We start from the raw sequence: 57,671 nt of genomic DNA on the forward strand, positions 1-57,671 counted from the left end.
AGCTTAAAATAATTAGAAAAAAGGCGGATAATCTATTGACTATTAAAATAGACGGATGTATAATTATCACCAACAAATACAGAACAGTGTTGAATGGAAGTAGTAATGTTAGGGATTTCATGACAGAGACCTGCTATAGGCTGAGAGGCAGGATGGAATCCCGGCGTGAAGTCATCCAGGAGCTGCTGCCCGAACGCAGATTTGCCAGTAGACGCAGCCGGCAGGCAACCGTTATCCGGCCAGGCATTGGAAGGGGAACTCCGGAGATGCTGGAAAAGTGGTCGTTATGACAATAAGAGTGGTACCGCAGAGTGAAGGCTTTGTCTCTTTTTAGAGGCAAAGTCTTTTTTTTGCTCCATCAAAACCGTTTGCGTATTTGTATCTTATTTAGTGTAATGTGAAAGGATGTGCCTTACTATGATGGATTTCATCGGAAAGTTAAGCGGTTTTGTTGGAAAGAATTTGACCTATATCGTCCTCGTCGTCGTTGTGGCAGCTTACTTTATGCCCGGTGCCTTTTTATGGGCCGTGCCGCATACGGTCCTCCTCTTGGGGGTCATCATGTTCGGCATGGGCATGACCCTTCATGCCAGCGACTTTAAATTGATCCTCCAGCGGCCGAAGGAAGTTCTCGTCGGTTGTACCGCTCATTATACGATCATGCCCCTCTTGGCGTATGGCCTGGTCCTGGCCTTTGAAATGCCGCCTGAAATCGCCGTCGGCATGATTCTCCTCGGGTCTTGTCCGAGTGGTACGGCGTCGAACGTCATGGGGTTCTTAGCGAAAGCTGACGTTCCCTTGTCCGTTTCCATTACGACCTGCTCGACCTTGTTGGCGCCGATCATGATGCCTTTTATCGTTTGGGGTCTTGCTGGTCAGTGGGTTGAAGTCTCCTTTGCCGCCATGGCCATGACGGTTATGAAAGTTATCTTAGTTCCCCTGGTTTTAGGTCTTTTGGCTCATCGTCTCATGGGGGAAAAGCATATCGCTTCTTTATCGAAGGTATTGGTCCTTGTTTCAGCCTTTGGCGTTTTGGTCATCGTCGGCGGCGTCATCGCTATCAATGGTGCTAAGATTTTAGATATGGGCATCTTCATCATCCTCATGGTTCTCCTCCATAACCTCGGCGGTTTCCTCTTAGGTTATGTCGTTACGGGTAAATTGGGACTCGGGAAAAAGCAGCAGCATTCCGTTACTTTGGAAGTCGGAATGCAAAACGATGCCCTGGCCATTTCCTTAGTATCGGTATTCTTTGCCCCGGCTGTCGCCATTCCGGCTGCTGTCGGAGCCGCCATCCATCAAGTAACGGGATCTATCTTGGCGGGAATCTTTGCCCGTCATATGGAAGCTCGGGAACAGAAACAACGTGAGGCCATCAAGGCGCAGGCCGTCATGGATGCCGTACCGGGAAATCATTAGTTACAAGGAGGCTGTCGTATTTTTGCGATGGTCTCTTTTTCTTGGTTAAAGGCGGGTATCTTTTTGGCATGAAAAAATCACCACTCCGATGATAAGGAGTGGTGATTGAAATGAATCGAGTACGATGGAACCGATTTCAAATGGCTTGGGGGAAGGCGTTGGTCAGGATGGTTGCCCCGCCTTCCGTCGTCTTGGTCTGTAGGCCCGGAATGGTATTTCCCGTCGTTTCGAGGTCCGTCGGAATGCGTTTATACGGGAGCTTTCGTAAGATCCGGGTCATGGCCGGATAGAGGACGTCGTCGGGATTGTTTAGAATCGACGTCGATTCGATGTCGTAGCCGCTGTCGGAATAGCTGCTCATGCGGTCGGTGCGCTTGTCGTAGGCATAGACTGTCAGACGGTAGCGGTATTCGGTATACGTTTCGCCGCCGTCGCGGAAGCGATAGCTTCCCATGAACTGACGCCAGTACCAGGTCTGTACGACCGGGACCAGGACGACATCGGCGTTATACTGACTGGAAATTGCCCGCAGATTTTCTTCAGTTACGTCCGAAGGAGACAGGATGGCTGACGATTCGATGCGGTCCCAATAGGGGATGCGGAAAGGCTGTATCAAGGCCCGTTTCATATATCGGGCTGCGTAATTGTCCTGCGTCGTATCGGCGATGACGACGGTACGCATATTGTCGAAGCGAACGTTGTCGGCATTGACGACCGTAAGGGTCAGCAGGAAGAACAGGAGAAGGAGAAATATTTTTTTCATGAAGGCACCTCCCGTCAGATTAGAAATTGCCGTTATCGTTTAAGAGGGGACGCGTATCGTCGGCTTGTGGAATATATTGTTCCAAGGCGGCCAACATCTTGTCTTTGTCCATGGGCAGGGTGCCGCCGACGGGGAAGAGGTTCGATACGTGATTGCTGCGGAAGATACAGGGATTGGTCATTTCCGTATGGCGCAGGATCATGTCCAATTCTTTGAGGAATCCCCGGGCCGTAAGGGGCGTGAATTTACCGCTGACGACATCGTCGTAGAGGGGGACTTCATGGGGAATGATGAGGGACAAGGCGCTGAGCATGGTCGGGTTGATGGCCGAGACGACTTTGGCCGTATGGAGGGCATGCTCTTTTGTCCGTTCCTGACCGCCGAGGCCGAGGAGAATCATCGTCGACAGCTTCATGCCGGCGGCTAAGGCTTTTTTGCCGGCTTCGATGGTAAGGTCTGCCGTCGTTCCCTTGTCGACATAGGTCAGGACGTCGTCGTCACCGCTTTCGATACCCATGTATACGATGGCAAGGCCCGCTTCGCGGAGGCGCTTCAATTCTTCCGGCGTCTTGCGGATTAAATCGGCCGGCGTCGCATAGGCGCCGATACGGGTGAGCTTGGGGAACTTTTCGTAGCATTTTTTCATGATGGCGACTAAGGTATCTGTGGGCAGTACCAAGGCATCGCCGTCAGCCAGGAAGATGCGCCGAATAAAAGGCAGGGCTTCAGCACCGCGTTCGATGATCCCTTCGATTTCTTCGAGGGGACGGATGCGGAATTTCGAGGCTTTATACATATTGCAGAAACGACAGGTATTATGGGAACAGCCGATGGTTACGCGCAGGATAAAGCTGCGGGCTTCACTGGGCGGACGAAAAACGAGGCCGCCGGCGTCGTCAATGATCATATAAATCACACCTTTCAAAAGAAAGCAGATAGATTATCAATACATGGTCTATTATACACGAAAAATACGTATTACGAAATAGACTCAGCCGGCGTTTTTTTCTGCAGGATGATGATGAATACCGTTGCGATGATGCAGGCGTAGCCGACGAGTTCGACGGGATGGAAGGTCGTTCCCAGGACGAGGGCTGAGGTCACCGAAGCGATGACCGGTTCCAAGGTTCCTATTAAGGTAGCCTTCATGGGGCCGATTTCACTGATGCCGGTGACAAAGGCCGTAAAGGAAATGGCCGTCCCGACGATGACAATGAAGGCTACGGCAAACCAGCCCATAGCGTCGAGGGCCGGCCAGTGGGTCCAAACCTGTGTCGACAGGCCTAAGACGATACTGCCGGTAATCATGCCCAGGCCGTTGGTGATGAGGGCACCCCAGTGGGCGGCCAGGCCTTGAGATAAAACGGGATAGGCGACACCGGCGACGGCGCCCATGAGGCCCCAGGTCAGGCCAAGGGGCGAGAGGACCATCGTCGACGGGTTGCCCTGGGTTGCTGATAAGTAGACGCCGCCAAAGGCCAGGAAGACCGAGATGATTTCTCTCGTCGTCGGCCGCTTATGGAAGCGAACGGCTAAGTAGAAGGACATAAAGACGACGCAGAGGGTCTGCAGGACCGTCGCCGTGCCGGCGTTGGAATTTTTTATGGCTGATAAATAGGAAAATTGGCTTAGGGTGAGACCGAAAATCGCAAAAATGACCAAATGCCGCAGACTGATCGGGTCATGCAGCATCTGTCGAATTAAATGGCTTTTTTTCGGTATGACCATGAACGTTAGGAGAAGGCCGGCCAGAGCCATGCGAATCGATGCTACCCATGAGGGTTCTACGGGATAATTGGAGAGCAAAAACTGACTGGCGACGCCGTTAACGCCCCACGTCACTGCTCCGATGACACAAGCTATGATACCATGCTGCGTTTTGGTCATGCTAAGACCTCCTTTGCCGTGTATATTATCCTTTAAGTATACACGAGAGCTAATAGCGGGGCAAGGGGAGTCCGATTCCCGCAAGGGAGGTGCATATGGGCATAGAAAAAAGAGCTGCTGAGGCAGCTCTTTTTTCTTATTTCTTGCCATTTTTCCCATGTTTCTTTTCAAAGGCAATCATATGGGCTTCTTCGTCGGAATGGCCGTCGGCCTTGGCCTTTTCGATGAGGGAAACCATTTCTTCATAGGCTTCGGGAATGACTTTGGTCAAGTGATTTACCGTGTCGTCCCAATTTTCCAGGAGAATATGGCCTAAGTTGCTGTCCGTGTAGCGGACGTGTTTTTCAAGCATCATCTTGACGGCTTCTTTTTCGGATTCATCGGCCAGTGGTTCCAGTTTTACTAAGTCGGTGTTGCACTTTTGCGGGTCTAAGTCGTAGATATAGGCGATGCCGCCGGACATGCCGGCTGCAAAGTTGTGTCCCGTCTGACCGAGGATGAGGACCCGGCCTCCGGTCATATATTCACAGCCGTGGTTGCCGACGCCTTCGACGACGGCGTCGATGCCGCTGTTGCGGACGCAGAACCGTTCGCCGGCCGTGCCGTTGATGTAGGCTTCACCAGCGGTCGCTCCATAAAAGGCGACGTTGCCGATGATGATGTTGTCTTCTGCCGGGAATACCGATTCCCGCGGCGGCGATACGATGATTTTCCCGCCGGAGAGTCCCTTACCCAGGTAGTCGTTGGCATCGCCTTCGAGGGTCAGGGTCAAGCCGTGGGGAATGAAGGCGCCGAAGCTCTGGCCGGCAGAGCCGACGAAGGACAAGGCAATCGTATCTTCTGGAAGGCCTTTTTCGCCGTAGGCTTTGGTGATTTCACTGCCGAGGATGGTCCCCGTGACGCGGTCCGTATTCTTGATGCGCAGGCGGGCCCGGATATGCTTCTGCTGTTCCAGGGCCGGTCGGCACATGCGGACCAGTTTGGACATATCGAGGGTCGTGTTGATTTTGTGATCCTGAGGCGTCATGAAGTGGTGGCCGACAGAAACATCCGTATACGGCCGGTACAGGAGGTTCTTTAAATTGACGGTCCGGGCCTTCCAGTGGCTTATATGATCCCGCTGTTTTAAGCAGTCGTAGCGGCCAATCATTTCTTCGACGGTGTGGAAGCCTAGGCGGGCCATGATTTCCCGGAGGTCTTCGGCGACGAAATGCATGAAGTTGATGATGTATTCCGGTTTGCCCTTAAAGCGTTTGCGCAGTTTTTCGTCTTGTGTGCAGACGCCGTACGGGCAGGTGTTGAGGTGGCAGACGCGAAGCATGTGGCAGCCGATGGCAAGTAAAGGAGCCGTGCCGAAGCCGAAGCGTTCGGCGCCGAATAAGGCGGCAATGGCGACGTCGCGGCCGGTGAGGAGCTTTCCGTCTACTTCTAAGGTGACACGATCTCGCAGACTGTTGAGGAGGAGGGTCTGCTGGACTTCGGCCAAACCGATTTCCCAGGGCAGGCCGGCATGGCGCAGGCTCGTCCGCGGTGAGGCTCCGGTACCGCCATCATAGCCGCTGACGACGATGGAATCGGCCTTGGCCTTGACGACGCCGGCAGAAATGGTGCCGATGCCGGCGCCGGACGTCAGTTTTACGCCGATGGACGCATGGCGATTGGCATTCTTCAAATCGAAGATGAGTTCGGCCAAGTCTTCAATGGAGTAGATGTCGTGATGAGGCGGTGGTGAAATGAGGGCGACGCCCGTCGTGGCGTGACGAGTTTTGGCGATGTCCGGGTAGACTTTATTTCCCGGCAGATGGCCGCCTTCCCCCGGTTTTGCCCCTTGGGAGCATTTGATCTGGAGCTCGTCGGCATGGATGAGGTAGTCGCTGGTGACGCCGAATCGGGCCGAAGCGACCTGCTTGATGCCGTCATTCTTTTCGGTATGGAAGCGGGCGGCATCTTCGCCGCCTTCGCCGGTATTGCTCATGCTGCCGAGGCGGTTCATAGCCGTGGCGATGCATTCGTGGGCTTCTTTGCTGAGGGCGCCGTAACTCATGGCGCCGGTGCGGAAGCGCTTGACGATGGAATCGGCCGATTCGACTTCTTCGATAGGGATGCTGCAGCCGGCAGGATATTCAAATTCGAGGAGATCGCGCAGGCGGAAAATCGTCTCTCTGTTGACATGAGCGGCGTACTTTTTATACGTGGCATAGTCATTGGTCTGGACGGCTTTCTGCAAAAGCTGTACCGTTTCCGGGTCGATGATATGGGGCTGGCCGCCTTTGTGGTATTGGTAGAAATCACCGCGGTCTAAGGCATCCCCCGAGTGGTAGGCTTCTTTATGGCGCAAGGCGTTTTCGGCTGCGATTTCGGAAATTCCCAGGCCTTCGATGGGCGACGGGGTGTTGCAGAAATACTTGTCGATGAGGTCGCGGCTGATGCCGACGGCTTCAAAAATCTGGGCGCCGTGATAGCTGTGGATGGTTGAAATCCCCATCTTAGACATGACGGCTAAGATGCCTTTTACAGAGGCGTCGATATAGTTTTGCCGAGCTTGTTCATAATCGAGGCGGGGCAGCTTTTTGCCGGCAATCAGTTCTTTAATCGATTCTAAGGCGATGTAAGGATTGATGGCCGTAATGCCATAGCCGATGAGGGTGCAGAAGTGATGGACTTCCCGCGGTTCTCCCGATTCCAGGACGAGTCCGACGTCGGAACGGACGGCTTTGTCGATGAGGTAGTGGTGCAAAGCTGCCGACGCCAAGAGGGCCGGAATGGCGGCCATGCGGGAGTTGATGCCTCGGTCCGATAGGACCAGAATATTGGCCCCGTTTTTGATGGCCTTCAAGGCGTCGATACATAGCGATTCGATGGCTGTTTCCATGCCTTCAGCCCCATTGTTTACGGGATAGAGCATGGATAAGGTGGCTGTGTGGAGCTTGGGCGTCATGAGCGACTTGATGACGGCCAGCTGTTCATTGGTCAGAATGGGCGTCTTTAAGTACAACGCTGCCGTCGAGGCTTCATTGGGCTCCATGATATTGGCTACGTTGCCGACCATGATCGATGACGACATGACCGTCTTTTCGCGGACGCCGTCGATGGCCGGATTGGTGACTTGGGCGAAATTTTCTTTAAAATAGTCATATAAGAGTTGGGGCCTGTCGTTCAGGACGGCCAGGGGAACGTCGACACCCATGGAGTCGATGGCATGGTGTCCGTCGCGGGCCATGGGCAGGATGACCTTGTCCATGTCTTCTTGAGTATAGCCGAATACTTTTTCCTGTTCCTTTAAATCGTAAGGGATGATGGCTTCACTGTGAGGAAGCGATTGTGTATCCATGAGGTCGTCGAGGTCGGTGATATGTTCTTTGTACCAGTCGGCGTAAGGATGTTCGGATGCGATTTCGTGCTTTATTTCATCGTCGCCGATGATGCGTTGTTTTTTCGTATCGACGAGGAGCATCTTACCCGGTTCGAGGCGCCCTTTATAAAGGATGTCTTCCGGTGGGACCGTGACGACGCCGACTTCAGAACTGACGATAACCCGATCATCGCGGGTGACATAGTAGCGCCCCGGCCGCAGGCCGTTTCGGTCGAGCATGCCGCCGATGACCGTGCCGTCGCAGAAGCCGATGGCTGCCGGTCCGTCCCAGGGTTCGAGCATGAAGTTGTGGTAGCGGTAGAAGTCGCGTTTTTCGGGGCTCATCAAGGGATCCCGTTCCCACGGTTCCGGAATCATCATCATCATGGCGTGGGGCAGGGAATGGCCGGTCATGTAGAGGTATTCCAGGCAGTTATCGAACATGGAAGAATCGCTGCCCGTGTCATCGACGACGGGAAATACCTTTTCCAAATCCGGGAAGAAGGCCGACTTCGATTTACCTTCGCGGGCATTGAGCCAGTTGATGTTTCCCTGAATCGTGTTGATTTCTCCGTTGTGGACGATATAGCGGTTCGGATGAGCTCTGGCCCAGCTGGGGAAGGTATTGGTGCTGAAGCGCGAGTGGATGAGGGCCATGGATGTGATGAAGTCCAGGTCCGACAAATCGAGGAAGAAGTGGCGCAGCTGCACCGATGTCAGCATGCCTTTATAGACGATGGTCTTCGACGACAGGCTGGCGATATAGAAATCCGTTCCCTGTTCCTGACTTTTGGGAACGATGGCTTTTTCGGCTAATTTTCGGATGACGTATAGTTTCCGTTCGAAGTCCATCTGGGTCTTCATGGCCGGGTCTTTGCGAATAAAGACTTGCAGAAAATGGGGACACGTTTTTTTGGCGATATTGCCGATCAGGCTTTCGTCGACAGGGACGTCGCGCCAACCGAGGATAGAAAGGCCTTCGGCACGGACGATGTCTTCAAAGGCATCCATTTGTTCCTTACGAAATGTTTTATAACGATGTGCAAAAATCATGCCGACGCCATAGTCGCCCTCGTCGGGCAACGAAAAGCCGAGGACGTCACATTCGCGGCAGAAGAATTGGTGCGGTATCTGAACTAAGATACCGGCGCCGTCACCGCTGTTGGCATCGGCCCCTTCGGCGCCGCGATGGCGGAGATTTTCTAAAATCGTAAGAGCGTCGTCAATGATGCTGTATGATTTTATCCCTTTTATATTGGCAACGATGCCGATGCCGCAGGCATCGTGTTCGTATGACGGATCATACAGGCCTTGCGGCTCTGGCAGATCACGCATTTTCTTATTCATAGCCAAGTCCCCCTTTGCGTATATAAAAACGAGCCGTCACTGTATGAGAGAGGGCTCGTGGATACTGTGGTGCACTTATGATTATAGACGATTTATAGGGGCGATGCAATGACTTTTTTGAATGTATGAACAAAAATACCGATAATTTTAATGTAAAAATCGAATTAAATATTATTTTAAAAAGAATTATCGGGAAAAACGTGAAAACTGTTGTCTGAATAATGAGGCTCCGCCATTAGCTGGGTGACGCATCGTTTCGGCTGTAATGCCGGCGCCTTCTAAGGTCTCGGCCGATTTTCGTCCAATGGCGGCGACGCGGATGTCGGGCCGGCAGAGGTTGAGCAAGGCTTTGGCATAAGAAAGACCGGCCGCCAGTTCGGCATCGCTCGGTGTGCGGTTGGAGAAGGGCGACTTTTTATGAGGATGGAAGGGGAAGATGTTCCACAGCAGCACATCCTGGGGATCAATCCCGTTGTCGACGATGGCGCCCCAAACATAGGTGTCGGTCGGCTCGTTCATGCCCTTTTCCTGCTGAGGTCGACTGGTCATGAAAGTGCAGTCCGGACGGCTCGTGCGCTCGCCGCGACGGCCGAGGATTAAGGCTGAGGATATCTGTTTATGCTCATCGAGGAGCATCCGTTCACAGGTGATGGGGATTCCCGTAAAGCGGCAGCCCTGGTAACCGGCAGCTTCGGCAATGAGCAAAATGCGGGCGCGGTTCAGGCGGGGTTCCAAGTAATCCTGAAGCTGACGGCAGCGGATATCCGGCGCTTCCGGACCGATGTCGCACTGTTCGTCGTAGTCTGACCAGGGGTTGAAGACGTCCGGTTCATGGTAAGCGCAAAGTGACTGGATAAGATTTTTCATGATACTCCTTTTTGGCTATGGTGCCGGCGTAAAGATATAGTACGAGCCGACTTGGCCCGTTTCATGAGTCAAGGGGAAGAAGTCCGATGCCAGATAATCTCGGTAGCGGCTCTTGGGAACGATGATGGTCAGGGCCTGATGGGTTTTCAGGCGGTTGATGACCGAAGCTTCTTCTTCTGTCGGGTAGAGATGCTTTTTAGACCAGACTTCATCGCGCTTAAGACGGGCATTTTCATCGTATGATGCCGGCGCTGTCCAGATAGCTGTTTTCCCTGTGTAATAAGGATAAGAGGTCCGGTATTCTTCAAAGAAGTAGGCCTGCCCCGAGATGTTTGCCGTAATCAAGTTTTTCGCTGAACGGTACTGATAAAAGGGGGTCAAAACCTGGAAGGTTACCATAAGGTAGGTGACGGCTGTCAGCGCCGTGATGAAAATCGGCAGGGCGATGTAAGCCTTCTGCCACCAGGCGATGAGAATCAGGACGGCCATGACGGCGATGAAGACGGTCAGTATCGTGAGGCTGTCGACGGGGAAAGGAGCTTTATCGGTAAAGAAGGTCAAGGAGGCAAACAGCAGACCGAAAAGCAGAGTCGGAATGATGACCGTGAGCCACAGACGATGACTGTCTCTTTCGTGGAAAGAATCGATGGCCCAAGCCCCGAGATAGAGTAAAGGCCAATTGGCGATATAGGCATAGGTCGGGTATTTCGTGGCCGCGAGGCTGTAGCATAAAATCGTTCCGACAGCCCAAAGGGCCATGAAAACGTAGGTATCGTCATGACGGCGGCGCTTCCATAGGCCGTACAGGCAGGGGCCGGTCCAGGGCAGGAGACTGACCGGGACGAGAACCAGATAATAGTACCAGACGTCGTATTCCGGATGTTCCGATACGGTGGCCCGTGTGACGTTGTTAAAGCCCAAGAAACCGTCGATGAAATCCTTTCCGTGTATACTGTACATCGAACCGTACCAGCTCAGACAGAGCAGTAGGAAGAGGATGATGCCGACCGGTGGGAAGAGACGCTTGGCGTAGGCTGCCTTTTGCTGAACAAGAGCAAAAATCAGGAGAAATAAACCGGGCAGGACGAGACCGACAGGACCCTTGGTGAGAACCGCGCCGGCAGCCATGACGTAGGCGGCGATCACGTAGTTCTTTTTGGCTTCTGTCAGGCCGATATACGCAAAAAATAAGGTGGCTCCGCTAAAGAAATAGAGCGGCTGATCGGTGATGACGGATCGGCTGATGAGCCAAAATATCAGGGACGTCGCCGTCATGGCTGAAAAGAGAAGGGCCGTTGCCGTCCGCCCGGTTTGCCGCAGGGCGAACCAGGCGCCCAGTGTGCAGGACATGGCCCCGAACAGGACGGCCGGCAGGCGGGACGCAAAGTCAGTGGCTCCGAAGATGCTGTAGGACAGGCTCAGGAGCCAGTAGAGAAAAATAGGCTTGTCGTACCAATAGGTGCCGTAAATCTGCGGCGAAATCCAGTTGCCGCTGCGGACCATCTCGAGGGCTGTCAGGGCGTAATTGGATTCGACCGGGTCGGTGACGGCCAGTGTCGATATCCCGGCAGCCAGAAACAGAAAGGTTGCTGCAAAGACGAGCGTGAGCAGGGATGACTGTTTCATGAGTACCTCCTAAGGATGATTGATGAGGATGACTTGTGACGGCGTTTCTCCGGCAATGCCGAAGTGGTCGATCAACGGTTTTGAGCGGGCCAGCTTATGGAAGGTCGCTTTAGTCATGATGAGGAAAATCTTATCGTTCTGCGTAAGCAGGGATTCCAGTTCCGGATTTTTTACAGGGTCCCATTCTTCCCCGTACATCCCGCTGTAGTATGTAATGCCCGGGCGGAGAAATTTTTCAACGTATAATTGGGAGTGGCCGTCGTAGACGTCAGGCAGGATTTGGGCTGTATCATAAGACGTGACATAGCTTTTGAGTTGGGGGATTACGTGTCCGAAAATGCCCCAGGAGAAGCAGATCATGGTGACTGTGGCGACAATAAAGGATGCTCGAAAGCGTCGGTGCCATAAAAAGTACGTCGGCAGAAAGAGGGCGGCGGCAAGGCCAATCGATACCCAGACGATGGCCGGGCGGAAGAATTCAGCGCCGGGGCTTAAGGGAAGAGCGTTGCAGGCGAGCAGCAAGAGGCCCAGGACATAGGAGGCGGCCAGAAGGGCACGGGGAAAGGTGCGTTCAATATAAGACCGATACCAATACCAGCCGATGAGATACGCCGTCGGCGGAAACATGGGAGCGATATAGGTGACGAGCTGAGTCTTTGAAAAGGAGAAAAAGAGGAAGATGAACCCGGCCCATACGAAACAGAATTGGAGCGCGTCGCGAAAGGGGTCCCTCTTTTTAAACAGCCGCCGAAGGGCCGGGACGAGATAGACCGTCCAAGGCATCATAGCGGCCAATAAGACCGGAATAAAGAAAACCAGGCTGTTCTGACCGGGGTGTTCCGGGGCGGCAAAGCGGGTGAGGTTGTGATAGCCGATGAAGGTGTCTAAGAAGACTTCACCGTGAACCTTGTACATGAGGACGTACCAAGGCAGGCCGACGGCAAAGGCTAAGAGAATGCCCTGGGGAATCTTCATTTCTTTGAGCAGCGTCCATTGCCGGGTCCAGGCGATATAAATCAGCATGATGAGGGCCGGAAAGGCGTATCCTACCGGGCCCTTGACCAACAGCGACAGGCCGCAGAAGAGATAAGCTGTATAATACTTTTTCCGGTAAAAGGACATCATGGCGACGGTCAAGGTCAGGATCAGGGTCATGTCGGTGACGGCAGCCTTGCCGATATACATGAAACCGAAGCTTGTTACCAGGAGCAGTGCCGATAAGGCGGCAATGGGCTTATTGAAAATGTCGCGACCGGCAGCATAGACGTAGATCGTCGTTGCCATGGCGGCCAGGGCGCTGGGCAGACGGGAGGCGAAGTCCGTAGCTCCGAATAGGCTGTATGAAATCATTTCCAGCCAGTAAAAGAAAGGCGGCTTATCATACCAATAATTGCCGAATATGCGGGGCGAGAGCCAGTCTCCGGCAGCCAGCATTTCTCTGGCCGTTTCCCCATATACGGGTTCATCCGGATCCATGAGAGGTACCGCACCTAAAAATGGCAGCAAAATGATTGCTGCCACCAAGGCGACGATAAGGCCGTAGCGATTGTCATATAGCCATTGTTTCATGCGGCATTTCTCCGGCGGCGCTTATGCCAGAAATAGACGACCGCTGCGATGACGCAGACGACGGCGATGACGATGAGGAAGATGTGGTTGTACTGGATGAGATCGCGCCAATGACTGCCGAGGAGCGAGCCGGCCCATACGAGGAGCAGCGTCCAGGGGATGGTGCCGATGATGGTGAAAATCGTGAATTTCCAGAAGGGATAACGAGCGATACCGGCCGGGAACGAGATAAAGGTCCGGACGCCGGGCAGGCAGCGGCAAATGAGGACGGCAGCACCGCCGTACTTATTGAACATGTTTTCTGCCATTTGGAATTTGTGCTCGTTAAAGAAGATGTACTTGCCGTATTTTAAGAGCAGGGGACGGCCGCCGTACGAGCCGAGCCAGTAGCTTAAGACAGAGCCGACGAGGCCGGCCAGACAGGCGACGATGAAGGTCGTCCAAAAAGAAAATATTTGCTGAGAAATGAGAAACCCGGCGAAACCCAGTACGACTTCACTGGGGATGGGGATGTTGGCATTTTCTAAGACCATAGCGACGAAAAGGGCGATATAGCCATACGATTCCATGAGTTGTAATAGCGTATCCAATGAGGCACTCTCCTTAGGGTGACTAAAAAAATAAACTTTACGATATATAATAGCATAGATGGTCTGTGCGGGCTAGTAATTATGCGAATTAACCCTTGCTTTTAAAGCATGATAGGTGGAGCAGTGCGTATCGGCAAAGGAGATAACTGTAAACGACCAGGATGAGGACGGTCAATAAGGTTTTCAACCACGAGGCAGCCGCCAGGGGATGGAGAAACCAGGCTGTATGAAGGATAATCGGTTCGCTGATGAAGAACAAGCCGTATCCCAGTCGATGAAGGGTATGCGACCACGGGCGATGGCCGTTGAAATACCGATGAAAGAAGGCTGTCAGTCCCAAAATGGCTGTCATGGGAAGGGCGGCGGACAAGAAGGCTGTCATCCAGGGATTTGCCGGGAGCGTACCGTTCAGCATCAGACTATTGCCAATCAGGATGACGATAAAGGCGATGAATATTCCCAGTGAAGGCTGGTAGCCATTGGCTGTAAACCAGCGGCTGCGAAAGGCCTGAAGTCCCATGATAAAGGAAAATGTAGACAGAATCAGCCAGTCGGGCCGGATGACAGCGATGAAGGGAATGATCAGCGACTGCGGCAGGAAGAGTCGACAGCCGTATAAGGCCGCTGCTAATAAGAGAAAAAACAACGTCAGAAAAGGAATGGAAGGAGGCGCGAGCTTTCGCTGCTGCAGGAAACTGTGAGCGCCCCGTTTTACCAGGCTCAATAAGGCAAATAACAACAGCAGCCAGGCCAAGGCCCAAGAGACGATAGGGAGGGTGCCGGTCACTATTTTTTCTTCAATACCAAAGAGAACCAGTACGATGAGGGGCAGGCCCAAGCGGTGCCATCGATCTTTGAGAAAGAATGTAATCGTACGTATCCGAAGTTTTGAGGCTCCGAAATAGGCACTGATAAAAAAGATGACGGCAATGGCAATGGTCGTACTTCCTTCATAAAAGACGGTTCCCAATGGCAGCAATAGGGCAGCCAGGGTCAATATAATCGATAAGCTGCGCAGGTTATCGAAATAAATGAGTCGATTCATAGTTCAGACCTTCTTTCTTCTCGGCAGTAAAAACGAAGCGCTTGTTTCAAACTGCTTCTATATACTATAGTGATATTATAACGTTTTCTTAACGGATGTAAAAAATATTCTGAAAATAACTTTCTTTTCGGATTTGGAATAGGCCTGACGAAGGAACCTAGATATGATACACTGTTGGAAGAAGCCTGTGCTGACGCTCGGTGACTTCTTTACTGTCATCCGTATCCGATCAGGGTGACTTTGCCCTGATTCCGGAGCGAGTCACATCCTTTTGGTTTGATGCCATCGGCGTAAGGCCTCATTCTATGATGAATGAAGGGCAGGATGACAATATTTATGTTTCTATGGACTCATCATACCATAGTTATGAGGTATTGACAGATAAAAATAATGTTTTGAAAGAAGTGAAGTACTTATGATTTCTACAGAAGACAGCATTATCCGCTTGGTAATCTCCCTTATCCTGGGGGCCATCATCGGTTATGAACGGCAGTCCCAAAGTAAGTCGGCCGGGCTTCGAACCCATACGCTGGTGTGCGTCGGTTCTTGTCTGTGTATGATTATTTCAATCAATGTCGCCATGGAGTATTTTTTTGAGTTCGGTTACCGCAATGCCGATCCCGGGCGTATTGCCGCCCAGGTCGTATCGGGTGTCGGCTTTATCGGTGCCGGGACGATTTTAGCGAATCAGAAAGAACGCAGTGTCCGCGGGCTTACAACGGCAGCCGGCATTTGGGCCGTATCGGCTATCGGCCTTGTCGTCGGTGCCGGATATCTGGTGGTAGCGATTGTGGCGACGGCGCTTATCTTTTTGGTCCTGACCGTCTTCGTCCGCTTAGATGCCCGACTGGAAGGGCAGTTCCGGAAAAAATACATCATGCATGTCGTCATGAAAAACAATATCGGCCAAGCCCGGAGACTGTCCCATTTTGTCAGCGACCATCAGCTCCATATTAAAAAGTTCCACAATTACAGTGACGATGAGGCTCCCCTTTCGGAAATAGAGTTGGAATTGACGGCCCTGTCCCATGTGGATGCGCCGGAAATCATCAGTGAGCTCTTGGCGGTGAAGGGAATCAAGGAAGCCGATTTTTATGCCGATGACGGTCAGAAAAAAGCCCTTGTCGGTCCTTAGAGATACTGTATACAATATACTTCATGTGTATACAGTATTTTGCGCCCTTTTCTATATAAAAATAGCCCTTCCGGTGCTATAATGCAGAGCGTTGGAACCTTTAGATGTGCTAAAGGGGTAATGGATAGAGAGAGGGGTTTTTACTATGACGATTATGGCAGCAGCAAGTAGAGAAGGAAAGGTTTTGCGCGACGTCGTATTTTCCGCCAGTGCCGCCGCCCGGGAAGCGGCCGCTCGGTATGGGGCAGAGCGCGTCGTGAATGCAGCTATCGGCTGTTATGCCGGTGATGATGAGAAACTGGCCTGTCTGCCCGTCGTAGAAGAAATCTACCGCGCCTTGCCAATGCGCGATTTTATCACCTATGCGCCGCCTTTGGGCTTAGAGTCTTATCGTCAAGGGGCCATTGACGAAGCCTTTGAAGACTGCCGTCCGCAAGGGTATGCCGATGCCGTGGCAACGGCCGGCGGTACCGGAGCGATTCACATTGCTATCGCCAACTATTCTGAAGTGGGTGACGTCGTCCTTACGACGAACTGGCGCTGGAATATTTATGATGCCTTGTGCCAGGAAATCGGCCGTCGGCTCCGGCCTTTTTCCATGATTGATTCAGAAGGGCATTTTAATATTTCTGCTTTTTCAGAAGCTGTATCACAGGCCTTTGAACAACAAGACTCGCTGCTGATCATTCTCAACACGCCGGCTAATAACCCGACGGGCTTTGCCTTATCCGACGAAGAATGGAATCAGGTTCTCGACGTCTGTCGCTTCCATGAAAAGAGCGGAAAACGGCTGAGTCTGCTCGTTGATATCGCCTACATTGCCTATGCCGGTGAAAAGAATAAAGTTCGCTCCTTTATGCAGCAGTTCTCGAACCTCCCGGCCCATATTTTTTCGATGTTTGCTTTCAGCATGTCGAAAGGCTATACGCTGTACGGTCAGCGGGCCGGAGCCCTTATCGGCGTGTCGTCCAGCAAGGCTGTTATCGATGAATTTGCCGACCTCGGAAAGTATTCAGCCAGGACAGCCTGGTCCAATGTCAACCGGGCGGCCATGACACTGCTGACGGAAATACGAGGCGATCAATCACTGAAAGCCCGCCTCGATGCCGAACGCCTGGCTTTTGCCGATAAGCTTCACCGCCGCGGAGCCATCTTCGTTGAGGAAGCCCGACGCTGCGGTCTGCAGCACGTTCCCTATCAAGGCGGCTTCTTCATTTCCGTTCCGACGGATCAATCGACTGCCCTTTGTCAGGCCCTTCAAGAGAATCTTATCTTTGCTGTTCCTTTAGCCGAAGGCGTGCGCCTGGGCATTTGTTCCATTGCCGAAAGCAAGATGAAGGGATTGGCAGGGAGAATCAAGAAGGCTGTCGATGGGCTTGAGGGAATGAATAACCTCTCCATGGCCGGTAAATAATTTTTTACAATAAAAGACAAAAGGATGACCAAAATTTTTGTGTTGGTCATCCTTTTTATTTGCAAAATTCTCTCAGAACCTGTATAATGTAAGTATAAATTTATAATTATATACTATTTATATGAAGTTGTAAAGATTGTGAGTAGAACGGGTAATGGACGGGGTCCTCTCTACAGAGGGCAGCGTTATTGGCACGGCATATGGAACATCGGAGCAACTTTTTTTATTCCATATGGAGCAAAGTTCAAGCATAGGCAGAGGCCCTTGAGCTGCGTGTGACTTTATAAATTGAGAAAGGTGGGACAACTGCTGCTGCCTCTGCAGACATAGATCGGAAGACCGCGTCCGTGTAAGGATTGGCAAGTCTTTTCACTTCGGGGGAAACAACGGCATATGGAGGATACATCTGCCTTCGTTGCGAACATCTTGTTATAGGACAAAAGCTCTCCTGTATTCTGTGTTTTTAGCAGCAGTGAGCTGCATGAATGGATTGAATCGATTTATGGGTTGTATGTTGGGCGGTGCTGTCGGTGATGCCTTGGGCTTTGTCATTGGCAAAGACGATTTAAAGACGATTCATAAGAAGTACGGACCTTATGGGCTGCGCACCGTTTTAAAGTCGGCTAAGAACGGCAATAAGAGTATCATTTCCGACGATACACAGTTGTCCTTATTTACGGCAGACGGGATGCTGTGGGCCGACCACGACGGACTGGAACCGACGGAAGGTTTGTACCGCTCTTATATGCGCTGGTACTATACGCAGACGGAGCGCATCATCCGCCCGGAACAGGAAAAATGGATGAATCGCCAGTCCCATGAAGTCGCACTGGAATACGACATGATGGGGGAACAGGCTTTATTTGCCCGCCGCTCTCCCGGGAAAACTTGTTTGACGGCCTTGGCGTCAGGGAAAAAATTGTCCCGTGATGAAACCATCAATCACAGCAGCGGCAACAGTACGGTCATGCGGGCAGCTCCTATCGGGCTCTTTTATGAAGGCGATCCGGAGAAGGCCTTTTTTGTCGGCTCTCAGGCTGCCAGTCTGACACACGGCAATCCCAAAGCATTTCTGTCGACGGCAACGATAAGCGCCATCATCGCTTCTTTGGCAGTGGGCAAGGATATTAGTACGACTCTCGGCGGGGCCCTCCATATTCTGCAGCGTGAGCCGGAGGGGACGCGTCTTTTGAAATTGCTCCTGCGATCTATTGATGAAGCGGTTACCGACCGTAACCCCGTCCGGTCTATGAAGAAAATAGGTCTCGGGAAAAAAGCCGATGAGGCTTTAGCTTTGTCCATTTACTGCGTACTCAAGACGGGAACCTTGAAAGAAGCGGTCCTCATGGCCTGCAACCAGGACGGCGACAGCGATACCTGCGGGGCTATCTGCGGGAACATTATGGGGACCATCTTTGGCGATAAGGCTATCCCCAAGAGCTGGAGCTGCAATTTGGAATGCGATGTCTTGATTCGGAGATTGTCGCAGTGCCTTTATGAACACAATCGGCTGCAGCAAGTTGCAAGTGAAGCTGTCAGCCACTGATATTTCTTCTGAAGGCTTTTTTTCTTGACATTATGTGTGCATCCCATATAATGAGATTATTATTCTTGGCGTCGTGATGATGCCGGATCGGGGGAGCGCTTATGATTGAATCCATTGACCGGGCCTTGGCCGTTTTACAGCTCTTTTTAAAGGAAGAGCGGCCCCTCAGTGTAACGCGTATCAGCAAAGTCATGGAACTCCATAAAAGTACGGTAAGCCGTACGCTGGAGACGCTGGAACACCGCGGATTTATTCAAAAGGATGAAGAAACGGGCAAGTACTGGCTTGGACTGCAGGCGTACGCCTTGGGAATGTTGTTTCGCGAAAAGGATAAATTTCATAAAGTGGCCTATCCGTATGCCAAGGCCTTGTCCCTGCAATGCAATGAAGGCGTTCATATCACGACCTTTGCCCATAATGGCGCCTCCTATCCGCAGCACATCATCTTGGAAAAGATTAAGTCTCCCAGGACCATCGATACGGCACCGCCTATCGGCGCCGTCCGCCCGGCCTACTGCTCGGCATCGGGCAAGTGTTTGCTGGCCTTTTCAGAGGACTACCGAAAGGCTTATACGGGCTGTACCTTGAAAAAATTTACAGAATATACCGTTACTGACTGGAAAGAACTCTTGCCGGCATTGGACGAAATCCGCAATCGCGGCTATGCCATCGAACGGGAGGAAGTCGAGCTCGGCATGGCCTGTGTGGCGGCACCCATCTTTCGCAGCGGTCGCATCATCGCGGCCATCAGTGTTTCCGGACCGGCCGAACGAGTGGCAGATGCGAATCGGGAGACCACGATTCAGGCTGTGGTCAAGACGGCCGGTGATATCAGCCAGGCCTTGGACTGAGGACGGAGTCGTTTCTCTTGCGCAAATGTAAAATGTTCTTCGATGTGAATTGTTTGGTATAAAAATCATGCGAAACGGGAATATACTACATGCATTTGCAGAAATAGACTTTTATGGTACAATAGGCATGGATACTACATTCGGGTCACAAGATTGTCTGTTGTGAAATGAAAAAATCTTTCCTTTTCAATTGCAGCAGTGTGGGAACAGCTTGGGATCTTATCCATGATTCGAGGCGAAAAAGAATGCAAACTACAATCAGTATGGCTGCAACGACAGTGCCACGTGTGGCCTACCCATATAAAACGCGCAATGGGGGCGCTACTGTTACCATTTTTGTGCCTTACAATTGCCATAATCATTGTCCTTTTTGTATCAATAAGGCTGAATATGAAGACATGACCGGCTTTTCGGAAGAAGCCATCTGCCGGAGTATTCGCTTGATGGACAGCATTACGCCTTCTTGTGATTTTGTTTTTACAGGAGGAGAACCTTTTGCTGATATGGAATCACTGCAGCGCATGCTGGACTGCATTCCCGTGACACATAAGGTATATATCAACACCACCCTTCCGGTTTTTGAAACACAGACGGAAGACGATATCGTCGCTTTTACTCAGCGGAATCGTCATAAAATTACGTGCATCAACGTTTCTCGTCATATGCAGCATTATGTAGAAGAATCGAATGATCAGCTTCTGACGCGATTGGCCGTTCCTTTCCGCATTAACTGCGTCCTGTATAAGAAGTACCCCGTCGATCAGATAAAACCGTATTTGGAACGGTTTATTAAACTCGAAGGCGCGTCGATTCAGTTCCGTTTTGACTATACGGAAACGACGCCGGAAAACTTGTACGAAGAAGAAAATGATCAGATCCTTCACGACTTAAAAAATATCGCCGAGTATACCGGCCTGGACGGCTGCCGTATGCGCTGCGGTTTTCATTTCGATTATCAAGGGATGGAATTGACCTACCACAAGACCCTGCCATACAGCACGGTCATTGAACGGGATGAAAAAGACGGAAAGAATTACGATATCCTCTATGACATCCTGATCAAGCAGAATGGTGCCATTCATTCTGACTGGGATGGGACGCCCCTTGATCTTGAAGCTTACCGTAAAGTCGTCTTTGAACCGTATGATCTCCGCTGGATTCAACCGTCGCGGACGGGGATTGGCAAACATCTGCCTTTCTTGAAGACCGCTTGCGCTGTTTTTCATTAATTGAATATTTTTGTATGACCGATAAGGGATTGCTGAGCGGCAGCAGTCCCTTTTTTTGGCTCTTTGTCAAATGGTGGGGTGGCCAACTAAATCATCCACCGCGAATGGACGTGAGTGAGTTTTTCTTGCTCTCGTCCATTTTTTTGTTAGGGATAAGAGGACGTTCACAGCAAAATCTTTTTTATTAGATGAATGAACAATCTGACAATGGCATATGATAAAAAATGCAAGTGAGTAGGTTGAGGTTGGAAAATTGGGATAGAAAAATTTTAATACCGTGTTATGACCATAAAACGGTAGTGTTTAAGGCCCTTGTTTCAGATGTGGGGAGTGAATTGCTAAATCAAGGAAAACTTTCTGGAAATTATGATTTGCTATATGGGGCCATATTCGTCCTTTTGATAAGGGACGAATGAAAAACATAGCGGCCTTATCTGACGCTTCATCTCTAATTGAATTGACTTAGCGAAAGGGACTTTACGGACAGGGACAGATGTCGGAGACCATATTAATGACTAAAATGAAAGAAATTGATGCTATCTTGATTATGTTTTATAATATCCTATTCTTTTATTAGAAATAGTATTTGACAAAATAACATAGTTGCCTTATACTTTAACCATGAATTAAACTTGCATGCAAGAAGAATGCAAATAGGATTCAAGACAAGGAGGCAATATGGAAATTTTAAAAGGAGCGGAAGTTCTTCTTACGACGTGTTCGAATTGTGGTAAGGACGAAAAGATCGCTATCGTTACTGATCCTACGAGCTATGAAGCGGCAAAAGCTTTGTATGATGCTGCAAAGGATTTCAAGAACAAATCATTATTACTGATGGACGAAAGAAATATGCATGGGCAAGAACCGACGGATCTCATTGCGGCAGCCATGCTTGAAGCCGATGTAATCTTTGGTGCTACTAAGTTCTCTCTTTTCCATTCAAATGCAAGACGAAAAGCAGTAGAAGCCGGAGCCAGATTTGTAAATATGGCAGACTATGATGTTGATATGCTTAAATCTGGCGGACTGTTTGCTGATTTTGAAAAAATCGGCGAAACTTGCACAAAGATTGCTGAAGTTTTAGAAGGTAAGAAAACTTGTACGGTTACTAGCAAGAATGGGACAAACTTTACTTGTTCTATCGCTGACAGAGCACCTAATCCGCAGTACGGCAGGAGCTTAAAGAAGAATTCTTCATCATCTCCTCCGGATATCGAATGTGCAACTTGTGCCGTAGAAAATACCGGCAACGGAATTATCGTAGTTGATGGCAGTATTCCCCATCCCTTACTTGGCGTAATCAAAGAACCGATTACACTTACTGTTGAAAACAGTCTTGTTACAAAAGTTGAGGGCGGAAAAGAAGCAGAAATCCTTAAGAAAATTTGGGAAGAAGCTAACGACCCGAATGTATACAATATTGGAGAAATCGGCATCGGTTTAAATGATGAATGTGCTTTGATCGGCAAGATGCTTGAAGATGAAGGTTGCTATGGGACCTTGCATTTTGGAGCCGGCGACAATATTGGTTTTGGTGGAAAAGTTAAAAGTAAATATCATCTGGATCTCATCATCAAAAATCCGAATATGAGCGTTGATGGAGTGAAGATTCTGGTAGATGGCAACGTTGTTTTATAAAAGAAAGGAAGAATTATCATGAACGAATACCCGAATGGCTTAGCATTTTCTGATGAAATGATTAAGGAAGTTAAAGATAAATTTTATTACGTTGATGAAGATCCCATCTTTGGGAAACGACTTTTCTTTGATAATGCAGGTGGCGCTTTTAGACTAAAAGCAGCCGTTGAAATTCAAGGAAAACTGGAAGCATTCCCGGACTGCCCGGAACGAACCCACAATATGAGCTTGAAACTCCAAGAACATATGGCAAACGGACAACGGGATATCCGAATTGTCTTCAACACACAGGAAGGATCTCTTCTTACGGGTCTTACTGCCTCGCAGGTTATGTTTAATATCGTTGGAACCATCGCAGAATCTATTGAAGGCGATAATATCGTAACGAGTGTCCTGGAACATCCGTCAGCTTTTGATGCGGCTGCATACTTTGCAGATAAGACGGGAAGAGAATTAAGAGTTGCTCAAAGTAACCAAGAAACAGGCAAGGTTGATCCCAAAGAAGTCGCCAAATTGATCGATAAAAATACGGTCCTCTTGAGCATCATGCATGCCTCAAACTTAACGGGTGCAATTTTTGATATCGAAGAAATTGTTAAAGAAGCCCGCAAGATTAAACCGGATTTATATATTGTTGTAGACGCCGTTCAACATGCTCCTCATGGTCGAATCGATATCGATCGGTTAAAAATCGATGGCTTAAACATCGGACCGTATAAATTCTTCGGCTGCAGAGGATCGGGCATCGGCTGGGTATCTGACCGAGTTTCTCATTTGAGACATATTAAATTGATTCATAAAGATGAAAAAGTATGGGCACTGGGAACTCCGACTCCGGCGCAGTTTGCATCCATGACTGCAATCGTTGATTATGTTGCTTGGATTGGGTCGAAATTCACAGATCAGACAGATCGAAAGGCCTTGTTTGAAGAAGGGATTAAACGGATTAAACTTCAAGAACGAGCACTGCTCTATAGACTTCTGGAAGGTACGGACAAAATCAAAGGCCTTAGACACCAAGATAATGTGATTGTATTTATTGATAATAAAGATTTGACTTCCAGAGATTTGATTGTCGGTGTTGGCTTTAAGAATTTACCCTGTGCTGATGCTGCCAAAGAACTGGAAAAAAGAGGCGTTATTGTAGCTCCGCGGTTAGAAACGAGTGAGTATGCGAAACGTATGCTCGAATCCTTCTCTATCAAAGATGGTGTCCTTCGAGTATCGCCGCTGCACTGCAATTCTTTGGAAGACATTGATAAATTCCTTGAAATCGCTCAGGAAGTTGCCAAGCTGTAAGTGAAATTGAGAGGCTCATATGGGAAAAAATAAAGAATCTTCTATGATCAAAAAAATGAGCATCGCGCTAATATCTGCTTTTATAGTAGGTATTGGCGTAATGCTCCTAAAGGTCCATTTGAACAACACTGGAAATGCTGCCATTTGGGACATCATCGATGCAATCTTTTTCGTCGATATAAGGGAGCCTGGTGCCAGCGGGCTTGGGATATTGTTTTTAGTCGGCCAAGTTTTTCTTAAGGGCTTGCAGCTGTCCATTATTCCACTGGTATTTACCTCTCTGGCCTTGGCCATGAGCAGTATCACGGACTTAAAGAAACTGGGAAGAATTGCTTTTAAAACAGTATTCACCTTTATGGGGTTATATGTCTGTGCCGCTGTCATTGCCGGCAGCGTAGGTATGTTTGCCGTACAGACTGGAATTTTCCAATTCGGAGCAGGTTTAACTGCAGGAAGTGCTTCAGATGTGCAGTTGGTAGAAACTGCGAATCCCTTGGCTACCATTTTAGCGTTTGTACCGGAAAATGCAGTTTTTGCATTCAGCAGTAACCAGTCCATCTTTGCAGTGGTATTCATCGCTGTAGTCATTGGTGTATCTATCGGATTTTTGGGATCCAAAGTTGCAACTTTAAAAAAATTAATTGAAGATTTAAATGAAATCGTTGCAATTTGTCTGGATGTTTTGATGAATAAGATGGCACCCTATGCAATCTTTGCTTTGATTGTTCGGGCCTTTGCTCTCTATGGTTTTGATCAAATCAGACCGGTCCTGACTTACATATCCGTAACGATCGTGACCTTGATTTTCTTCTTGCTTGTTGCATATCCGGTCATCATTGCTGCAGTTACAAAACTCAATCCAAAGAAGTTCATGAAAGAACTGATCCAACCGGTTTTGATTGCCTTTTCAGCGGCTGCTAGTGCACCAGCCCTTCCCTTGAATATAAAAATCAACCAGGAAAAGTTTGGTGTCAGCGGTGAAATTGCAAACTTTGTTCTTCCTCTCGGAATGACAATCAACATGAATGGCACAAGCATTATGCATATTATCGGAACGATATTTATTGCTACCGTGTCGGGCTACCATGTAACTTTGGGACAAGTAGCACTCATGGGGCTCCTATCCATGCTGGCCGCTGCCGGAACACCTTCAATACCCGCAGCAGGAACGGTATTACTGTTTACCGTTGTAAATGGGTTAGGTTTTACCAATGATACGGCCTTGTTAACCTATTCACTGATATTGGCCATCAATAAACCGGTAGAAATGGTTTTGACACCGCTCAATATCGTCGGCGATGCAGCTACATCGGTCATGGTTGCAAAATCAGAGGGAGAATTAGATACGCAAATCTATAAGAGTGCATAGGAGGATATCATGAAAAATTTTAAATTTGCAGATAGGATGAATAACATTGGAACAGAAAAAGCCTTTGAAGTTTTGGCTAAGTGTAGAAAATTAGAGGCCAAGGGCGCCGACATTATTCACCTTCAAATTGGCGAGCCCGATTTTGCCACTCCGCAAAACATCGTAGAAGCCGGCAGACAAGCTCTGAAAGATGGCTACACGCATTACACGCCTAATGCCGGGATGATGGATGTCAGAGAAGCCATTGCAGAATATGCTAAAAAAACTAAAAATATCGACACCAATGCGGAGGAAGTCATTATCGTTCCCGGCGGGAAACCCATCATGTTTTATACCTTTATGGCGCTGGTCAATCCGGGCGATGAAGTCATTTATCCCAATCCGGGTTATCCTATCTATGAATCCTTAATCCGTTTTACCGGAGCCAAGGCGGTTCCCATGCCATTGGTTGAAAAAAATGATTTTAGGGTTGATATTGAAGATTTAAAAAGTAAAATCAATGATAAGACAAAATTAATTGTTCTGAACTCGCCGGCCAACCCTACGGGCGGAGTCCTGACTGAAGAAGATATGAAGAATATTGCCGACTTAGTTCGAGGCAAAGATATCTATATCTTATCTGATGAAATTTATGAAAGAATTAGTTATGGTGTGAAACCGACCTCTATCGCAAGTATTGAAGGAATGAAAGATCAAACTATCATCCTGGACGGTTTTTCAAAAACCTATGCCATGACAGGTTGGCGGGCCGGATATGGTATCATGCATCCCTTGATTGGCGAAAAAGTTGAAAAATTAGTTGCCAACGTAACCTCGAACACGGCTGCATTCACGCAAAGAGCATTGAAAGAAGCCCTGGAAGGACCTCAAGACGATGTCGATAAGATGGTCGCTGAATTTAAGAGAAGAAGAGACCTGATCGTTGCCGGGCTGAATTCCATTGATGGAATCAGTTGCAAAACGCCGCAAGGTGCCTTCTATGTATTCCCCAATATTACTAAACTCAACATGAGTTCAGAAGAAGTGGCAGACTACTTGCTGGAAGAAGCCAATGTTGCCGTACTGGACGGCAAATCCTTTGGTGAATACGGTGAAGGTCATTTAAGACTCTCCTATGCAACATCGACAGAAAATATTGAAAAAGCCATTGAAAGAATTAGAAAAGCGGTAGCCAAATTATAGAAAAATATTAGCCAGCTATAGTCCTCCTTAGGGTTTTAACGGATGTCCGTCAAGCAGCAGCTCGAAAAAGTACAATTTAGATCTTGTTTAGGGATTCGTAAAGGCTCTGCTGCGGTGACTGGGTCTAATGTTAGAGGGGCATTGAGATAAATTGCCCCTCTAAAATGTTAGATTTAGGAATCAACTTTTGCGAATGATTCAACGATTCTATTAAAGTCTTGTATAGCTTTATTATTAAAGCAGCTGTCTTTTTCACCGTATTTCATTGTTTTGAACAGAAAATAGGTTGATTTTAGAAAATAGTTTCTGATTATGATATTGATAATAAATTTGTTATAATATTAAGTGACAACTTGTCTATGATGTTAGTACTAACTTATTTAGGAGTATGCTTTGAAAAAAGAAAGAGAAACTCTCACCGAGAAAGCTTATCGGATCATAAAAAATGACATTTTATATGGTAAATTTAAACAGAACGAGGTAATCAGCATCAATGCCTTGAGTGATGAACTTGGTATAAGTCGGACTCCCATTACCAATGCCTTTCAAAAATTGGAATTAGAGGATTTTGTAACCGTACTTCCGAAACAGGGGGTTTTTGTAAAACCGATTACAATAACGGAAACCCGAGAAATCTATGAATTGAGGGCTGCCATAGAAACCTTTTCTGCTAAAAGAGCTTTCGACATGATTAATGAGGAAAACATTGAATGGCTAAAAGAAAGTGTAAAGAAGCAAAAGAAATTTCTAGACGATGAAAATTATCAATCCTTTATGGTAGAGGATGTGGATTTTCATAAGTATATCTTAGACATTTACAAAAATAGCAAATTTAAAAATATCATTGACAATTTATATAATAAGGCCTTGATGCTTGGAATCATCGGAAGTGAAATGGAAGGTCGAGCCATTGCAGCTATCCATGAGCATGAGCAAATCATTGAGTCACTAGAGAAAAAGGATAAGGAATCTTTTGTGACGGCTATTGAGGATAATGTCATAAATGGTTATGTCAATTTGACAGGGAATTATAAAAAATAGTAAGAGGTTGATTGTATAATGAATTCGGCTATATGAGCCGATTAAGTCCTTTCCATTAGATGAAACGTGAATTTGATTGACCTGAGGAATCCCTTTCAGAACTTACGATAGGCGCATATCCGTGTTCGTTCTTTGAATGAGGTATGAATGAAAACTAGAACGACCTTCTCCGATAATTCATTGTTTAAACGGAGCTGACGCAGTGATAATAACGTTCGTCTAGCTGACTCGAATGCTGGACTAACGAATTACATCCCCATATATTGGCTTACAACGATATTGCATTGAAGCTTCAGACCGAAGTGTCTCGGGTGTCCTCATGGTATTGCGGTCTACCTGTCTATTTCTTTCACCGATGCCTAGTCCCAGTGGAAAGACTTTCGATAAAAAAGTAAGAGACATATCTATACGCCTTCGGTTCTTGGTGGTAGTTGAGAGAACGGATAGGAGTAGATATGTCTTATTTTATATGAAATAGAGGCACTTATGAATCGAATGTGTCTATAAGGCGCCAACATTCAATAGGACCTATTTTTTTATTTGTTTGTCTGAGGATACGATAATTTATCAGTCCGTTTCCAGTGGAAATCGGGTATAATAGGGGTAGATCAGATTGGCGTAAGGAGGCACTTTTATGGCAGTTACCATTTTAATGGGCAAGGCCGGAAGCGGCAAATCGTCCCAATGTTTTAAAGAGCTGCAGGACTGGGAAGCAGGGGGCGGAAAGGCGATGCTCCTAGTCCCGGACCAGGCGACATACGGCGCTGAACGGCGGTTGGCTGAACACGCTAAAGGGCGGGGCTTTGTGGGAACACAGGTCGTCGGCTTCTCCCGATTAGCCTACAATGTGTTTCAAGAGCAAGGCCTTTCCCATGCATCGCTGTCAGAGTTGGCTCGGAAGATTATTTTACAGCGCTTGCTTCACAAGGGCGAAAAAGATTTTTCCCTCTTGCAGACAGCTGCCAGACAGCCTAATTTTGCCGATACGGCCGGTCGATTTTTAGGGGAATGCCGTTCTTTCTGTGTATCCCCGGATGACCTGCGTAAAGCGGCTGAATCTGTTTCCAGTACGACCTTATCCCATAAGCTCCAGGATATGGCCTTATTATACGAGATGTATCAGGCCTTTTTAAGCGACCATTTTGGATCAGCTGATGATACCATGACGCTATTGGCGAAGACCGTCGATAAGGATTCGTTTTTGCAGGGCGCCCGCGTTTGGGTCGATGGGTTCCAATGGTTTACGCCGCAGCAGATGAATATTTTACAACAAATCGAAGCGGTGACCGACCGATTGACCATTACCTTGACCATCGATGCCGACCACCTTTTGCAGCAGCGGCGGGAAACAGCCCTCTTTCATCGGGCCTATGAGGTATACCGCGATTTACAGCGCCTCTTTCCGCATCTGGAAACGGCCGTCGTCCCGGAACAGCCACCGAAAACCTTGACGGCCTTTCAGGAGGACTTCTTCCAAGTTGTTCCGGCGGTACAGTCCCATCCGGTATCGGCCCTATCCATCTGGGAATGTCAGGATAAAGACGGTGAAATAGAAAATATTGCTCGGGAAATCCTCTGCCAGTGCCGCAAGGGACGGCGGTTCCGCGATTTTCTTATCCTGGCTCGGTCGAGCGACATGTACCACCATCGGATGGAACGCATCTTTCGCCGTTACGGGATTCCCTGTTTCAGCGATTATCGGCGTCCCATGACCAGCCATCCGGCCGCCGAGGCCATTTCGGCACTGCTCAGTGTTTTTCGCAGCCGCTGGTCTCATGAGGCCTTGTTCCGCCTGCTTAAAAGCGACCTCTTTCCCATCAGCCGCCGAGATGTCGATGACTTGGAGAACTATTGTCTGGCCTACGGCATACAAGGCTATCATTGGCTGAGTGGAAAGGCGTGGAACTATGGCCGTCGTCATGAAGGGCAAGCCATTATTGAGGAACGCGAAGAAGTTCAGCTCCAGCGGATTCAAGCCATCTGTCAAACCGTGCGGGATATCTTGATGCCGGCTTGGGAGGCATCTCAGGAGGTACACCGCCTCCGCGATTGGTGTACCTTACTGTATCAATGGCTGCGGACTCTCGGCGTCCCGGCTGCCCTTTCTCGCTGGCAGGAAGACAATGAAGCGGCGGGGCAGACCGAAGCCGGAAAAGAGCACGAACAGGTTTGGAAAAGAATAATGGATTTTCTTACGGAAATCGTCGACTTCTGTGGTGACGATGTAACCGATATCGATGAATTTTCTCAGATTATCGAGGGCGGCTTGGCAACGCTTAAATTCAGCCTCATTCCGCCGACTTTGGATCATGTAACCCTTACCTCAGTCGAACGAGGATATACGATGCAGGCACCGGTCGTCTTTTTATGCGGCGTCAACGACGGTATTTTTCCGCAGCACAGTAGTGAAGAAGGGCTGTTCAGTGATAAGGAACGGCGCAGTCTGGCTGATCTCGGCATCGTTCTCGGGCCGGGAAGCCGGTTTCGTTCCTTCCAGGAACGGTTCCTGTTCTATTTGGCAGCGACCCGGGCCCGTGAACGCTTTGTCCTTTCCTATATGGTAGCCGACGATGACGGCAGTGCTGTGGAAAAGTCGTCGTGGATTCATCAACTCTGTGATAAGGGATATGTAGAAGATATCATTCGCCGGGATGATTCGATGGATTTTTCTCAGGATGAAAAGCCGGTTTTGGCCCTGCCGGCGGGACTTCATTACTTGCCCGGTCAGCTGCGGCCGGCCTTAGCGGGGCAGGCCGTGGACGATACGTGGTGGGCCCTCTATGACTGGGCCTTTAAGCATGGCTGGCACCATCAGGCCGTACGGGCTGTCCAGGGACTCTTCCATAGGAACTTACCGGTAACACTGCCGGCTAACCTCGTACGCCGCTTATTTGCACCGGATGGTGTTTTGCGCGGGTCGGTTACGAAATTTGAACAGTATCGGAACTGCCCTTTTGCGTACTTTTCCCGCTATGGACTTAATCTTGAAGAACGGCGGCGCTATCAGTTTGCCGCCCCGGACCTGGGGATGCTCGTCCATGGGGCGCTGCGCATTATCGGTGAAAAATTGCTTCGAGAAAAGAAGCAGTGGCAGGATATTCCCGACGACGAGGTGCCGGCGATTTGCCGTCAGGCGACGGATGAGTTGGCACCGCAGGTCCAGCACGACATCCTTATGTCGAATGCTTACTTTTCACAGATCAAAGAGCGACTCATCCAAACGCTGACTCGCACGGTCCGCCGTCTCTGTGCTTTCAGTGCCGCCTCGGGATTCCGGATGACGGGTCTGGAAAAATCCTTCGGCCGCCCCGGAAGTCCTTGGGAAGCCCTTCATTTTACCTTGGAAAATGGCCTCGACGTCGTCGTTACCGGTCAAATCGACCGCATCGATATGCTGCGCCAGGACAATCGTACGTATGTCGTCGTCATAGACTATAAATCGGGGCGGAAACAGCTTGATATCAGTCAAATTTTTATGGGACTGGAGCTGCAGCTCTTGACCTATATGTTTGTCGCCCTGCTCAATATTGGCGATGATGCCGTTCCGGCAGCCGTGCTCTACTGCTACGTCCGTAATGACAAAGTGTCGTTGTCGTATCGTATCGATGAGGCCGATAAAAAGAAGGAGTACGATGCTAAGGGCAAATTGACCGGATTTTACCTGAATGACGGCGACGTCATGAAACAATTGGATCGGTCCATGGAAGGCTTTTCGGACTTTTTGAACTTACGATTGAAGAAGGACGGCACCTTAAGTGACTCATCGAAGACAATCTACGACGAGGCCGGTTGGAGTCACCTCCTGGCTTGGGCTTCACAGAAACTTCAGGATTTGGCCGGCGGCATCGGTGATGGCGATATTTCCATTCATCCGGTCATGCTGAAGCAGCAGACACCGTGTCAGTACTGTCCGTATCGGGCCGTTTGCCGCTTCGACCTTTCGATGGTCGGTAATACTTACGATGCAGCCGGCAAGGAAGATACGGATGACATGATACGGACTATTTTTGACAGAGGAGATGACGACCATGGCGTGGACTAATGAACAGCAGGCGGCTATTGACAGCCGAAAACAAACCTTGCTCCTGTCGGCTGCGGCCGGTTCGGGGAAGACGGCCGTCCTGGTCGAGCGTATGATTCGCCGCCTGTTGGATAAGACCTATCCCATTGACATTACGGAACTGTTGGTCGTTACCTTTACCAACGCCGCTGCGGCTGAAATGAGGGACCGTGTCGGACAAGCGCTGATGAAAGCTTTGTCAGAGACGAAGGATCCGCGAATCGAACGGCAGCTGGCCTTATTGCCGTCGGCTCATATTTCGACACTTCATTCATTCTGTCAGTACGTCATTCGCAAGTATTTCTATACTATCGACTTGGACCCGACCTTTTCCATTGCCGGTCAGGAAGAATTGAATCTCCTGCGCCGCCAAGTACTATCGGACGTCTTTTTGTCTTACTACGAAGACGAGGACCGGGCGGCCATTCTCTATCCCTTGGCAGATATGTTCGGTAGTGACCGCGGCGATGACGTCCTGATGGATACGGTAAGCCGCATGTATACCTATGCCCGCAGTTTGGCTTGGCCGGAACACTGGCTGAAAGCGTCGGCACTGGCTTATGAAACTGGCCCTGATACGATCCTCGATGACCTTCCCTGGGTACAGCCGGTAAAAGATTTTGTGCAGCGAGTTCTAAAAAAGGATATTTCCCTTTATGAACGCGCCTTGTATCATCTGAGACAGCGAGATGCTTTTTCGGCGGCTTGCGATCAGTTTTCATCGGAGCAGGAGTCGCTAAAAGCGGCTGCCGGTGAAAGTCGTTGGGACGATTTAAGATGCCGCATCAATGCCGTTGAATTTTCTCGCTTAAAGACGCTGCGCGGCTTATCGGATGACGACAAGGCCGTTTGGGAGCAGTGTAAGGCCTTGCGGGACAGTGTCAAGAAAGACGTTACGAAAACACTGCAGCCCGTCTATTTTTCGGCATCATCGGAAGACTGGCTGGACGGAATCCGTGCCATGAAGCCGATCATGGACGGTTTGGTCACGCTGACCTTGGATTTTTCCAAAGCCTTTTCGGCGGCGAAACGGGAGAAGGGATGGCTCGATTTCAGTGATCTTGAACATCTGTGCTTAAAAATCCTTCTCAGTCCCGAAGCTACGCCGGACAATCCGATACGCTCGGCGGCAGCCGAAGAATTGCGCAGTCAGTATGAAGAAGTCCTCATCGACGAGTATCAGGATACGAATGGCGTACAGGAATTGATTGCTCGCCTCGTTTCGTCTGATGACAATCGTTTTATGGTAGGTGATATCAAGCAGAGCATCTATCGCTTCCGCTTGGCCGATCCGACGCTGTTCATGGATAAATACCGCACGTTCAGCCGCGATGCCGAGGCCCGTCAGCGATGCATCGACTTGGGGCGGAACTTTCGCAGTGTACCCCTTGTTCTCGATGCGGTAAACGATGTCTTTTCCAGAGTCATGACGATGGATGCAGCCGGCATGGATTATGGTGAAAGAGAGAAGCTCTACGCCGGTCGGACGGCGCCGGAAGATTCATCTTGGCTGGGCGGCCCGCCGGAAGTCGATTTAGTCGACACGTCCGGTGACAATGAAGGACTGACGGCCTTTGAACAGGAAGCGCGTTTTGTGGCTTCCCGTATCCGTGAACTCTTGGAAAGCGGCAAGATGGCGGCCCGAAAAGACGGGACCTTAGAGCCCTTATCGTATCGCCATATCGTCATCCTCGTCCGGTCGATGAAAAATAAAGCCGATAAATTGATTGAGGCCCTTCAGGAACGGGGCATCCCGTCATATGCCGAGCAGCGAGGCGGCTATTTCGCCGCTGTTGAAGTCCAGGTCATGCTGGCTCTTTTACGCTGTATCGATAATCCGGAGCAGGACCTTCCCATGGCCGCCGTTTTGCGTTCACCCTTGGTCGGACTCGATGAGACGGCCTTAGCCGAATTGCGCCTTATGGGCGACGAGACGTTGTGGCAGAATTTGCCGGCCTTTTCCGACTCCCTTGACGAGGCGGATCCGTTGAAAGAAGATATCGATGATTTTATCAGTCATTTTGAAGAATGGCGCACCTACAGTCGTCGCCAAGGCGTTGCTGAACTTATTCAGCGGCTTTATGCCGATACGGCCTACGTCGACTTCGTCGGCGCCATGCCTGGCGGTGACCTTCGTCAGGCCAACCTGAAGGCCCTCTATGACCGGGCACAGCAATACGAAGATGCCGGATTCCGCGGCCTTTTCCGCTATTTGCAGCTCATCGATAAGATGATGGAAGACGGACTCGATCTGGCGCCGGCTAAGGTCGTCAGTGAAAAAGAAGACGTCGTCCGTATCATGAGCATTCATCAGAGCAAGGGTCTCGAATTCCCCGTCGTCATCGTCGCCGACATGGGAAAAGAATTCAATCGCAAGGATCTGCAGGAACCGATTCTCTTCCACAATGAGCTGGGAATCGGCCTTAAGCAGTATGATTCGACGTGGCGAATGTTTTATCCGACCCTCATCTGGAGCGGCATTGAAGCGAAACTTCGCTGGGAAGGGACGGCCGAAGAAGAAAGGGTACTCTATGTAGCCATGACCCGGGCCCGGGATCAGCTGATCCTCATTGGGCATGATTCTAAAGCAGCCGATCATTGGGCGCGCTGGGCTGACGGACTCGATCCGGCTCAGGGCAATTCGTACTTTGATTGGGTCATGCCTACGGTGGCGGCCTATTTTGGAAACCAGGTCAATGCTGAAACTATCCGAGCCGGGGCGTTCTGGCAAGGGGACCGTTGGCAGCTTCACATCGTCTCTTCGGAAGCGGCTCCCGGTCTGACGGAAGAAGTCCTGGCCGGTGAGCCCCGGTTAGAGGCCCTGCGCCGCGGGGATATGACCGATACGCCTATTCCCGATTGGCTCGATCGGCAGTTGTCCTGGCAGTACGCCTTCCCTAAGGCCGTTACGACAGCTGCCAAGTTTTCTGTATCTGAAGTCAAGCGAAGGTATCATGAGCTGCAGAGTGAAGAACTGGCTGAAGAGAATGGGTTGGCCCTTTCTCCGGTCACGATTCTTCCACCGGAGCATGAAGCTCAGAACCCCTTCGACGATCTGCCGCCCTGGCTGGCAGATGAAGGGGACGGTGTCAGCGGAGCTCAGCGCGGTACAGCACTTCACAAGGCTATGCAGTATATTACGCCGGCTGCCGATCATACAGAAGGGTCGCTTCGCCGGGAATTGGCGACCTTCGTTCGACGAGGCATCTTCAGTCCGGAAGAATCTTCACTGATATATGTTCCGGTCTTAGCTTCTTTTTGGCGGTCCTCTCTGGGACGACGGATGGCGGCCTCGCCAGAGCTGCACCGTGAATATCCCTTTACGGTTCTGTTGGCCGGAGGACCCTTGACGGAGATCGAAGGGGGAGAACGCTTTTTGATTCAAGGCATCATCGACTGTTTATTCCGCGAAGACGACGGCTGGGTTCTCGTCGACTATAAGTCGGACCGGTTGGAACAAGATGATGATTTTAAGGAGCGGTATGCCGTCCAACTGGCTTTGTACAAACAGGCTGTTGAGCAGATTACAGGGATTCCCGTCCGGGAAACCTATATTTATAGTTTTCATTTACAGCGTGAAATTATGATGTAAAAGGAGGTTTTCTCATGGGTGTTTTTGATGTTGTCGGGCCGGTTATGATCGGGCCATCCAGTTCCCACACGGCAGGGGCTGCCCGCATCGGGCTCATGGCCCGAGAGATTTTGAAAGACGAGCCGAAAAAAGCCGTCATCACCGTCTACGGTTCATTTGCTAAAACGTATAAGGGCCATGGTACCGACCGGGCGCTGGTCGCCGGCCTGCTCGGCTTTTCGGCGGATGATGTCCGCCTGAGAACGTCCTTCAGCCTGGCGGAAGAGGCGGGGCTCGAAATCGATTTTCAGCGTTCTGATGCCGAAGTCCACCATCCCAATACGGTGCGCATTGCCATGACCGGGGTTTCGGGAAGGCAGGTTGAAGTCCTCGGCGTATCTCTCGGCGGCGGTAAAATTGAAATCCGTGAAATCAACCGAGCCGAAGTGGCCTTAAATGGGGAAGAACATACACTGATTACGGTTCATCGCGACCAGCCGGGCATCATTGCCCAAGCGACGACGGTCCTGGCTATCGGCCATATCAACGTATCGAATATGCGTGTATTTCGCAGCGCTAAAAATGCAACGGCCGTCATGATCGTCTGCACGGACAGTGCCGTGCCGCCGGAGATCGTTCATATGATTGAGAACATTACGGCCATCGAAAGCGTCGTGACACTGCGTCCTATTTAGGAGGAATAAAATGTATAAATATGAATACAATAGCCTTCATGACCTGCTGACTCTGGCTGAAAAAGAAGGAACGACCTTGGCCGATATCGTCGTCCGTCATGAAGTAGAGTCATCGGAAGTTTCGGAAGAAAAAGTACGGGCCATGATGGACAGCCGCCTTGATGTTTTTCAGGAATCCATCGATGCCGGTATGAACGACCCGGGAAAATCGGTCAGCGGCCTTGTCGGCGGCGATGCCCATAAATTGGCCGGGAGCACGCCGACGCTTTTGGGAGCACTGGCCCATAAAGCCGCCATCTATGCCTTGGCGGTCAGTGAGGCGAACGCCAAGATGTTTAAAATCGTCGCCTGCCCGACGGCAGGGTCCTGCGGTATCGTTCCGGCCGTCATGATGGCCGAGGCCGAAACACTGAATATTTCCCGAGAAGCCATGGTAAACGCCTTGTTTATTGCATCGGGCATCGGCGCCGTCGTGTCTCACAATGCCACCGTTGCCGGCGCCGTCGGCGGCTGTCAGGCTGAATGTGGCACGGCAGCCGCTATGGCAGCCGCAGCGGCGGCATCCATGGCCGGCGGCAGTAACGATATGATTTTACAGGCTTTTGCCCTGTGCCTGAAAAATACCTTGGGGTTGGCCTGTGACCCCGTTGCCGGATTAGTGGAAGTACCCTGCGTCAAGCGCAATGCCGTCTTTGCCGTTGAAGCGCTGGCAGCAGCTGAAATGGCGCTGGCCGGGATTCAGAGCGTTATCCCGCCGGATGAAGTCATTGCGGCTATGGCTGAAATCGGCCGAATCATGCCGGTAGCATTAAAGGAAACGTCCGACGGGGGACTCGCTCGGACGGAAACGGGGAAGGCCATTGCTGCCCGATTGGAAAAGGCGATGGAGGCATAAAAAACGCTTTCAGGGAGATTCGGGCCATGAAAAAGACTGCCCATAGGCAGTCTTTCCGGCTCTTCCTGTACTACTCTTTTTCCCTTATCTCTGCTCGGTTTTGCGCAAGTGCCGGCTGTTCCTCGAGACGGCGGTAAATCATTCGGCATAGGCTGGCAGAAATGGGAGCATCCTTAGGCTGACAGGTAAATTCAACGATCAATTCAGCTTCGAAACGATTCAGTTCTACCCAGCGTACCTTCAATGTAAGTCATCCCTTTGCGGTTAATATAGTTCGGTTCGTTACTTCTTATTTTACTATACCGCCCGGCCTTTTACAAGACAGTTTGCGGCCCTCTGAGTTGACAATTTTGAGGTTTGTTGCTATGATATATCCCGTCAATTGAACAGGCGATACGGTCCGCAGGGAATCTCTCCGACAAGGAGGCTGGCGACTCTGAAACGGTTATCGTCATAATCGTGAAAGAGGGGGCTTCGCATTTGCGCCGCCCCTTTTTTGATTGCCAAAAGACGGAATATTTATGTTATAATGAAGTTGAGTATAACGCAAAGGGGGGAGATTCCATGAATACCTTACCGTTACAGACCGCCTGTCGGCCCCGATTTTTTTCCTTAACGGATACAAAAAAATTAATGGGCTGCACCATGAATACGGACAGGCTGTCCAACAGTATTTCCACCGCCTTTTTCCTCACCGCCGCTGGCAGGTTTTTCGAGATCCCATTGGCACACCGCTGTCCATCGATGTAGAAATCCTGTACCCGACGGAGGAAGAGCCATTTTACCTGCTTCATACCATGGGCATGAGTGCGGCGCCCATGCGCTATCCGTCCGGTAACTTTGCGGCGGCGAACGAAAGCTACAGTGAATTGTGTCTCATCCTTCCGGCTCGCTGGCCTTTTCGGCGAGAGCGGGGCCTGTCACTGAATGATAAGGCGGCCTGGCCGATTTGGCTGCTCATGGAATTGGGCCGCTTTCCCCACGTTCACGACGTATGGATGGGGTATGGCTTTTTGCTGCCCAATCGGGAAAAACCGGAGTCTTTTGCTGAGGATACAGCGCTGTCCGGCATTGTCATCGTTCAGTTTGAAGGACAGCTGGGAGGCGTTAAGATGCCCGATGGGACGGCAGTGGAACTTCTCATGCCTATCCTTTTATATAAGGAGGAAATGGATCTGTGCAGCGATATTGGCATTGACAGCTTGGTCGATGCGGTTCTCGATGAATGCGGCGGTTCCTTCCTGCTCAATAAAGATCGGCCGAATATCGCCCTCGAGGACGATACGGGGCCTTAAAGAAAGGTGGATGGACGATTGTGATTACCAGTACGACGACGCTCGTTCCAGATAGTCCGGCTGCTGCCTATGATGCCTATCGTCAGGCTGCGTCCGCTGTTTTTTTAGCGGGAACGCAGGGGTTGAAATATAGAAAAGAGCATTATGAGTTGGCCGTTGATCTATCGAAGGCCGGGCTCAGCTACATTGAAGAGGAAGGCGATGAAATCGATATCGGCGCCATGACGCCCTTATGGCAGATTAAGATTTCCCCGGTCATTCAGAAACTGGCCGGCGGTGCCGTCAGCCGTGCCATCAGTGATATTGCCGATAAAGATATTCAGCGCTACGGAACTCTTGGCGGCGTTATTTCAGGGAAAGGTGCTTTTTCCGTGTTGCTGCCGATTCTCCTGTCTCTGCACGTCGACGTGCTGCTCCAGGATAAGGGGCGCATGAGTTTAGAAGATTACCTGCAGTGCCCTCCCATGGGCGAATTGGTTACGGGTATTTCCATTGCCCGAGAAGAAGTGTATACTGCGTATAAGGCCTATCGGCGGCCGTCCCGGAGCAGCTGCCATTGCCCGGTCGGCCAGTGATGAATTGACGGAAAAGGGCATGGCGGTTAAGGAAAATGTAGCCCACTTAGCCAGTGAAGAACTGGATTTTGGGAATTTCGGTACCTGCTCGGAAGCGGAACGGCGGAGTTTGACGATTGAAATGGTTCGCAGTCTTATTAAAGCGGCTTCGAAGGGATACAGCCGTCATATTGCAAATTAGGCGTATAAAAGGGGGTTCATTCATGTTTAAAGATAATCGTTGGCGGCGTATGCTGCAGCCTGGAATTACGGCCATTGTAGGCGCCGGCGGAAAGACGACAGTATTGGAGCGTCTCGGCACGTATGGCCACGGAGGCCATTTGCCTATGATGGTCAGCAGTATCGTTCCCATGGACAGCATGCGCGTCGACAATGTCGAGCCGTTTGACGTCATCTGCACGAAAGATGTCGAAAAGGGTGAAGCTTTTTGTGCCGAACGAATCGCAGCCGGACACGTGCCGGCCTGGTTTGCCGGTCTCGATGATCAGGACTGCTATATCGGCCTTGATCCTAAGGTCATCGATGAAATCAAACAGCGTCATCCGGCTTGGTATATTCTCATCGAGGGAGATGCCGGTCGTGATAAATGGCTCAAGGCACCCCTGGCTGACGATATCCCCCTGCCTGAAAGCTGCGATACGGTCATCGGTGTCCTCAACCTGCAAATGCTGGGAAATGTCATCAGCGGTGATAAGATAGAGGGTGTCGAAACGGCGGCGGCTATCATGGGACGTCCTTGCGGTGCCGTTATTACGCCGGCCATGTTGGCTAAGCTCATCCGGCATCCGCGCGGCTTGTTCCGCGGTACGCGCTGCACGCGCATCCTTTTCTGCACGGGTTATAATTCTGTCCAGCACCGCATGACGGAAGCGCTCCTCGACGATCTTGAAGACTTCGACCTTACGGCCAGTGTCCTGGCTGACGGCTATCGAGAAACCTGCACGATACGGCAGTATATTAATTATGATAATGTAAGAAAGAAACGGATGTAGTACGAATGAAACAAACAGGAAGATTATTTTTTGGATGTATTTTGTGCGCTGCCCTGGTAACCTTGGGCTTTCTATTGAATGTCGACCGCGATGAAGTCATTGCTGCGGCGGAAGAGAGCCACGTCCCACCGGTGAAGGAAGTTTTTTCTTCAAAACCCGATGTGGCCTTCGTCGGCGACGATTTTTCTCTGCCTGCTGTGGATAATGATAAACCGGTTTATGATAAATATACGACTCGTCAGCGTCAGGAAAAAGGCCTTCCGACGACGTATGGCGGGGTGCGGGATTACTATTACGGCGACAACGTCGTGTACCTGACTTTCGATGACGGGCCGAATGATAAGAATACGCCGCGGATCTTGGAAATCCTGAAAAAAGAAAATATAAAAGCCACCTTTTTCTTGACCGGTCAGAACGTCGTCCGTTATCCTGATGTGGTCAAGCAGATTTATCAATCCGGAAATGCCATGGGGCTTCACTCCTATACCCATGATTATAAAAAAATATACCAATCGCCTAAGGCGTATATCGGTGAAATGATGGAGACCGAAGAGGCAATTTATGGTATCATCGGCGTCCGGCCGATTATCTCCCGGGCACCGGGCGGAACAAAAGGGCACTTTACCGATGCTTTTTGGCCGGCTATTGAAGAACTCGGGTATGTTGAAGTTGGTTGGAATGCCCTGACCGGCGATGCCGACGGTACCGGGAAGTCTGCCGGAAAGGCCGTTGAGAATATTAAACAGCAGCTTGAACTGCGGCCGTACCTTCACCGCCATCTGGTTATCCTTATGCATGATGCCTCGGGGCACGGTGCGACGGTCGACGCTCTGCCGGCCATCATTAAGCTCTTGAAAGACCGGGGTTATACCTTCCGCGTCGTTACGACAGCTATCCCGCCGTCCTGGTAAAAGCATACATGCTATGTGTATAAAGTATGTAAAAAATCGACCGGTTAAACGATTATCTACAAGGATTCTCATATCTATACAGAGAATCCTTGTTTTTTTAGCCTTGACAACTATCTCGTTGAGGTATACAATGACGACAACGAATTTTTAAATGAGGAGATCATTATGAATATGCCATGCTTACGTCAGGCAATTGAATACGTCTTTACTTATTTTGGCTGGGGCTACCTGTATTTTAGCGCCGGCTATTTTTGGTGCGACGAATTCAATACGACCGATGTAGACATGAGGAGACTTCTATCTGTTCCCTTGAAGCCGGCTTTAGCCGGATAAGAAAGGAACGAGGGACAGGCGAGAAATAAAGGCTTTTTGAAGCAGGCTCATGGGAGCCTGCTTTTTTTATTTGAAAGGGAGGAGACACGACAATGATTATTGTGTTGAAAGCAAATGCGACAAAAGAAGAAGTAAAACCATTGATTGACAGCCTCAAAGCCAAGGGGATGCAGATTGACATCAGTAAAGGTACCCGCCAGACCGTCATGGGACTTGTCGGAAACACCGGTGTCATCGATGTCGAACAGGTCCAAAGCTATGAATTTGTTGATAAAGTCATGCGTGTCGAAGTCCCTTACAAACGAGCCAGCCGTGCCTTTCATCCTCAGGATTCGGTCATTCCTGTCGGCAGCAGCGGTGTTTCTATCGGCGGTAAAAAATTAGCCGTCATTGCTGGTCCCTGCTCCATTGAAACACCGGAGCAGATCGAAGGCGTCGCCTGTGACGTTGCAAAATCCGGGGCAGCTGTTCTTCGCGGCGGAGCTTTTAAACCGCGGACGTCGCCGTACTCCTTCCAAGGACTCGGAAATAAGGGGCTCGATATGCTGCGTGAGGCCGGCCGCAAGGCAAAACTTCCGGTCATCACGGAAATCATGTCGGCCGATAAATTACCGGTCTTTCTCGAAGACGGCGTCGATATCATCCAAATCGGGGCCCGCAACATGCAGAACTTCGACCTCCTTCGGGAGGTCGGCAAGACGAGAAAGCCTGTCTTATTAAAAAGAGGCCTCAGCGCGACCATCGAAGAATGGCTCATGTCGGCGGAATACATCATGGCTGAAGGCAACCGCAACGTTATCCTCTGTGAACGCGGCATCCGGACCTTTGAGACTTATACCCGTAATACCCTGGATTTAAGTGCTGTCCTTGCCGTTAAAAGGCAAAGCCATTTACCCATCGTCGTCGATCCCAGTCATGCGACGGGAAAACGCTGGATGGTTGCTGATTTAGCCAGAGCCGCCGTGGCTGCCGGTGCCGATGGGCTGATGATTGAAGTACATAATAATCCCGATAAGGCGTTGTGCGACGGTGCGCAGTCGATTACACCGGCCATGTTTACGGAGCTCATGGATTCACTTCGTAAATTAGCGCCCATTGTCGGACGAGAATTATAAGGAAAGCTGGGTGTGTAATGGATACGGAAGCTAGTGGTTTTAATACGAACGAGACGGTAGCTATCATCGGCTTAGGGCTCATGGGCGGTTCTTTCGCCCGCGGCCTGCGGCGCATCGGCGTAAAGCATATCATCGCCGTCGATCCCGATGAGAAGGCCCTCCAAAAGGCTAAACAGGAAGGGATGGTCGACGAAGTCTATACGACGGGCAGCGTCGCTTTGAAACGGGCTAAGATGATTATTTTCTGCACGGCGTCGGCGGTCATGATTCGATTTTTGGCTGAACATAAAGCCTTTTTTTCTCCCGGGACCATCGTAACTGACGTAGCCGGCATCAAGGGCGGTACGGCCGAAGCGATTAAGGCGCTTCTCCCGGATGGCGTTGACTTCATCCCCGGTCATCCCATGGCCGGTCGGGAAGGGAAGGGCTATGCCATGGCCAGTGCCGACATTTTTAACAATGCGAACTATATCCTCGTACCGATGCCGGAAAATAAGGAAAATCACATCCTGGCCGTTACCAGTATGGCCATGGCTCTGGGCTGTGCCCATGTCGTTCGCGTATCGCCGGAAAAACACGATCGCTTCATTGCTTATACCAGCTGCCTGCCCCATGTCTTGGCGACGGCTCTGGTCAATAGCGAATCGATGGATACGATGACCAAATACTTCGTAGCCGGCAGTTTTCGAGACGGCACCCGCGTAGCCGACATCAATGCCGCTTTGTGGACCAGCCTGTTCTTAGCCAATAAAGAGAATCTCATACATGAAATCGATTGCTTCCGAAATGCTTTACATGATTTTTCGACCATGCTCTCAGCGGAAGATACGGAAGGCATGACCCGATTTTTACAGCAAGCCGCCGCGCGGAGAAGGGACTTAGTTTATGAAACACATTCACGTTGAATTAGGTAAAGATTCGTATGATATCCATATTGAAAATGGACTGCTTGACCGGGCCGGCGACTACATCCGCAGCCTGACCAAGTCGCAGACCTTAGCCGTCATTACCGACTCCCATGTCGATGCCCTCTATGGACCGCGGTTGGAGGATTCTCTGAAGTCGGCAGGATTTCGGGTTCATCGACTGGTCTTCCCGGCCGGAGAAGAACATAAATGTGCAGAATCCCTTCTCGCCTTATACCAGTCCCTGTCCGATTCGGGAATTACCCGCAGCGACTATGTCATCGCCTTTGGCGGCGGCGTCGTCGGTGATCTAGGCGGCTTTGCAGCTGCGACCTTCTTGCGGGGCATCCCCTTTATTCAAATTCCAACAACTATCATTTCCCAGGTCGACAGCAGCGTTGGCGGGAAAGTCGGCATCGATTTGCCGAGCGGCAAGAACCAGGCCGGTAATTTTTATCAGCCCAAAGGCGTTCTCATCGACCCGGCATTGCTGCAGACCTTGCCCAAACGATTTATCCACGACGGCATGGGTGAAGTCATTAAATACGGCTGTATCCGCGATTTGGAGCTTTTTGAACTGTTAGAAAACCTCGATGATGAAGCTATTTTTGATCATTGGGAAGAAATCATTGAGCGCTGCTGTAAGAGTAAAGCCGATCTCGTCGAACGAGATGTCCTCGACATGGGGGAACGCATGATTTTAAACTTCGGACACACCATCGGCCATGCCATCGAAGGCTGCTACGGCTTTGGCTGTTATACGCACGGTGAAGGTGTTGCTGCCGGCATGTCGATGCTGACCGGCGTCACCGAGGCGATGGGCCTTACGAAAGAAGGCACGGCGATGCGGCTTCGAAAACTTCTCAGCCGCTACGGCCTGCCCGTCGACGTCGATGCCTCGGCAGCCGACCTCATCCCCTATATCAGTAATGATAAGAAGATGAGGGGCAATCACATGACGCTTATCATTTTGAAAGAAATCGGCAAGGGACGACTGCTGCCCATTGAGGCAGAGGAGTTGCCGAAATACATCCGAAAGAAGGTCGCTCCATGAATGTAACCATTAAACCACAGGCCCTGCAGGGGACGGTAGAAGCTCCGTCTTCGAAGAGCATCGGTCACCGCGACCTCATTTGCGCAGCCCTGGCAGACGGCGAGAGTCTCGTTGACAATATTTCCTTATCACAGGATATCGAGGCGACTTGCCACATCCTGAATGCCTTAGGTGCCGATATTACACCGGTGGCTTCGGTTCATCCCGGAAGATCGGCTTACCTCGTCAAAGGTGGGCTACGGAAACAGTCCGGGACTTTATCGGTCGATGCCAATGAGTCGGGGTCGACACTGCGATTCCTCGTTCCCGTCGCCGTGGTAAGCGGCAACCGCTGCACCTTTTCCGGAAGAGGCCGGCTGGCAAAAAGGCCATTGACTCCGTATTATCAACTCTTTGATGAAAAAGGCCTCGCCTATGATACGACAGACGGCGGCCTGCCTTTGACGGTAGAAGGCCGTCTTACAGCCGGATCCTACGCGCTGCGAGGGGATGTGAGCTCTCAGTTCTTTACGGGACTGCTCATGACCTTGCCCCTTCTCGACGGTGATTCGCACCTTCGCAGTACGACGCCCCTTGAATCGGCAAGTTATGTCGACATGACCATCGACTGCCTGCGCCAGCACGGCGTCGTCATCGATAAAGAATGGGACGGTTCTTACCGCATTGCCGGCAACCAGTCTTATCAGCCGGGGACATATACTGTCGAAGGGGACTACTCCCAGGCAGCCTTTTGGCTCTCTGCCGGGACCTTGGGACGGGCCGTCTGCTGCACCGGCCTTCGTCAGAACTCCTCTCAGGGAGACGAAGTCATCGTATCCCTCATCCGCGACATGGGAGGCCAAATTGAAGGTAAGACGGAATTGACGGCCTGCCCGTCGGACCTTGTCGGTCGAGTCATCGACGTGAAGGACTGCCCGGATCTGGTGCCGGTCCTGACTGTATTGGCCTCTTGTGCCAAAGGGATTACCCGCATCATCCACGCCGGTCGGGTACGCCTGAAAGAATGCGATCGCCTGCACGCCATGGCGACGGAGCTCAATAAAATCGGCGGCGACGTCGAAGAAGAAGCAGAAGGACTCATTATTCACGGCGTCGACGGCTTTACGGGCGGTACAGTCAGTGGTTGGAATGATCACCGCATCGCCATGGCCCTGGCCGTCGCCTCGCAGCGCTGCAGCCGGCCCCTTCGGATTGAAGGTGCTGACTGCGTCCGTAAATCCTATCCCGACTTCTGGCAGGATTTCGAGACCTTAGGCGGTATCATTGAAAAGGAGGAAGGATAAGATGAATACCTTTGGACAGACCATCGGCCTTACGATTTTCGGGGAATCTCACGGCGCTTCCATCGGCGCCGTACTGGACGGCCTTCCGGCCGGAATGGCCATTGACTGGGAGGCCGTCAGGCAGGAAATGGCCAGGCGGGCACCGGGAAAGAATAAGCTGTCGACGACGCGGTCGGAAAAAGACGCCTTTGAAATCCAAAGCGGATTTTTTAACGGCCATACGACGGGGACGCCTTTATGTGCCATGATTCGCAACGGTGATCAGCATTCGCGGGATTACGATCAGCTGCGTCATATCATGCGGCCCGGCCATGCCGATTACTCCGGTAAGATTCGCTATGGCGGCTTCAACGACTACCGCGGCGGCGGCCATTTTTCCGGCCGGCTGACGGCGCCGTTGGTCTTTGCCGGTGCCGTCGCTTCCCAGATGTTGGCCAGTAAAGGTGTCGTCATCGGATCCCATATCCTGCGCGTGGCTGATGTCACGGATGCGAGCTTTTCGCCCCTCGGTGAATCGGCAGAAACTTTGCAGGCCTTAAAAGCGGAAACCCTTCCCGTCCTCGATAAGAAAAAGGCCGCGGCGATGGAAGAACGAATCGTAGCCGCTAAAAATGACCTCGACTCCGTCGGCGGCGTCATCGAATGTATGGTTACCGGCCTTCCGGCGGGTCTGGGCGATCCCTTTTTCGACTCCGTTGAAAGCTGTCTCAGCCATATGATGTTTTCTGTTCCGGCTGTAAAGGGCATTGAGTTTGGCGACGGCTTTTCTTTAACCGGCCTTCGGGGATCTCAGGCCAACGATGCTTTCTATTACGACCAAGAAGGTGTGGTGAAGACCAAAACCAATCACAACGGCGGCATCAACGGCGGCATTACCAACGGCATGCCCCTCGTATTCCGCCTGGCCGTCAAGCCGACATCGTCGATTAGCCGAGCCCAGGACACGATTGATACGGATACGCAGGAAAACTGCCAACTGGTCATCAAAGGGCGTCACGATCCATGTATCGTCCAACGGGCCGTGCCCGTCGTCGAAGCGGCAGCTGCTTGGGCCATCCTCGACGTTTGGCTGTCGACGAAAGGGCGGTGTCTGTAATGGAGGAACCTGGCGAGAAAGAACTGCGCATCGCCTGTTTCGGCCGGCCCGGTTCCTATACGGATGAAGCCATGGGGCTCTATTTCGACGATCGGGATTTTACGGCGGCGTATGTCCCGCATTTTGAAGACGTCATCCAAGCCGTCGCTTCCCGGAAGGTCCGATACGGCGTCTTGCCCATTGAAAATTCCTCGACCGGCGGAATCACCGATGTCTATGACTTCATCCATCGCTATGACTGTTGTATCGTCGGAGAGAAATACGTCAAGATAGACCATTGCCTGCTCGGCCTGCCGGGGACAAGGATTGACGACCTTCGTGAAGTCTATTCCCATATTCAGGGCCTGAATCAGTGCCGGGACTATCTGAAACATCACCCAAAGTGGCAGCTCCACCCTTATTTCAGCACATCAGAGAGCGCCGAAAAGGTACGGGATATGAAAAATCCCTATATCGGGGCCATTGCCAATAAGACAGCAGCCAAGCTGTACGAATTGGACGTACTGGCAGAATCAATCAACGACAATACCCAGAACTATACTCGTTTTTTCATCATTACGGCTGACCGGGAAGAAGTGCCGGAGGCAGATAAAATCACTTTGGTCCTGACGACGCAGCATCGCCCCGGTGCCTTGTATCACGTCTTGGGCTACTTTTTCTACAACGGTATGAATATGACTCACTTGGAGTCACGGCCCCTTAAAGGGAGGCCTTTTGAATACTTTTTCCACATCGATGTCATGGGAAATCTCAGCGATCCGGCAACGGCCCGGGTACTGCATAATCTGGCAGAACACTGCAACTACTTTAAAATTCTAGGCAACTACGTATCCGACCGAGGAGGGATATAGATGAAGTTAGGCGTCATCGGAGCTAAACTGGGCCATACGGCTTCTCCGGCAATCCACGACAAACTGTTTCGCATCTTACAAGTTCAGGATAAATCTCGCTACGGCGTCTTAGAAATGGACCGCAACGACATTCCCAATGAACTGCGGCGCCTTCGCCATGAAGGCTATACCGGGGCCAACGTTACCATTCCTTATAAATTAGACGTTATGCCCTATTTGACGGATATCTCTCGAGAAGCCCGTATCATCGGCGCCGTCAATACGATCCACTTTACCGATTACGGTACCTTCGGATACAATACGGATTACTGCGGTTTCGGAAGATCTTTGGCCCATGCCGGCATCTCTGTGAAAGATAAGGAGTGCGTCGTCCTCGGTTCCGGTGGTGGAGCCCGGGCTATCATCCAATACCTCTTTGATTACGGGGCAAAATCCATCGTCGTCGTATCGCGGAGACCTCATTCAAAGACGGACTTTGAAGCCTTTACGAAACGCATCGGCGTCGAAACTATCGATTATCATACTTTTGAAACGTCTTGCCGCGGCGATATCCTGGTAAACTGCACACCTGTCGGCATGTTTCCCAATATCGACGGTTGTCCCATATCGGAAGCGGCTGTGGCCAGGTTCCCGGCCGTCGTCGATATCGTATACAATCCGAAAGATACCTGCATTTTGCAGGCCGCAAAGCGCCATGGTGCCAAGACCTTAAACGGCATGTACATGCTCGTTGCCCAGGCCATAGGCTCTGAAGAAATTTGGATGGATCAGGAAATTGCCTCGACCGTTATTGAAAAGATTGCAAAGGAGATGGAACATTATTATGAAAAATAAACAGAACATCATCATCATCGGTATGCCCGGCAGCGGTAAGACGACTTTCGGACGAGCTTTGGCACAGCGTCTGGGACGGGACTTTTTCGATGCCGATGACGTCATCGTAGCCCAAGAAGGAAAGACGATTCCCGAACTCTTTGCCGTCAGTGAAGACTGCTTCCGCGATGCCGAAGTACGGGCCAGCAAGACGCTCGCGGCTAAAGAAGGGACGGTCGTCGCCTGCGGCGGCGGCGTCGTCAAGCGCTCGGAAAACATCGAAATCTTTAAACAGACGGGAATCGTCTTCTTCCTCGACCGCTCACCTGATGATATCGTCAGTGATGTCGACGTCTCGACGCGGCCCCTCTTAAAGGACGGAAAACAGAAAGTATACGACCTTTACGACGAACGCATTGGCCTCTATCGCAATGCCGCCGATTACCGTGTCCTCAATGATAAAACCATCGAGGAAGTATTAGATTCCTTTGAGACCCTTATTGAAACGATTGAATAACTCCCGAAACAGATATCCCCTTAGGGAAGGATTCTTCCCTAAGGGGATATCTGTTTATCTATGTGAAATTTTCACATTCTTAATTCGGTAAATCCGGGGATAGACGGACGATGTCGGATTCCTTGGTTTTCCATTAAAAATATGCATAATGCCATAGATAAAATTTTGGTATCCGGACTGCTGTTTGGGCATATATCTGAAAAAATATTAGGTATTACGAACTTTATCTAAAACAAATTTTTTGAAATCTTGGACGACCGGCGGGGCATATTGGTTCTTATTGGAAATCATATAAAATTTTCGTTCGTATGAAGGATGGGAAATGGGCAGAATCTTGACGTCTAACTGTAAGAGCATATCCATGAAGGGGACGACAGCAATGCCGAAGTTCTGTGCGACAAGTCCGGCAACGACCTGATCTTCCGATACTTCATAGGCTATTTTGGGAGTTTCGTTGATTTCTGCAAACATATGGGCTACGATGGGACGCAGGCCCGACGTCTTATCGAAGAAGACATAGGGATAATCTAAGGTGTCTCTGAGGTCGACGACATAGTTTTGAGCCAGGGGATGGTCATTGGGGACAATCAGAACCAGCTCCTGTTTGGCAATGGCCGTCGCTTCAAATTGAGACATGGTCTGGGGGCGTGATGCAAAGACGACGTCGAAGGTGCCTTCTGCTAAGGATTGGATGAGGCGGTTGGACAAGCCGATGTGGAAGGTAAAGCGGATATCCTTATCCGGGCGGGACGCTTTAAAGGCGGCAGCCAGTTCCGGGACCTCGCGGATCCCCAGTGTCCGCAGACAGCCGATACGGATGATTCCGTTGCCGCGGGAGCCGCTTTTTATCGTTTCGATACCGTTGTCGAGAATATTGAGTGATGAATTGACGCTGGCGAAAAACTGCTTGCCAAAGCCGGTCAAGTCCGTACCGTGAGGCCCCTTTTCGAAGAGAGGGACACCGAGTTCTTTTTCAAGTTGGGAAATGGCGTGACTCAGACTGGGCTGGGTAATACAGAGCAATTCGGCGGTTTTGGTATAGTGTTTTATCTGGGCTAATTTGACGAAATATCTGAGATGGGAAAGATTCATGGTCGTCCTCCTGGCGAACTGTCGTCGCCGCAGCTATTACATTTAGTTACATATAAGACCATTTTATCATCGCCGATAGTTTTAGTCTATGAAAACATGAAAATTATTGATTTGTTAAATGATTCACAATGCGGTACCATAGACCCATCGAAGGACAGGCGTCGAAGAAAAACAACGGAGCCTGCCGCATCTTTGATTTTTACACTTACTTATGAAAAGGAAGCGTTTATTCGTGCATATTTCAGGACATACCCGGCTGCTCGGTCTCATCGGGACCCCGGTCGATCATTCTAAGTCTCCACAGATGTATAATTACTGTTTTCAGAAATTCAATCAGGACTTTGCGTATTTTGCTTTCGATGTCAATGCAGACAATGTCGAAAAAGCCCTTCATTCGCTGAAAACGTTGAACTTTCGCGGTGCTAATGTGACCATGCCTTTAAAAAATGCCGTCATTCCCTTTCTCGATAAGGTATCGCCGGCAGCCAAGGCAGTCGGTTCCGTCAATACCATCGTCAACGACGACGGTGTCCTCACCGGCCACATTACGGACGGCGCAGGCTATACGCTCAATCTTAAAACCGGTGGTGTGTCAGTAAAAGGGAAGAAGATCACCTTAGTCGGTGCCGGCGGCGTGGCCTCGGCCATCATGATCCAATGTGCCTTAGAAGGGGTGCGGGAGATTTCCGTATTTAACTTGAAGGATAGTTTCTGGTCTCGGGCCGAAGCCAATGTAAAGGCTATCTGTCAGTGCGTGCCCGGCGTTAAGATCACCTTGGATGATTTGGGTGATAAAGACCTGCTGAAACGTGAAATTGCCGACAGCGATATCCTTTCGAATGCCACTCGCTTGGGAATGGCGCCCTTTGAAGATAAGAGCATCATCGACGGTCTCGACGTACTGCGTCCCGATTTGATCGTTACCGATGTCGTCTATGCGCCGGCTGAAACGAAGCTCCTGAAACAGGCTAAAGCCGCAGGCTGCCGAACCTTTGAAGGCCTTGGCATGCTGCTCTTCCAGGGCGCTGAAGCATATCGCCTCTATACCGGCGGAACGATGCCCGTCGATGAAATTAAGGACTTGCTTTATAAATAGCTTTTTACTGCGTAGGCAGCGATGAGAATATATAACATATTATTTATATTATACTAAGGAGTGTATCTATTATGTCTAAAAAATCCCCGATTACAATAAGTTCCTGGACCCTTGGCGATCAGTGTACCTTTGAAGAACGCGTCAGCGCTGCGAAAGAAGCCGGCTTTGAAGGCATTGGCCTCCGTGCTGAAACCTATGTCGATGCCTTAGCTGAAGGCCTTCATGACGAAGATATCCTGGCCATCCTCGACAAATACGATATGAAGGTTACGGAAGTCGAATACATCACTATGTGGGCTGAAGACCACCGCTCGTATGAACAGAAGTATAAAGAACAGATCTGCTTCCATATGTGCGACCTCTTCAACGTCCAGCACATCAATATCGGTTTGATGGAAAAATACTCCGTTGAACATACGGCTCAGAAATTGAAAGAATTGTGCCACCGTGCCGGCAAATACATCATCGGCGTTGAACCCATGCCGTACTCCGGTATCCCCGACGTCAAAACGGGCTGGGCTGTCGTCAAAGGCAGCGGCTGCGACAATGCCAAACTCATCCTTGACAGCTGGCACTGGATCCGCGCTAACCAGTCTTACGATCCGTCGTACCTGGCCGACATTCCGGCAGATAAAATTATCTCCATCCAGATCAACGACGTTCAGCAGCATCCTTATGCACCGACGATTCTCCGTGACGAATCGATGCATGACCGCATGATTCCCGGTACGGGCTACGGTGATACGGCAGGCTTCGTCAAGATGATCCGCGACGAAGGCATTGAACCGAAGGTCTGCGGCGTCGAAGTTATCAGCGACGTCATCGTTGCTAAAGGCGTTAAGGAAGCAGCAAAAGAAAACTTTGAAGGCACAAAGAAAGTATTAGAACAGGTTTGGCCTGAAATCTGCGGCTAATCGGCTGTGATATAGTAAGAGAAGGGAGTTTTAAACATGGAAGCAAGAATTGATGGACATACACAATTATTCGGTTTATTCGGTTCACCGGTCGGTCATTCCGGATCCCCGGTCATGTACAATTATACGTTCGCCCGCCTCGGTATCAATGCGGCTTATTTGGCTTTCGATGTACAAATCGATCAGCTGCCGGACGTCATCACAGCTGTCCGCACCTTGAATATCGGCGGTTTTAACGTTACCATGCCCTGCAAGACGGCTATTGCCCAGTACCTCGATGAACTGTCTCCGGCTGCTGAATTGATCGGTGCCTGCAACACTGTCGTCGTTAAGGACGGCAAGTTGATCGGCAACAACACCGACGGCGTCGGCTTCGTACATAACCTTCACGAAAATGGGGTCGACATCAAAGGCAAGAAAATCGTTCTCCTCGGTGCCGGCGGTGCCGCTACGGCCATTGCCTGCCAGGCTGCCCTCGATGGCGCAGCTGAAGTTGCCATCTTCAACCGTAAAGACGAATTTTTTGCCAATGCCGAAAAGACGGTCGAAAAGATTACGGCAGCGGACCTTTCCTGCAAGGTTTCGGTCACCGATTTAGCCGATGAAGAAGCCTTGAAAGCAGCCATTGCCCAAACGGATATCTTGGTCAATGCTACGAAAGTCGGCATGGCACCCCTCGACGGCCAGAGCCTGATTAAGAAAGAATACCTTCGCTCCGACTTAGTCGTTGCCGATACGGTTTATAATCCGAAAGATACGCAGATGATCTTGGATGCTAAGGAAGCAGGCTGCAAAGCGGCTGTCGGCGGCATCGGCATGCTCCTCTGGCAGGGCGTAGCTGCCTTTAAACTCTTCACCGGCAAGGATATGCCTCATGAAGAAGTTTTTGAAAAATTCTTCGCTTAAGTTTATTCATACTCAAGGAGATTATCGATATGAAATTCAACGCTATGTTCCAACCGATTCAGATTGGTTCCGTTACCGTTCCCAACCGCTTCGTCGTTCCGCCCATGGGCAACAACTTTGCCAATACGGACGGTACATTGAGCGATCGCTCGGCTGCTTACTACGCAGCTCGTGCCAAAGGCGGCTTCGGTCTGATTACGATTGAATCTACCGTCGTTTACAGTGAAGCTAAAGGCGGCCCGCGCAAACCGTGCCTCTTTTCCGATGATACAGTCGACAGCTTCCGCAAAGTCGCTGATGCGATCCATGAAAATGGCGCTATTGCTTCTATCCAGCTTCAGCATGCCGGTCCGGAAGGCAACTCGGCGCTTACGGGCTTTCCCTTAAAAGCTGCCAGTGCCATCGCTCCCTCGTCGGGCCGCGAAGTACCGGTCGCTATTTCTCGTGAAGAAATCTATAAGTTGGTCGAATGCTATGGCGATGCGGCTGCCCGCGCTCAGCGTGCCGGCATCGATATGGTCGAAGTCCACTGTGCCCACGGTTACTTGGTCAGCACCTTCATTTCGTCCCGTACCAACAATCGTCTCGACGAATTCGGCGGTTGCTTTGAAAACCGCATGCGCCTGCCGCGGTTGATCATTGAAAACATCCGCAAAAAGACGGGCGGCAAGATGCCGATCCTCTGCCGTATTAACGCCAGCGATGACATTGAAGGCGGTCAGACGATTCAGGATGCAGCAGCCGTTGCAGCATATCTTGTCGAAGAATGCGGCGTCAACGCCCTCCATGTCAGCCGTGCCGTCCACGTCCATGACGAATTCATGTGGGCCCCCGGTGCCGTTCACGGTGGTTTCAGCGCTCCTTTGGTCGAAGAAATCAAACGGGCCGTCGACGTTCCTATCATTACCGTCGGCCGTTATACGGAACCGCAGTATGCTGAACTCTTGGTCCGTGAAGGCCGTATCGACCTCGTTGCCTTTGGCCGTCAGAGTCTGGCTGATCCGGAAATGCCGAACAAGGCTAAAAACGGCGACCTCGACAGCATGACGCCGTGCATCGGCTGTCTTCTCGGCTGTGTACCTTACATGTTCCGCGGCGAACCGATTACCTGCGCACTGAACCCTGAATGCGGTCGTGAAGCAGAAATCGTGCCGGCCGACAAGCGCAAAAAAGTCGTCGTCGTCGGCGGCGGCCCCGGCGGTCTCTATGCTGCCCGCATCTGCGCACAGCGCGGTCATCAGGTCACCCTTCTCGAACGAGGCGATGAACTCGGCGGCAACTTCCGCTTAGCCGCTTTCCCGGCTGATAAAGGGGATCTGACCTCGGCTATCCGCAGCTACATCGTCCGCGCCGAAGAAGCCGGTGTCACCATTAAGATGAACACCGAAGCGACGGTCGAACTGCTGAAAGACATGGCTCCCGATGCCGTCATCTTTGCGACCGGTTCGGTACCGCTTATCCTGAATATCCCGGGCCTGGCTGACTCGGACTACATTACGGCACAGGATATGCTGAGCGGCCGCTATGAAATCGGCAAAAAAGCCCTCGTTGTCGGCGGCGGTATGGTCGGCTGTGAAGCTGCCGAATTCCTCTGCGAACGGGATCACAAAGTCACGGTCATCGAAATGAAAGAGCAGCTCGCTGCTGACGTTTCCAAAGAAAACCGGGTCTTCATCTTCAACGATTTCGAACGCCACGGCGTAGAACTCGTACCGGGCGCTAAAGTTACGGAATTCTTTAAAGACGGCGTCAACTATGAAATGGCTGACGGAACGAAAGGCGAATTACGCGGCTTCGACAGCATCGTCTTGGCCATGGGTTCCCGCAGCTACAACCCGCTCAATGAAGAAGTCTCTAAATTCGTGCCGCAGACCTTCGTCATTGGCGAAGCTTTCAAAGCACCTGGCAGCGCCCTTACGGCGACGACCGATGCCTTCAATGCAGCCTTAGAAATCTAAGCACTTATTGCGAATAGCAACGTGTCTCCCGAATCCTTGATTTGGGAGACATAAAGTGCTATCAGGAGGAATAGAACGTGGAAGTAACAAAGACCAGTAAAAAGTTGTATCTTACAGCTATCGTATTATATCTTAACTATCTGATCCTTGGTGTGGCCGCATCCATTCTCGGCCATTATAAACAAGCTTTGGCCCAGCAATGGGGGTCGGCACAGCTTGCCGGAGGCCTCTATGATGCCAGCGGCGTCGTCTGGGTATCGGCTTCTCTCGGCCTTGGCTGCCTCATCGGCAGTTTCTTTTCCGGTCCCTTATCCGACCGCTTTGGCCGCCGTATCGTTTCTTTTTTTGGCAGCGTTCTCTATGCCGTCTTTTTCTTAGGCGTCGCCTTTGCCGATAATCTGACGGTGGCCTATATTGCCGGCCTTATCGGCGGTATCGGTAATGCCTGCCTTAACGGCGGTGTCATTCCGGCTGCTATGGAAATCTTCGTCGGCCGCAGCGCTTTTGCCAGCATCATGACGAAATTGTTCATCGCTATCGGCCAGTTCATCCTGCCGTTCATGATCATGTTTACGGCTTCGGCTCAGATGCCGCACACGACCCTGTTTTACTTGTTCCCGGTTATCTGCGCTGTCATCGCCGTCTTGACGATGATTATGCCCTTCCCGAAACAGGCCGGTGTATCGGATAAGGGGGATGAACCGTCCTTCATGGAAAACCTGAAAAATCTGAAATTTACAGCCAGCAGCATCGCCTTGATCATCATGGGCTTTACGACGACGGCTACTTTCCAGATTTGGGTAAACTGCAACCAGGAATACGGCAAATGGGTCGGCATGTCCAACCCGTCGGTCATCCAGTCTTATTATTCTATCGGCGTCATCGTTGCCGTCCTGCTTACGGCTGCCATTGCCGATAAGGTCATCAAGTCCATTCGCTTGGTATTCTGGTATCCCTTGATTGCCTTCGTCATGTTCGTCATCTTGGCTCTCGTCCAAGATCCGACGGTAACCATTATCGGCGGCTTTGTCATCGGCTTTGCGGCAGCCGGCGGCGTATTGCAGCTGGTTACGGCTACGGTCAGTGACCTCTTCCCGCAGGTAAAAGGGACGATCATCAGTATCGTCATGATCCTTTCCAGTATCGGTACTTGGGTTGGTGTATCGGCAGCCGGTTCGATTGCAACAGCCGGCGGTGCCAATGGCCCGGTTTACGTCGTTATCTTTGATGCGGCCATTACCTTGTTGAGTGTCTTGTTGGCCCTGTTCGTCAATATCTCGGCTAAAAAAGCAGCTCGCTAGGATAGATAATCTCTGCCAGAATGAAATCTGGCAGAGATATTTTCCTATCTTTTTATCAAACTATGTGAATAATAGAACTTAATAAATTTGAGGTGATTGTACAATGAATACCAATCGATTTCAGGCGTCCCGGGAAAAGGGGCAGAAACCGACTGGCAAACGCTGGTTTATGTTGTCTTTGATTTTTGTGCTGACGGCGATTAACTATTTGGATCGGACGAATATGGCCGTAGCGGCTCCGAGCATGAGCGCTGAACTCGGCTTCAGCGCAGCGACGATGGGCATGCTGCTGTCGGCTTTTGCCTGGGCGTATGCCTTGATGCAGGTACCGGGAGGTTATTTCCTGGAACGAGTCGGCCCGCGCATTACCTATACGATTTCCCTGTTTTTGTGGTCCTTGTTTACCATGATCATGGGCCTTGGCAACAGCTTTTTATCTTTGTTCGGCATTCGTTTGGCCATCGGGGCTGCAGAATCGCCGGCTTTTCCGACCAATAGCCGCGTCGTAGCGGCCTGGTTCCCCGATCATGAACGGGCGACGGCGACGTCTATCTATACGGCTGCTGAATTTATTGGCTTGGCTTTCTTAACGCCGGTTTTGTTTTGGATTTTGGATACCTTCGGCTGGCGAGAAGTCTTCTATATTACCGGTGTCATCGGTATCGGAGTCAGCGTCATTTGGTATTGGCTATACCGGGACCCGAAGGACTGCCAAGGCGTCAATCAGGCTGAACTCGACTATATTCGTCAAGGTGGGGGACAGGCTGAAGAGGCCGGTACGTCTAAAAAAATCACCATGGCTCAACTCAAAGAACTGTTTCGCCATCGCCAGCTCATCGGCATTTATATCAGCCAGTTTGCCAATACGAGCACGATGTACTTCTTCTTGACTTGGTTCTCGACGTACTTGATTATGGCAAAAAATCTTCCTATGTTAAAAGCCGGGATTTATGCCATCATCCCTTATTTCGGCGCCCTCATCGGTGTCCTCCTCGGCGGTCGCTGGTCCGATCACATGTTGAAGAAAGGCGCTTCTTTATCGAAGGCCAGAAAGCTGCCTATTGCCTGCGGCTTGATCTGCTCCATGTCGATCATGGCAGCGAATTACTTTGATTCACTGGACATCATCATTGCTATCATGGCCTTATCCTTTTTTGGCCAAGGCATGGCCGCCATCATTTGGAGTACCGTTGGGGACGTTGCTCCCAAGGAATCGTTGGACCTGGCCGGTGGTGTATTCAGCTTTGCCGGTAATTTGGCCGGTATCGTAACGCCCATCGTCATCGGATTCATCGTCCAGCTTACCGGTTCTTTTGTCGGTGCCATGGTCTTTATCAGTGCCGTTGCCGCCGTCGGCGTCTTGTCGCTCATCTTCATCGTCGGCGATATTCACCGCTTGGAAACAAAGGACACCTCATCTTCAACCCTACCTTAAAAACATCTTTGCAAACGAAAACGAGCCCGTCACGACAATCTTGTCATGACAGGCTCGTTATTTTATGTCTTATTCTATTAGTGAAGGGCTCGCAGGATTTGCTGCAGTGTCGTAACTTCGAGCTGGCCCGGAGCCGATGCTTTTTTGGCAGAACCAAAGGTCAGGGCCGAACCGAAAATTTCGCCGCTGATACGGCTGATGGCACCGAGTTTTCCCATGGACATGGTGATGATCGGTTCATCAGGATACTGGGCTTTTACGGCTTCCGTCGCCGACAGCAAGGTCAGGACGTCTTTGGCAGACGTCGGCATACAGGCCAGTTTTGCCACGTCGGCGCCGAGCTTTTTCATACCCGTCAAGCGGCCGGTGATGTCATCGAAAGACGGCGTCTTGTCGAAATCATGGTTGCTCATGATGACGGTGACGTTGTGGGCTTTGGCAGCAGCCAAGGTCTTCTCGATGCTTTCGCGGCTGCGGAAGTATTCGACATCAACGGCGTCGACTTTACCGCTTTCGATGGCGTAGTTGATGAGGTCGAAGTAGTAAGTTTCCGGAACGGCTGTTTCACCGCCTTCTTCCTTTGTACGGAAGGTGAACAGAATGGCTCCGTTGGGAAGTTCCCGGCGAACGGCATCCAGGGCTTCGCCGACGGCTTCGAGGGACGTGACGTCCTTTAAGAAGTCGATACGGAGTTCGACGACATCGTAAATTTTATCTTGGAGATAACGGCACTCCTGAACGAGCTCATCGACAGAATGGCCGACGATGGGGACGCAGATTTTAGGCATCCCGTTGTCGAGAGTGACGTTGCCAATTTTAACCATATTTTAAATCCTCCT

At 50.6% G+C, this 57,671-nt stretch carries 47 protein-coding genes and 1 other annotated feature; of the genes, 36 read left to right on the forward strand and 11 right to left on the reverse strand.

From position 1 onward, the window contains the following. Positions 1–80 precede the first annotated feature (80 nt). Positions 81–331 (forward strand) — a binding site (T-box leader). Positions 332–417: 86 nt separating this feature from the next. Beyond that, entirely contained in the window at positions 418–1,419 is a 1,002-nt protein-coding gene (locus TX77_RS12100) for a bile acid:sodium symporter family protein (protein WP_049917375.1), read from the forward strand. 136 nt (positions 1,420–1,555) lie between these two features. On the opposite strand, the gene TX77_RS12105 is transcribed toward TX77_RS12100, so the two are convergent. The 9 genes from TX77_RS12105 to TX77_RS12145 form a co-directional block, all read right to left on the reverse strand. After that, positions 1,556–2,182, reverse strand: a complete 627-nt coding sequence (locus TX77_RS12105) for a hypothetical protein (RefSeq protein WP_044505341.1) — start codon at positions 2,180–2,182, stop codon at positions 1,556–1,558. 19 nt (positions 2,183–2,201) lie between these two features. Then, the gene (locus TX77_RS12110) at positions 2,202–3,089 is read right to left on the reverse strand and encodes a radical SAM protein (protein WP_044505342.1); all 888 of its coding nucleotides are present in this window, start codon (positions 3,087–3,089) and stop codon (positions 2,202–2,204) included. Positions 3,090–3,160: 71 nt separating this feature from the next. Beyond that, positions 3,161–4,069, reverse strand: coding sequence for a DMT family transporter (locus TX77_RS12115; protein ID WP_044505343.1), 909 nt, complete (start codon positions 4,067–4,069; stop codon positions 3,161–3,163). A 136-nt stretch (positions 4,070–4,205) separates the two neighbouring features. Continuing rightward, positions 4,206–8,768 (reverse strand): glutamate synthase large subunit, encoded by a 4,563-nt coding sequence (gltB, locus tag TX77_RS12120; RefSeq protein WP_044505344.1) that lies wholly within the window; start codon positions 8,766–8,768, stop codon positions 4,206–4,208. Between the two features lie 186 nt (positions 8,769–8,954). Continuing rightward, a complete protein-coding gene (locus tag TX77_RS12125; RefSeq protein ID WP_044505345.1) occupies positions 8,955–9,635 on the reverse strand; it encodes a uracil-DNA glycosylase in 681 nt (226 codons plus the stop codon). Between the two features lie 15 nt (positions 9,636–9,650). After that, positions 9,651–11,261 carry an ArnT family glycosyltransferase gene (locus TX77_RS12130; protein WP_044505346.1) on the reverse strand — a complete coding sequence of 537 codons (1,611 nt, stop codon included), beginning with the start codon at positions 11,259–11,261 and terminating at the stop codon, positions 9,651–9,653. A gap of 9 nt (positions 11,262–11,270) precedes the next feature. Further along, positions 11,271–12,830 (reverse strand): ArnT family glycosyltransferase, encoded by a 1,560-nt coding sequence (locus tag TX77_RS12135; protein ID WP_044505347.1) that lies wholly within the window; start codon positions 12,828–12,830, stop codon positions 11,271–11,273. After that, entirely contained in the window at positions 12,827–13,420 is a 594-nt protein-coding gene (locus TX77_RS12140; RefSeq protein ID WP_044505348.1) for a DedA family protein, read from the reverse strand. The genes TX77_RS12135 and TX77_RS12140 overlap by 4 nt, the downstream gene beginning before the upstream one ends. An 88-nt stretch (positions 13,421–13,508) precedes the next feature. Continuing rightward, complete coding sequence (locus TX77_RS12145) at positions 13,509–14,465, reverse strand: hypothetical protein (protein ID WP_044505349.1); 957 nt, start codon at positions 14,463–14,465, stop codon at positions 13,509–13,511. Between the two features lie 415 nt (positions 14,466–14,880). Here TX77_RS12145 and TX77_RS12150 point away from each other — a divergent pair, with 415 nt between their 5' ends. From TX77_RS12150 to TX77_RS12275, 29 genes are all read left to right on the forward strand, one after another. Beyond that, positions 14,881–15,600, forward strand: a complete 720-nt coding sequence (locus tag TX77_RS12150; protein WP_044505350.1) for an MgtC/SapB family protein — start codon at positions 14,881–14,883, stop codon at positions 15,598–15,600. Between the two features lie 145 nt (positions 15,601–15,745). Then, the gene (locus tag TX77_RS12155; RefSeq protein ID WP_044505351.1) at positions 15,746–17,014 is read left to right on the forward strand and encodes a pyridoxal phosphate-dependent aminotransferase; all 1,269 of its coding nucleotides are present in this window, start codon (positions 15,746–15,748) and stop codon (positions 17,012–17,014) included. A 502-nt stretch (positions 17,015–17,516) separates the two neighbouring features. Then, the gene (locus TX77_RS12160) at positions 17,517–18,560 is read left to right on the forward strand and encodes an ADP-ribosylglycohydrolase family protein (RefSeq protein ID WP_230198146.1); all 1,044 of its coding nucleotides are present in this window, start codon (positions 17,517–17,519) and stop codon (positions 18,558–18,560) included. 101 nt (positions 18,561–18,661) lie between these two features. Further along, positions 18,662–19,411, forward strand: coding sequence for an IclR family transcriptional regulator (locus TX77_RS12165; protein ID WP_044505353.1), 750 nt, complete (start codon positions 18,662–18,664; stop codon positions 19,409–19,411). Positions 19,412–19,656: 245 nt separating this feature from the next. Continuing rightward, positions 19,657–20,640, forward strand: a complete 984-nt coding sequence (locus tag TX77_RS12170; protein ID WP_195891193.1) for a 4Fe-4S cluster-binding domain-containing protein — start codon at positions 19,657–19,659, stop codon at positions 20,638–20,640. Positions 20,641–21,318: 678 nt separating this feature from the next. Continuing rightward, positions 21,319–22,278 (forward strand): aminopeptidase, encoded by a 960-nt coding sequence (locus TX77_RS12175; protein WP_044505354.1) that lies wholly within the window; start codon positions 21,319–21,321, stop codon positions 22,276–22,278. Between the two features lie 18 nt (positions 22,279–22,296). Then, a complete protein-coding gene (locus tag TX77_RS12180) occupies positions 22,297–23,577 on the forward strand; it encodes an aminotransferase class V-fold PLP-dependent enzyme (RefSeq protein WP_044505355.1) in 1,281 nt (426 codons plus the stop codon). A 19-nt stretch (positions 23,578–23,596) separates the two neighbouring features. Further along, the gene (locus TX77_RS12185) at positions 23,597–24,946 is read left to right on the forward strand and encodes a dicarboxylate/amino acid:cation symporter (protein ID WP_044505356.1); all 1,350 of its coding nucleotides are present in this window, start codon (positions 23,597–23,599) and stop codon (positions 24,944–24,946) included. 9 nt (positions 24,947–24,955) lie between these two features. After that, positions 24,956–26,128, forward strand: a complete 1,173-nt coding sequence (locus TX77_RS12190) for a pyridoxal phosphate-dependent aminotransferase (protein ID WP_044505357.1) — start codon at positions 24,956–24,958, stop codon at positions 26,126–26,128. Between the two features lie 393 nt (positions 26,129–26,521). Next, complete coding sequence (locus TX77_RS12195) at positions 26,522–27,169, forward strand: GntR family transcriptional regulator (RefSeq protein ID WP_044505358.1); 648 nt, start codon at positions 26,522–26,524, stop codon at positions 27,167–27,169. Positions 27,170–27,803: 634 nt separating this feature from the next. Then, a complete protein-coding gene (locus TX77_RS12200; protein ID WP_044505359.1) occupies positions 27,804–31,211 on the forward strand; it encodes a PD-(D/E)XK nuclease family protein in 3,408 nt (1,135 codons plus the stop codon). Further along, entirely contained in the window at positions 31,198–34,821 is a 3,624-nt protein-coding gene (gene addA / locus TX77_RS12205; protein ID WP_044505360.1) for a helicase-exonuclease AddAB subunit AddA, read from the forward strand. Before TX77_RS12200 ends, addA begins: the two co-directional genes overlap by 14 nt. A gap of 14 nt (positions 34,822–34,835) precedes the next feature. Then, on the forward strand, positions 34,836–35,495 hold the full coding sequence (sdaAB, locus tag TX77_RS12210) for an L-serine ammonia-lyase, iron-sulfur-dependent subunit beta (protein ID WP_044505361.1): 660 nt from the start codon (positions 34,836–34,838) through the stop codon (positions 35,493–35,495). 10 nt (positions 35,496–35,505) lie between these two features. Further along, positions 35,506–36,390, forward strand: coding sequence for an L-serine ammonia-lyase, iron-sulfur-dependent, subunit alpha (sdaAA, locus tag TX77_RS12215; RefSeq protein ID WP_044505362.1), 885 nt, complete (start codon positions 35,506–35,508; stop codon positions 36,388–36,390). Positions 36,391–36,954: 564 nt separating this feature from the next. Further along, the gene (locus tag TX77_RS14210) at positions 36,955–37,140 is read left to right on the forward strand and encodes a hypothetical protein (protein WP_230198147.1); all 186 of its coding nucleotides are present in this window, start codon (positions 36,955–36,957) and stop codon (positions 37,138–37,140) included. A gap of 53 nt (positions 37,141–37,193) precedes the next feature. After that, complete coding sequence (locus TX77_RS12220) at positions 37,194–37,685, forward strand: suppressor of fused domain protein (protein WP_478211993.1); 492 nt, start codon at positions 37,194–37,196, stop codon at positions 37,683–37,685. Between the two features lie 20 nt (positions 37,686–37,705). After that, entirely contained in the window at positions 37,706–38,260 is a 555-nt protein-coding gene (locus TX77_RS12225; protein ID WP_230198149.1) for an FAD binding domain-containing protein, read from the forward strand. Positions 38,261–38,279: 19 nt separating this feature from the next. Continuing rightward, positions 38,280–38,441, forward strand: coding sequence for a hypothetical protein (locus tag TX77_RS14215; RefSeq protein WP_230198150.1), 162 nt, complete (start codon positions 38,280–38,282; stop codon positions 38,439–38,441). Positions 38,442–38,463: 22 nt separating this feature from the next. Then, on the forward strand, positions 38,464–39,252 hold the full coding sequence (gene yqeC / locus TX77_RS12230) for a selenium cofactor biosynthesis protein YqeC (protein ID WP_044505363.1): 789 nt from the start codon (positions 38,464–38,466) through the stop codon (positions 39,250–39,252). A 5-nt stretch (positions 39,253–39,257) separates the two neighbouring features. Further along, complete coding sequence (locus TX77_RS12235; RefSeq protein ID WP_044505364.1) at positions 39,258–40,163, forward strand: polysaccharide deacetylase family protein; 906 nt, start codon at positions 39,258–39,260, stop codon at positions 40,161–40,163. Positions 40,164–40,328: 165 nt separating this feature from the next. Beyond that, positions 40,329–40,496 carry a hypothetical protein gene (locus tag TX77_RS13930; RefSeq protein WP_176698867.1) on the forward strand — a complete coding sequence of 56 codons (168 nt, stop codon included), beginning with the start codon at positions 40,329–40,331 and terminating at the stop codon, positions 40,494–40,496. A gap of 92 nt (positions 40,497–40,588) precedes the next feature. After that, positions 40,589–41,611 carry a 3-deoxy-7-phosphoheptulonate synthase gene (gene aroF, locus TX77_RS12240; RefSeq protein WP_044505365.1) on the forward strand — a complete coding sequence of 341 codons (1,023 nt, stop codon included), beginning with the start codon at positions 40,589–40,591 and terminating at the stop codon, positions 41,609–41,611. Between the two features lie 17 nt (positions 41,612–41,628). Further along, a complete protein-coding gene (locus tag TX77_RS12245) occupies positions 41,629–42,516 on the forward strand; it encodes a prephenate dehydrogenase (protein ID WP_044505366.1) in 888 nt (295 codons plus the stop codon). Beyond that, positions 42,497–43,570 (forward strand): 3-dehydroquinate synthase, encoded by a 1,074-nt coding sequence (aroB, locus tag TX77_RS12250; protein WP_044505367.1) that lies wholly within the window; start codon positions 42,497–42,499, stop codon positions 43,568–43,570. Before TX77_RS12245 ends, aroB begins: the two co-directional genes overlap by 20 nt. Continuing rightward, the gene (gene aroA, locus TX77_RS12255; RefSeq protein WP_044505368.1) at positions 43,567–44,853 is read left to right on the forward strand and encodes a 3-phosphoshikimate 1-carboxyvinyltransferase; all 1,287 of its coding nucleotides are present in this window, start codon (positions 43,567–43,569) and stop codon (positions 44,851–44,853) included. Before aroB ends, aroA begins: the two co-directional genes overlap by 4 nt. Position 44,854: 1 nt before the next feature. After that, positions 44,855–45,949, forward strand: a complete 1,095-nt coding sequence (gene aroC, locus TX77_RS12260; RefSeq protein ID WP_044505369.1) for a chorismate synthase — start codon at positions 44,855–44,857, stop codon at positions 45,947–45,949. Continuing rightward, on the forward strand, positions 45,949–46,800 hold the full coding sequence (gene pheA / locus TX77_RS12265; RefSeq protein ID WP_044505370.1) for a prephenate dehydratase: 852 nt from the start codon (positions 45,949–45,951) through the stop codon (positions 46,798–46,800). The genes aroC and pheA overlap by 1 nt, the downstream gene beginning before the upstream one ends. Beyond that, complete coding sequence (locus TX77_RS12270; protein WP_044505371.1) at positions 46,801–47,634, forward strand: shikimate dehydrogenase family protein; 834 nt, start codon at positions 46,801–46,803, stop codon at positions 47,632–47,634. Next, on the forward strand, positions 47,624–48,130 hold the full coding sequence (locus TX77_RS12275; RefSeq protein WP_044505372.1) for a shikimate kinase: 507 nt from the start codon (positions 47,624–47,626) through the stop codon (positions 48,128–48,130). The genes TX77_RS12270 and TX77_RS12275 overlap by 11 nt, the downstream gene beginning before the upstream one ends. 207 nt (positions 48,131–48,337) lie before the next feature. Here TX77_RS12275 and TX77_RS12280 read toward each other — a convergent pair whose 3' ends face one another. Next, entirely contained in the window at positions 48,338–49,222 is an 885-nt protein-coding gene (locus TX77_RS12280; RefSeq protein ID WP_044505373.1) for a LysR family transcriptional regulator, read from the reverse strand. A 232-nt stretch (positions 49,223–49,454) separates the two neighbouring features. Here TX77_RS12280 and TX77_RS12285 point away from each other — a divergent pair, with 232 nt between their 5' ends. The 6 genes from TX77_RS12285 (at position 49,455) to TX77_RS12310 (ending at position 56,832) form a co-directional block, all read left to right on the forward strand. Further along, positions 49,455–50,318 carry a quinate/shikimate dehydrogenase gene (locus tag TX77_RS12285; protein WP_230198151.1) on the forward strand — a complete coding sequence of 288 codons (864 nt, stop codon included), beginning with the start codon at positions 49,455–49,457 and terminating at the stop codon, positions 50,316–50,318. Positions 50,319–50,389: 71 nt separating this feature from the next. Beyond that, positions 50,390–51,232: a sugar phosphate isomerase/epimerase family protein gene (locus TX77_RS12290; protein ID WP_044505375.1), complete on the forward strand. Its 843-nt coding sequence runs from the start codon at positions 50,390–50,392 to the stop codon at positions 51,230–51,232. 36 nt (positions 51,233–51,268) lie between these two features. Next, complete coding sequence (locus tag TX77_RS12295) at positions 51,269–52,138, forward strand: shikimate dehydrogenase (protein ID WP_044505376.1); 870 nt, start codon at positions 51,269–51,271, stop codon at positions 52,136–52,138. 29 nt (positions 52,139–52,167) lie between these two features. Next, the gene (locus TX77_RS12300; protein ID WP_044505377.1) at positions 52,168–54,096 is read left to right on the forward strand and encodes an oxidoreductase; all 1,929 of its coding nucleotides are present in this window, start codon (positions 52,168–52,170) and stop codon (positions 54,094–54,096) included. A gap of 77 nt (positions 54,097–54,173) precedes the next feature. Continuing rightward, positions 54,174–55,397, forward strand: a complete 1,224-nt coding sequence (locus TX77_RS12305) for an MFS transporter (protein ID WP_044505378.1) — start codon at positions 54,174–54,176, stop codon at positions 55,395–55,397. Between the two features lie 103 nt (positions 55,398–55,500). Then, a complete protein-coding gene (locus tag TX77_RS12310; protein ID WP_044505379.1) occupies positions 55,501–56,832 on the forward strand; it encodes an MFS transporter in 1,332 nt (443 codons plus the stop codon). Positions 56,833–56,909: 77 nt separating this feature from the next. Here the strand turns inward: TX77_RS12310 and aroD are convergent, their stop codons facing one another. After that, positions 56,910–57,656, reverse strand: coding sequence for a type I 3-dehydroquinate dehydratase (aroD, locus tag TX77_RS12315; protein ID WP_044505380.1), 747 nt, complete (start codon positions 57,654–57,656; stop codon positions 56,910–56,912). Between the last annotated feature and the right edge of the window lie 15 nt (positions 57,657–57,671).

The organism is Megasphaera massiliensis (genome assembly GCF_000455225.1).
Lineage (GTDB): Bacteria > Bacillota > Negativicutes > Veillonellales > Megasphaeraceae > Megasphaera > Megasphaera massiliensis.

What these genes read in the sequence shown, in the direction of transcription:
- TX77_RS14215 (WP_230198150.1), top strand. Translation starts at nt 38,280, where the DNA reads ATGGCGGTTAAGGAAAATGTAGCCCACTTAGCCAGTGAAGAACTGGAT.
- TX77_RS14210 (WP_230198147.1), top strand. Translation starts at nt 36,955, where the DNA reads ATGAATACCTTACCGTTACAGACCGCCTGTCGGCCCCGATTTTTTTCC.
- aroB (WP_044505367.1), top strand. Translation starts at nt 42,497, where the DNA reads ATGAAACACATTCACGTTGAATTAGGTAAAGATTCGTATGATATCCAT.
- TX77_RS12270 (WP_044505371.1), top strand. Translation starts at nt 46,801, where the DNA reads ATGAAGTTAGGCGTCATCGGAGCTAAACTGGGCCATACGGCTTCTCCG.
- TX77_RS12115 (WP_044505343.1), bottom strand. Translation starts at nt 4,069, where the DNA reads ATGACCAAAACGCAGCATGGTATCATAGCTTGTGTCATCGGAGCAGTG.
- TX77_RS12135 (WP_044505347.1), bottom strand. Translation starts at nt 12,830, where the DNA reads ATGAAACAATGGCTATATGACAATCGCTACGGCCTTATCGTCGCCTTG.
- TX77_RS12300 (WP_044505377.1), top strand. Translation starts at nt 52,168, where the DNA reads ATGAAATTCAACGCTATGTTCCAACCGATTCAGATTGGTTCCGTTACC.
- TX77_RS12220 (WP_478211993.1), top strand. Translation starts at nt 37,194, where the DNA reads ATGAGTGCGGCGCCCATGCGCTATCCGTCCGGTAACTTTGCGGCGGCG.
- pheA (WP_044505370.1), top strand. Translation starts at nt 45,949, where the DNA reads ATGGAGGAACCTGGCGAGAAAGAACTGCGCATCGCCTGTTTCGGCCGG.
- TX77_RS12100 (WP_049917375.1), top strand. Translation starts at nt 418, where the DNA reads ATGATGGATTTCATCGGAAAGTTAAGCGGTTTTGTTGGAAAGAATTTG.
- aroA (WP_044505368.1), top strand. Translation starts at nt 43,567, where the DNA reads ATGAATGTAACCATTAAACCACAGGCCCTGCAGGGGACGGTAGAAGCT.
- TX77_RS12245 (WP_044505366.1), top strand. Translation starts at nt 41,629, where the DNA reads ATGGATACGGAAGCTAGTGGTTTTAATACGAACGAGACGGTAGCTATC.
- TX77_RS12180 (WP_044505355.1), top strand. Translation starts at nt 22,297, where the DNA reads ATGAACGAATACCCGAATGGCTTAGCATTTTCTGATGAAATGATTAAG.
- TX77_RS12130 (WP_044505346.1), bottom strand. Translation starts at nt 11,261, where the DNA reads ATGAAACAGTCATCCCTGCTCACGCTCGTCTTTGCAGCAACCTTTCTG.
- TX77_RS12185 (WP_044505356.1), top strand. Translation starts at nt 23,597, where the DNA reads ATGGGAAAAAATAAAGAATCTTCTATGATCAAAAAAATGAGCATCGCG.
- TX77_RS12310 (WP_044505379.1), top strand. Translation starts at nt 55,501, where the DNA reads ATGAATACCAATCGATTTCAGGCGTCCCGGGAAAAGGGGCAGAAACCG.
- gltB (WP_044505344.1), bottom strand. Translation starts at nt 8,768, where the DNA reads ATGAATAAGAAAATGCGTGATCTGCCAGAGCCGCAAGGCCTGTATGAT.
- TX77_RS12275 (WP_044505372.1), top strand. Translation starts at nt 47,624, where the DNA reads ATGAAAAATAAACAGAACATCATCATCATCGGTATGCCCGGCAGCGGT.
- TX77_RS12105 (WP_044505341.1), bottom strand. Translation starts at nt 2,182, where the DNA reads ATGAAAAAAATATTTCTCCTTCTCCTGTTCTTCCTGCTGACCCTTACG.
- TX77_RS12160 (WP_230198146.1), top strand. Translation starts at nt 17,517, where the DNA reads ATGGGTTGTATGTTGGGCGGTGCTGTCGGTGATGCCTTGGGCTTTGTC.
- TX77_RS12110 (WP_044505342.1), bottom strand. Translation starts at nt 3,089, where the DNA reads ATGATCATTGACGACGCCGGCGGCCTCGTTTTTCGTCCGCCCAGTGAA.
- TX77_RS12150 (WP_044505350.1), top strand. Translation starts at nt 14,881, where the DNA reads ATGATTTCTACAGAAGACAGCATTATCCGCTTGGTAATCTCCCTTATC.
- TX77_RS12175 (WP_044505354.1), top strand. Translation starts at nt 21,319, where the DNA reads ATGGAAATTTTAAAAGGAGCGGAAGTTCTTCTTACGACGTGTTCGAAT.
- aroD (WP_044505380.1), bottom strand. Translation starts at nt 57,656, where the DNA reads ATGGTTAAAATTGGCAACGTCACTCTCGACAACGGGATGCCTAAAATC.
- TX77_RS12190 (WP_044505357.1), top strand. Translation starts at nt 24,956, where the DNA reads ATGAAAAATTTTAAATTTGCAGATAGGATGAATAACATTGGAACAGAA.
- TX77_RS12280 (WP_044505373.1), bottom strand. Translation starts at nt 49,222, where the DNA reads ATGAATCTTTCCCATCTCAGATATTTCGTCAAATTAGCCCAGATAAAA.
- TX77_RS12295 (WP_044505376.1), top strand. Translation starts at nt 51,269, where the DNA reads ATGGAAGCAAGAATTGATGGACATACACAATTATTCGGTTTATTCGGT.
- sdaAA (WP_044505362.1), top strand. Translation starts at nt 35,506, where the DNA reads ATGTATAAATATGAATACAATAGCCTTCATGACCTGCTGACTCTGGCT.
- TX77_RS12165 (WP_044505353.1), top strand. Translation starts at nt 18,662, where the DNA reads ATGATTGAATCCATTGACCGGGCCTTGGCCGTTTTACAGCTCTTTTTA.
- aroF (WP_044505365.1), top strand. Translation starts at nt 40,589, where the DNA reads ATGATTATTGTGTTGAAAGCAAATGCGACAAAAGAAGAAGTAAAACCA.
- TX77_RS12155 (WP_044505351.1), top strand. Translation starts at nt 15,746, where the DNA reads ATGACGATTATGGCAGCAGCAAGTAGAGAAGGAAAGGTTTTGCGCGAC.
- TX77_RS12200 (WP_044505359.1), top strand. Translation starts at nt 27,804, where the DNA reads ATGGCAGTTACCATTTTAATGGGCAAGGCCGGAAGCGGCAAATCGTCC.
- TX77_RS12125 (WP_044505345.1), bottom strand. Translation starts at nt 9,635, where the DNA reads ATGAAAAATCTTATCCAGTCACTTTGCGCTTACCATGAACCGGACGTC.
- yqeC (WP_044505363.1), top strand. Translation starts at nt 38,464, where the DNA reads ATGTTTAAAGATAATCGTTGGCGGCGTATGCTGCAGCCTGGAATTACG.
- TX77_RS12235 (WP_044505364.1), top strand. Translation starts at nt 39,258, where the DNA reads ATGAAACAAACAGGAAGATTATTTTTTGGATGTATTTTGTGCGCTGCC.
- TX77_RS12145 (WP_044505349.1), bottom strand. Translation starts at nt 14,465, where the DNA reads ATGAATCGACTCATTTATTTCGATAACCTGCGCAGCTTATCGATTATA.
- TX77_RS12170 (WP_195891193.1), top strand. Translation starts at nt 19,657, where the DNA reads ATGCAAACTACAATCAGTATGGCTGCAACGACAGTGCCACGTGTGGCC.
- aroC (WP_044505369.1), top strand. Translation starts at nt 44,855, where the DNA reads ATGAATACCTTTGGACAGACCATCGGCCTTACGATTTTCGGGGAATCT.
- addA (WP_044505360.1), top strand. Translation starts at nt 31,198, where the DNA reads ATGGCGTGGACTAATGAACAGCAGGCGGCTATTGACAGCCGAAAACAA.
- TX77_RS12290 (WP_044505375.1), top strand. Translation starts at nt 50,390, where the DNA reads ATGTCTAAAAAATCCCCGATTACAATAAGTTCCTGGACCCTTGGCGAT.
- sdaAB (WP_044505361.1), top strand. Translation starts at nt 34,836, where the DNA reads ATGGGTGTTTTTGATGTTGTCGGGCCGGTTATGATCGGGCCATCCAGT.
- TX77_RS13930 (WP_176698867.1), top strand. Translation starts at nt 40,329, where the DNA reads ATGAATATGCCATGCTTACGTCAGGCAATTGAATACGTCTTTACTTAT.